Genomic DNA, 42,505 nt, shown 5'->3' on the forward strand with positions numbered 1-42,505 from the left:
TAATAACAGTGTTTTAAATTAATTAATGAAAGTAGTATCTTTCTCTTTAGCTATAAATTCACCTTTGATATAAATCAATAAAAGGTATTGATGTCGTATTATTTTCACATTAAATATTTATTATGGAGATGAAGGAATAAAAGGTAACTGAGTTTTAGTTAATGGACAAACGAAGTGAGGTCACCATGCAAAATTATCTTAAACTATTAATCAGCGTTTTGTTGTTTTCATGGATTTCTTATGGATATGCACAATCTACAAGTGGAAAAATACACTTTTCAGGCTCTATTGTTGATCCAGGGTGTCAGGTTGTTGTATCAAGTGCTCAGGCCAATATCTCCTGCTATAGAAAGGGTAAAAATATTACGGTAAAACAGATTGTTTCAGTCTACAAAGCAAAAAATCCCGGAAGTATTATACTTCCCGGTAATATAGGTGTTACTAAAGTGAAATGGACTGATAATAAAAAGCGTTTGGCAATTATTAATGTGGATTATTTTTAATTTAAACAGATAATAAGTTGCTCTTTTATCAGAAAGGAGCAACTTATATCCAAAAACACTGAACTAATCGCAACGTCCCATATAACGACGTTCTGCAATATGAATGCGGATTTTTTCTCCGGAACTCAGGTATTCAGGAACCTGAATCGACAACCCCGTGCTCATTTTTGCTGGTTTTGTACGGGCACTTGCTGATGCGCCTTTAATTCCCGGAGCAGTTTCTTCAATGACCATATCAACAGTTTGTGGTAATTCCAGAGCCAACAGTTGACCTTCCATTGTCATCACTTGCATTCCCGGTAAACCTTCTTCCGGGATAAACAGCAATTCTTCTTCAATTTGTTCTTTTTTAAAGTGATACGGTGTGAAATCTTCATTATCCATGAAGATATATTCATCACCATCTATGTACGAAAAACTGACACTACGACGAGTTAGTGTAATCGTTTCCAGAATATCATCACCTTTGAAGCGTTCTTCCACTTTCTGACCGGTACGAATATCGGTAAAGCGCATTTTATACAGTGTACTAGCGCCGCGTGCGCTGGGTGACTGAATATCAATGTCTTTAACTAATAGTAGTTTTCCGTTGTGATTGATTGCGGTTCCGCGTTTAATTTCATTGGCTTTAGCCATAGATACCTTCTGTAATACAGTGGAATAAGGATTTTAGTGGCGACAAAATTACTCGCAGTCATGAAATTAGGCAAGAAATGAATGCCCCGGTACTTTTACCGGGGCAGGGGAATTTAGTCAGAATCAGCGGTAGGCAGGTAAAAGCTCAAATAAAGATAGAATGTGTACGACTGCATTGATTAGACCAAACAGGATAATAAAAACTATCAGGATATTGCCCCCGGGGGCACGATAACTGGCTTGTGGATGGCGCAGCCTGCTGGCACGTGCCATCAGTGCCGGCACGATAACTGCCCAGATAGTGGCTGCAAGTCCTGCAAACCCGATTGCATACAGGAAACCATTCGGGAAAAGTAATGCCAGAACAGTAGGTGGGATAAACGTCATTAAAGCAGTCTTTAAACGCCCTGTATGGCTATCATCAAATCCGAAAAAATCAGCCAGATAATCAAATAAGCCAAGCGAAACACCTAAAAATGAGCTGGATAATGCCATATATGAGAAGGCATTTAACAATTGATTTATCGTCTTATTACCAGACACATTATCCATTTGGTTCAGTAAATCGCTGACATTACCACCATCAGCAATGATCTGTTTAAATGCTTCACGGGGAATATTTCCCTGAATGGCAAACTGCCACAAAATGTAGATGGTCAGTGCTATCAGAGAGCCATAAAGCATACTGCGGGTAATGGCTTTGACATCCTTATTATAATATTTTACTAACCCCGGCACGTTGCCATGATAACCAAAGGAAGTCAGCAAATATGGCAATGCCATTAAAGCGTAAGGCAGGTAACTGGTTTCGGTATTTGTCTGATCAAACAATATAGCGGGTTTGACTTCAGTAAACATTCCCCCCACTGACATGATAAATGTGATGACCATACCACCGATTAAAATCGTGCTCAGACGATCAACAGCTTTGGTTGATAACCAGACAATGAAGGCAACAATAAAGGAAAAAATCAGGCCAGTTCCGGCTTGTGGCAGCGGAATAATGCTATTGAGATTACGAAAAATAATTGAGCCGCCAGCTGAGATATAAGCATAAGTCAGAATATATAAAACAAAGGTAATGGATAACCCAGTAAGTACATTCCAGCCTTTGCCCAGCAAATCTTTGGTAATGGTATGGAAGCTAGCGCCACAGGGGTAATTCATATTGGCTTCTAAGATCATCAGGCTTGAGAAATAGATACAGACCCAAGTGTAAACCAGCAAAATTATTGATCCTGTAAACCATACACCAGAAGTGACGATGGGAATGGAAAACATACCAGCACCGACAGCAGTACCGGCAATGATCATTGCTCCGCCTAATATAGAGGGGCGTTTAAAATTTTGCGTTACCTCAATGGTCATATAGACTCCTGATGAATAAGTGTTACCTTTGTACTAGCGCGACGATACATTAATAAGGAACATGTGTAAACAATTAATCAAGGAGATATGCAAATGGCTTTTGTTTGGTTTCAGATACACTGTCTTTTGTCGATATTGGCAGTGTACCTGTATGTCAGGCAGGCAAATAGAACTTTTTCTCTTGCCAGAGTTTAATTGCACTACGGCTGGCCTCAAAATGAGGCTCTGGAAGGTCATTAGGATCGCACCAGATAAATTGGTTACATTTTTCTGGTTCCATTAGACGCGGTTCTCCGCCGGGATGGTGGGCCATCAGGCAGACAGAAATAGTATGCTTTCCTTCTTCACGGTAGGTTTGGATGTTATTGCAGATCCCATAAACCTGCGGGTTTTGAATTTTTAAGCCAGTTTCTTCCTGAATTTCACGGATAGCACATTCTTCAAATGTTTCACCGGGATCAACATGTCCGCCAAATATTGACCAGTACGGGGCATGTTTACTTGTCCGCTTTCCCAGCAAAATTTCACCTTTATCATTAATGATAATGACACCAACTCCAACAACCACTGACATTGATTTATTCCTTTTTTCTTCGTCGGATAAAAAATTATCGGCTGCCGATATTTTTACTTTTGGATTGAGATAACACAATGACCAATCTGATATTAAATTTAACTGAAACGATTCAATTTTGATGTTATAAATAGTCGAGGAATTTTAATGTGATTTATGACTATTTATTCAGGAGATACTGGGCAAGATGAGCCGTCGAGTTGCCACAATAACCTTAAATCCAGCTTATGATTTAGTTGGCCTGTGTCCAGATATTGTTAAAGGAACCGTTAATCGTGTACGCACCGCAGGGTTACATGCTGCCGGAAAAGGCAATAATGTTGCGAAGGTACTACGTGATTTGGGTATTGATGTCACCGTCAGCGGTTTTCTGGGAAAAGAAAATCAGGACGGTTTTCAGCATTTTTTCGATGAAAACAAGATGATTAACCGTTTTCATTTAGTTTCTGGCAGAACACGTATCAATGTGAAACTGACTGAAAAATATGGTGATGTGACCGATTTTAATTTCTCAGGTTTCCATGTGACAGAAAAAGAATGGGAGCAGTTTATTACTGATTCCCTCTCATGGCTGGGGCAGTTTGATATGGTTGTGGTTAGCGGTAGCTTGCCTGAGGGAGTTTCGCCTGAATCATTTACTGACTGGATGAAGCAGTTACAGCAATGCTGTCCCTGTATTATTTTTGACAGTAGCCGTGAAGCATTTGCAGCTGGCCTCCAAGCAACACCATGGCTGGTGAAACCGAATCGTTATGAATTAGAAATCTGGGCGGGTAAATCATTACCGGATTTAGATAGCATTATTGACGCGGCTCATGAGTTGCGCCAAAAAGGGATCGCTCATGTCGTTATTTCACTGGGTGAGCAAGGAGCATTATGGGTGAATGCTTCCGGCGCATGGCTGGCAAAACCACCTTATTGTGACGTCATCAGTACCGTTGGTGCCGGAGATTCTATGGTTGGTGGGCTGGTTTATGGTTTACTGATGCGTGAATCCAGTGAACATACATTGCGCCTGGCAACCGCAGTTTCTGCTCTAACGGTTAGCCAGCCTGATGTAGGGATCAGAAGCCGCACTGAGCTGGCATCAATGATGTCGAAGATCCAATTGACACCTGTCAGATAATTAACTTTGCTGTGATTTTAGCCACGCAATTTCCTGCTCCCAGATATCCGGATTGATCGTTTCAAGTATCAGAGGAATGCCATTGAAACGATCATCTTTCATGATATAGCTGAAGGGGGTCTTTCCTATGTTACCTTCACCAAGGCTGTGATGTCGGTCAACACGGCTGGAAAACTCGCTTTTGGCATCATTGAGATGCATGGCTCGCAGGTATTTGAAACCGACAATATCGTCGAATGCTTTGAATGTGGCATCGCAATTTTGCTCGGTACGTAAGTCATAACCGGCAGCAAAAGCGTGGCAGGTATCGATACAAACACCGACCCGGCTTTTATCTTCAACGCCCTCAATAATGGCTGCCAGATGTTCAAATTTAAAGCCAAGATTAGTTCCCTGTCCGGCAGTATTTTCAATCACTGCCGTGACCCCCTGAGTTTGGTTTAGCACAATATTGATAGATTCAGCGATACGGGCCAGACATTTATCGATATCAATTTTTTTCAGGTGACTGCCGGGATGGAAATTAAGTAAATCAATACCTAGCTGCTCACAACGCTGCATTTCATCAAGGAATGCAGCACGGGATTTTTCCAGCCCTTCAGATTCCGGATGACCCAGATTAATCAGGTAACTATCGTGAGGAAGGATCTGACCTTTACCGTAACCGTAACGCTCACAATCTGCCTTAAACTTATCAATGACTTCTGTTGATAGAGGAGCGGCATTCCATTGACGCTGATTTTTCGTGAATAAGGCAAAAGCAGTTGCTTTTAATTCATGGGCTCGAATTACTGCCTGATCCACACCACCCGCAGCGCTTACATGGGCTCCAACAAATTTCATATCTTTCTCCTGTTCTGTTTCATTAATTATGCATTGTTCTTGTTGTTAATGAAATTCTGTAAAGCGGATACAACTAGTCGGGTGATATGCTGAAAAATGACATTGTTTTTTTCAGGTGAAAATTTCAGCTAAGTAAATGATGAATGCCTTTGTTGATGATCAATCCTCCAACCATTAACCAGATAAACAGAAGGAAAGCTAACAAAATAGGCTTGGTTCCGGCCTGACGAATAGCACTGATATGTGTTGTTAACCCTAAAGCAGCCATAGCCATTGCCAGCAAAATAGTATCAATAGCTATGATAGAGCTGACAATGGGCTCCGGTAATAAATGGAAAGAGTTGAAAGCTGCCATGACAATAAAAAAGATGGCAAACCATGGGATGGTAATTGGCGATTTTCCATGATCATTGACACAGTTTTTAGATTTCACCCGATTAAGATAACCCGAAAGTAGTAATAAAAAGGGCGCGAGCATCATGACACGGATCATTTTGCTGATAACAGCAGTGTCTTCGGCTGCATTTCCTTGTGTGTGACCAACAGCAACGACTTGGGCAACTTCATGAATAGTTGAGCCAGAAAATAGTCCAAACTCTACCTGAGAGAAAGGAAACCATTGGTAATAAATGTTGAGTTGATAAAACCAGGGATAAATAAAGATGGCAAGGGTGCCGAATATCACAACGGTAGAAATGGCAACAGCGACTTTATCGGAAGAGGCTTTTACGACAGGCTCAGTAGCCATGATTGCGGCAGCACCACAGATACTGCTACCCGCTCCGATTAGCATGACTGTCTGACTATCTATTTTGAAAAAAACACGTCCGAGCCATAACGCTATAAAGAAAGTGGAAGAAAGCATAATGACATCAATCAATATGCCGGCTATACCAATATCAGCTATCTGCTGGAATGTCAGTCGAAAACCATAAAGAATGATACCGGCTCTTAACAGATAGTGTTTAGTGAAATTAATTCCATTGCCACAGATTGGTTTTAATGAAGGATATAGCGTATTTCCAACAATAATTCCCATCAGAATCGCGATAGTCAGGACACTGAGTCCCATATTAATGAGTAGAGGGAGCTGGCTCAAATAGGTGGCGGCGGCGGTCAGTATTGCTGTTAGGATCAGCCCGGGAAAGAGTTTCAGTAAGGGATGACAATGAATAGTACCCGTTTTATTAAGCTGATTTTCAGGCACTGTTTTACTTTTAGACATAATTGTCGCTCATATCGCTTATATGTTTTATGAATAAGCATATAGCAAATTGTTTAATCGTAAAAATTGATTATATTTATATGATTAATTATTAAAAAAGATAGATAGAGCATGACTTTTGTTAAGTTGCGTAATAGTGTCTAGAATCAAGGTTATCTTATCATTTCAATTTACTTTTATGTTTCCCGCGAGGCCATATGCGTATCACTCTGAGACAGCTGGAGATTTTTGCAGAAGTTCTGAAAAGTGGTTCAACGACACAGGCTTCTCAACAATTAGCTTTATCACAATCTGCGGTGAGTGCTTCACTGACAGATCTTGAAGGGCAATTGGGAGTACAGCTTTTTGACAGGGTTGGAAAACGACTGGTTACCAATGAACATGGTCGCTTGCTTTACCCAAAAGCTCTGGCGCTGCTTGAGCAGACTGGAGAGGTGGAACAGCTTTTTAAATTGGAAATGGGAGCACTGAGACTGGCAGCCAGTAGTACGATTGGTAATTATATGTTGCCCGAAATGCTGGCGAAATATCGTAAGAAGTATCCAGATACGCCGCTGGAATTACATATCAGCAATACTGAAGATGTCATTAAATCGGTTGCCGAATTCCGGGTCGATTTGGCATTTATTGAAGGGTTATGCCATAACCCGGATTTAATTACCCAGCCATGGATGAAAGATGAGCTGATTGTTTTTTCCTCACCAGAGAGTCCGCTTGTGCGTTCCAATCTGGCTTTGGAAGATTTAATTAAAGCGCCCTGGATATTGAGGGAAAAAGGCTCAGGAACACGGGAAGTGCTTGATCAGTTACTTTTTTCGCAAATGCCCAGATTCAATATAGCCATGGAGCTGGGGAACTCGGAAGCAATTAAGCATGCAGTTCAGTATGGTATGGGGATCAGTTGTCTGTCACGCCGGGTTGTCCGCGAACAACTGAAAAACGGCACACTGGTTGAACTGGTGATACCGGGCCTGAATCTTTATCGTACGCTTTATCTTATTTATCACCGACAGAAACATATATCCAATGCGTTACAAAAGTTATTAAGCTACTGTCAGTAATGCTGAGCCAATACCATGAAATTAAAGAGTTAATGTACCTATAATCGTGTAGCTTATAATTAAGGGCTGATCATGAAGGTATCTTATAACCGCCAATCGCCGCTATTCTGAGGACGAGGATTTGTTACAATTCCGCATTAGAAATTATTCTCGATGATATAGGAATATAATGTCTCAAGAACAAAGCGTGTCACAGGAGCAGGCGCCCAAAAATCTGCGTCGTGAGCTAAAAGCACGACATATGGCGATGATAGCCATTGGCGGTTCAATTGGTACGGGGCTATTTGTTGCTTCCGGAGCAACAATTTCACAGGCTGGCCCCGGTGGAGCGCTGCTTTCATATGCGCTGATCGGCCTGATGGTCTATTTCCTGATGACCAGTCTGGGGGAATTGGCTGCTTACATGCCGGTTTCAGGGTCATTTTCCACTTATGGCTCAAAGTATGTTGATGAAGGCTTCGGTTTCGCATTGGGCTGGAACTACTGGTATAACTGGGCTGTTACGATCGCGGTTGACCTTGTCGCTGCCCAGTTGGTTATGGGGTACTGGTTTCCGGATGCGCCGGGGTGGATATGGAGTGCCTTGTTCCTCAGCCTGATTTTCCTGCTGAATTTCATCTCAGTAAAAAGCTTCGGTGAGGCAGAATATTGGTTCTCTTTGATTAAAGTTTCTACGGTGATTGTTTTCATTATCGTCGGTATTTTAATGATCGTCGGTATTATGAAAGGTGCAGAAGGGGCAGGGTGGCATAACTGGACTATAGGTGAGGCACCATTTGCTGGTGGATTTGCGGCCATGATTGGGGTTGCCATGATTGTCGGTTTCTCATTTCAGGGGACTGAACTGATTGGGATTACCGCCGGAGAATCAAAAGATCCTGCCAAAAACATTCCCCGTGCTGTGCGTAAAGTATTCTGGCGTATCTTATTATTCTATGTATTCGCCATTTTAATCATTAGCCTGATCATTCCTTATACTGACCCAAGTTTGTTAAGAAATGGCGTCAAAGACATCAGTGTCAGCCCTTTCACGCTGGTTTTTGAAAACGCAGGTCTGTTGTCAGCCGCAGCGGTAATGAACGCCGTGATCTTAACCGCAGTGCTTTCTGCCGGAAACTCAGGCATGTATGCTTCTACCCGCATGTTATTTACATTGGCAAGGGAAGGTAAAGCACCTAAAATTTTTGGGCATTTGTCAAAAGGCGGTGTTCCTCGTAATGCGCTTTATGCCACAACTGTGGTTGCAGGATTATGCTTTCTAAGCTCCATGTTCGGTAACCAGACAGTGTATCTGTGGCTGTTGAATACCTCGGGCATGACCGGATTTATTGCATGGCTTGGTATTGCAATAAGCCATTATCGTTTCCGTAAAGGGTATGTCGCTCAGGGGCGTAATATCAACGAACTGCCCTATGTCTCCGGCTTTTTCCCTGTCGGGCCGATTTTTGCCTTTGCTTTGTGTCTGTTGATCACCTTAGGCCAGAACTATCAGGCATTTTTGCAGGATACGATAGACTGGTACGGTGTTACGGCGACTTATATTGGTATTCCGTTATTCTTGCTCATTTGGTTTGGCTATAAACTGAAAAATAAAACACGTTTCGTCAAATACAATGAGATGGACTTTCCGGCGATAAAGCATACATACCATGAATAAAATGTTAATAATAATTTGATAAAATGATATTTATTAATTAAGACATTATTATTTTTATTTTGCAAACAACTGCCTGTTCTGTGATGGAATCGGCAGTTTTTATTTTTCATGTATTTAAAGCAAAATTATCGTCATTAAATTTCGGATATACCGAATCAATCGCATTGATAAGTATTCTTATTTGCTTTATTGTTAACAGCAAAATTATTGCTTGAAGAGGCTAACTAAAGTGAAGTTTGGATTTCAGACAGTCGTGAAAGGCGCGAGTATCAGCCTATTGGCAAGCTCTGCGATGATGACCAGTTTTGCATGGGCCGAAACAGTCACTGATGTTGCTGGGCGTACTGTAGAAGTGCCTGCAAAGGTGAACCGTATCCTATTGGGTGAAGGCCGTTTATTCCATTCAGTCGCAGTGTTAGAAGGAGATAAACCTCTGGCGCGTATTGTTGGCTGGCAGGGTGATTTCCGCAAGCTTGATCCACAAACCTACTCTATCTATAAAGCAAAATTCCCTGAAATTGACAACATTCCCCTGATAGGCAACACCACTGCTGATACTGTCAGTTCTGAAAAAGTACTGACCCTTAATCCCGATGTGGCTATTTTTGGTTTATCCGGTCATGGCCCGGGCAAACACAGCGAACTGGTTAAACAATTAGAAAAAGCAGGCGTTCCTGTTGTTTTTGTCGATTTCCGTAATGACCCACTGAAAAACACTCTGCCGAGCATTCGCATGCTGGGTAAAGTACTGCACCGTGAGGAGCAGGCAAATGCTTATGCTGATTTTTATGAAAAGAATCAGAAACTGGTCACTGATATTACCAGCCGTATTCCGGCAGAGCAGAAACCGTCAGTCTTTATTGAACTGAGAGCAGGCTCTATCGAAGACTGTTGTGGTACTGCGGGCAATGGCAACATGGGTAATTTCATTGACCTTGCAGGCGGTAAAAACATTGCTAAAGAGGTTCTGCCAGTACCATTGGGTACTATGAATCTGGAAAAAGTGATTACGGCTGATCCTTATATCTATATTGCCAGCGGTGCTCAGGATCCCGGTGAGAAAGGTGAAGGTATCCAGATGGGTGCTCAGACTTCCCCAGAAACTGCCCTCGCTGGTTTGAAAGCGATGACAGAGCGCAGAGGTATCAATACTCTGACTGCGGTGAAAGAAGGCCGTACTCATGCTATCTGGCACCATTACTACAATTCACCTTATAACGTTGTAGTGACACAAGTTTTTGCTAAGTGGTTTTATCCTGAACAATTTGCAGATTTAGACCCACAGCAGACATTAAAAGACCTTCACACTAAGTTCCTGGCAGTAGAACCAGCAGGTACATATTGGGTCAGTGAAAAATAAGCAGTAACAGGTAATAGAAATGAGTGTCACTACCGAGCCTATGCCAATGATGAAACAACAGAACGAGTGTGATATCAAAGCACACTATCGTCATATCCTGCATCGACGTATTGCATGGATGTTGTTGCTAATTTTGGTTATCGGCGTCTCTTTAGTATTAGATTTTACAATGGGGCCATCAGGGTTATCTTTATCAGCTCTCTGGCAGACTCTGGTTTCACCGGAGAGTGTGGATGCAGGAACCCGGGTAATTGTCTGGGATATCCGATTACCTTATGCCTTGATGGCGGTAGTGGTTGGTTTATCATTGGGCCTGGCGGGTGCAGAAATGCAAACTATTTTGAATAACCCGCTGGCCAGCCCGTTCACTCTGGGTGTTTCCAATGCCGCCTCTTTTGGTGCGGCACTGGCAATCGTACTGGGTATTGGTATTCCGGGCATACCTGATCAGTGGCTTATTTCTGCAAATGCTTTTATTTTTGCCTTGTTAGCTGCTTTGATGCTTGATGGCATTACGCGCTGGACAAAAGTTGCAACATCTGGCGTGGTGCTCTTTGGTATTGCTATGGTCTTTACCTTCAATGCGCTGGTTTCCATGATGCAGTTTATTGCAACGGAAGATACGTTACAGGGGCTGGTTTTCTGGACAATGGGCAGCCTTTCAAAAGCAACGTGGTTAAAACTGGGTGTTATGTTGCTGGTGCTCTTGACCCTTATGCCTGTTTCTATGATGAACTCCTGGAAACTGACTGCATTACGTTTAGGTGAAGATAGGGCGACCAGCTTTGGTATCAATATCCGTCGTCTTCGTCTGGGAACGCTGTTACGTATCAGTATATTGACTGCGCTAGCGGTGGCATTTGTCGGGCCGATTGCTTTTATTGGTCTGATTGCTCCTCATATTGCCAGATTGATGTTTGGTGAAGATCACCGTTTTTATTTACCTGCAAGTGCATTAATTGGTGCACTGGTATTATCGATGGCATCGATTGCATCCAAGAATTTAATCCCCGGGGTCATCATACCTGTGGGCATTGTGACATCTTTGGTGGGTGTGCCTTTCTTCCTGAGCATCGTTTTACGCCATAGGGGAAGTGTATGAGCCAAGGGTTAAAAATAAGCCGGTTTACGGCTGGTTATCCAAAACATCCAGTTATTGAAAATCTGGATGCTAACCCATTGCCTCGGGGTAAAATCACCGTATTACTCGGGCCGAATGGTAGCGGAAAGTCAACATTACTGCGTTCACTGGCTGGTTTAAATAAGGCTAATGGTGCTTTGTTGCTGGACGGGCAGGATTTAATGCAGATGAATTTTGCCCAACGTGCGCAGAATGTCGTTTATTTGCCTCAGTCGTTGCCTGCGGGTGTCCATCTACATGTACTGGAATCTGTTATTGTTGCCCAGCGCGCATCAGGTGGGACAAGTGGTGACCAATGCGAACAGGAAGTTATGGCGCTGTTACGTCAGCTTGGTATTGAACATTTAGCTTTAAGCTATTTAGATCAATTATCAGGTGGACAAAAACAATTGGTCGGTTTGGCACAATCATTAATCAGAAAGCCGACATTATTATTATTAGATGAACCATTAAGTGCGCTGGATTTAAATTACCAGTATCACGTTATGGATTTGGTCGCACGTGAAACACGTCGCCGGAATATTATTACCGTGGTTGTTGTACACGATATTAATATTGCGCTGCGTCATGGTGACCATATATTAATGTTAAAAAAGGGTGAATTAATTTCTGAGGGTTTACCAGAACAGGTCATTACTCCTGATAGTCTGGCTCAGGTATATGGTGTCAAAGGGCGGATAGAGCATTGTTCTCAGGGAGTGCCTCAAGTATTAATTGATGGTCTTGTAACGGATTTGGCCAGCTAACATAATAAAAAGCATAAACTGTTTTATTAAAACTGTAGAGTAAATAAAAATAACACTGGTGGGGATAAGAGTGCTTATCCCTGCACTTTGAGTTTATGTCGATTATCCAGATTAATTAAATTGTTCTATTCTACCTTTTGGAGAATCGGGAATGGTCGTTTTTGCAAAGAAAAAAGTCGTCTTAGGTATTATTGCTGCGATTTCATCTAGTGCTGTTTTAGCTGCTAATGCAGCGAATAATGGCGAAGATAAAATTATTGTTACTACTGCTTCAGGCTTCCAACAAAAAATTGAAGATGCGCCAGCCTCTATTTCAGTGGTCAGCCGTGAACAATTGGAAACCAAAGCTTACCGCGATGTAACGGATGCACTGAAAGATGTGCCAGGAGTTATGGTTACTGGTGGTGGAAGTGGCAGTGATATCAGCATTCGTGGTATGTCATCAAAATATACTATGATTCTGGTGGATGGTAAGCGTGTTGACACCCGCCGTACTCGGCCAAACAGTGATGGTGCTGGTATTGAGCAGGGCTGGTTGCCACCATTAGCATCCATTGAGCGTGTTGAAGTTGTCCGTGGGCCAATGTCTTCCCTTTATGGTTCTGATGCCATGGGTGGTGTTATCAATATCATTACCCGTAAAGTGCATAAAGAATGGAACGGTAGCTTACGTGCAGATACCACTCTGACTGAGCGCAAAAAATCAGGTAATAGCTATCAAACCAGTGCGTATGTAGCAGGGCCATTGATTGATGGTCTGCTGGGAGTAAAGGCGACGGGTTTATTCTCTCATCGTAATGAAGATAAGTTTATCAGCGGTTATAAAAAGCAAGAGATGCGTAATGGCTCGGTAGCCTTGTCTTTAACACCTGATGAACAAAATAGCTTTGAGTTTGAAGCCGGTCGTTATGAACAGGACCGTGATTCGACGATTGGTAAGACTCGTACTTGTAGAAAAAAGGGTTGTGAAGATGATATCAGCCGTTATAAACGCAATAATTATTCGATAACACATAATGGTGTTTATGACTTTGGTACAATGACATCTTATATTCAGCGGGATGAGTCGAAAAACCCTGAACGTATGATGAAATTCGCGGATACAATGTTTAGCAATCAGACTACATTTAATTTAGGTGATAATACATTAAGTGTCGGTGGGCAATATCGTTACGAAAACCTGCACGATCGTGAAAATGATACGATGACTGCAAAAGGGATAGATAATATCACCCGCTGGAGCTGGGCATTATTTGCTGAGGATGAATGGCAAATCACCAACGATTTCTCCCTGACAGCCGGAGCGCGTCTGGATAAAGATCAGCTTTTTGGTGCTCATGTCACTCCTCGTTTGTACGGCGTCTGGCATGCTGATGAACAATGGACCATTAAAGGTGGTGTCACAACCGGCTATCGTTCACCTGAATTACGTCAGGTTGCACCTAATTGGCTGCACGGAACAGGTGGTGGTTATTCGAGAGGAGTGATTGAAAGTAATCCATCTCTGAAGCCAGAGAAAAGCATTAATGAAGAAATTGGTGTTATCTGGAATAACCAAGATGGCCTCAATATCGGCGTTACAGTCTTTAATACAGACTTCAAAGATAAAATCACAGAGTTCCGTCTTTGTAACAATGAAGCCGCATGCAACTCAATTGGTAAGGACTATGATTTTGTCAGCCAGAACATAAACGTCGATAAAGCCAACATTCGTGGTATAGAAACCACTCTGAACTGGGATATCGTAGAGAATTTATCATTGGCAGCAAACTACACCTATTCTCACTCTAAGCAGAAGACTGGGGATTTTAAAGGTCAGCCACTGAACAAGATACCTACGCATATGGCTAATGCAACCTTAAGCTGGCAGACATTACCAGAAATGGAAACATGGACACGTTTCAACTTCCGTGGAAAAACGAAGAATTATCTGGCTCGTGCCTCAATGCGAAATGGTACACCTTCTTATGCCTTTGTTGATATGGGTGTGACTTATAGCATCATGAAGAACGTACGTGTATTAGGTGGCGTTTACAACGTATTTGATAAACAAGTGACTGATAAAGTACACGGTGCAACCCTTGATGGCCGCCGTTACCAAGTCGGCATTAATTATGACTTCTAATTAACATTTAATTTGTTATTAATTAAAGTCATTATAATTAACGCTTAAAGCAATATTAAATCTGCTCTTTATCAGAATTATGATTAAGAGCAGATTTTTCATTTCATACCATTCATAATTAAATAGCCAATAATTTACTTTTATGCTACAAGTTTATCAAATCTCTATCAGTGGATAGGCTAGCATTACCTTCATGAATTCTTTCGGTAAGAAGTAGTTTATGTAGGCTCTTTAGTATTGTAAAAAATAATGAATTTTTAGTGTGATGGGTCTTGCTATTTCTGGACTTGAAGTGCAAAATGCCGCCCACTAAAAATAACTGATGTGTAATTATGCATCAGTTATTTTTTTTGCATTGAGTTATTTTTTACAACACCGAGAGGCCGGATATTTTCCGGATCGATACTGACCATAAGCAGCGACTATTAAAAAGGCTGCTGTACTGAGGAACGCAATTATGGAGCAATTATTCGCTTTTGCACTTGTGCCAATCGGCGCTAGCTGCTGCAACGATGACTATGGGGCATGGTCCTCAGTTAATTCGTTATCCCCCACCTTTTCTTTCTTTTCTGTTTATAGACAGATGCGAAGTCTACCCAGTAACTATCGATTAAGTAGTTGTAGTAATGCCCAGATCGAAGTTATGGGAGGTTTCGCTCATGTCGCATAATCCTACTGCTACTCTCGGTACTGTTCAGGCAAGTGCCAGCAATCGTGTTCAGCTGAGAAGAACACTGACCTTATTTCAGGTAGTCATGATGGGCCTTGCATATATGCAGCCGATGACTATTTTTGACACCTTCGGTATTGTTTCCAAATTGACGGATGGGCATGTTGCAACATCTTATGCTATTGCGTTGATTGCTATTTTATTTACAGCTTTGAGCTATGGGAAACTGGTAAAAAGATTCCCGTCAGCAGGTTCTGCCTACACTTACGTACAAAAATCAATGAATCCCCATCTTGGGTTTATGGTAGGTTGGTCATCTTTGTTGGATTATCTGCTTATGCCGATGATCAACATCCTGCTGGCAAAAATTTACCTTCAGGCTATTTTCCCCGGCATTGATCCGTGGGTCTTCGTAGTGGGTCTGGCGGTGTTAATGACTGTTTTCAATCTGAGTGGCATTAATGTTGTTGCCAATCTTAACGGTCTTATTGTTGTGGTACAGATTGCTGTTATGGTGGTGTTCGTCGGTTTATTAATGCACGGCATACATAACGGTGAAGGTGCTGGCACACTATGGAGTGCCCGACCATTTACATCAGAAGAAGCACAATTAATTCCAATGATTACAGGGGCAACGATACTCTGCTTCTCATTTCTTGGTTTTGATGGCATTACGTCTTTGTCTGAAGAAACGCCTAATGCGGGCAAGGTGATCCCCAAAGCGATTTTCCTTACTGCATTAATCGGTGGTGTTATCTTTATTGCGGTATCTTATTTCCTACAGCTCTATTTCCCTGATGTATCCCGGTTTCAAAACCCGGATGAATCTCAGCCAGAAATTATGCTGTTTGTCGCTGGAGCGTTCTTCCAGGCTATTATTCTGGTCTTCTCCTGCGTCACGGTAATGGCTTCCGGTATGGCTGCGCATGCAGGTGTGGCTCGATTGCTCTATGTGATGGGACGTGATGGCGTACTGCCAGAGAAAGTTTTTGCTTATGTCCATCCAAAATGGCGCACACCATCAATCAACGTTATTCTGGTCGGAATTGTTGCACTATCAAGCGGATTTTTAGACTTAGTCACGGCAACAGCGCTGATCAATTTCGGGGCATTGGTTGCATTTACTTTCGTGAATTTGTCGGTAATTGCTCAATTCTATGTTCGTGAACGCCGTAACACGACGTTGAAAGATACTATCAATTTCCTGTTACTGCCGTTGTTTGGCGCAGGAACAGTGGGTGTACTGTGGACGAATCTGGAAGCCAGCTCTATGGAGTTGGGTTTGATTTGGGGTGGGGTCGGTCTGCTTTATATGTTCTTCCTGACCCGTAGTTTCCGTCAACCTATGCCACAATTCAGTGAATCTGCATAAGAGACGCTGCTATATAACTCTTCCGAAACAGCACCTGATGGGTGCTGTTTTTTTATGGATAATAAATTAAAAAGTCACAATAATAGATTGAGCTTCATCCTTTGCTAATTTCGTCACCAATATATCCATCTGGCTCTGTATAAGGTAAGAAAACTATTATGAATGATGCTAATACCCCACAAAATCAGCAACTCATAGCAACTCTCACCCACATTGTGGGTAGTGCTCATATTCTCACCGAACCACAGAAAACAGAGCGTTATCGCACAGGCTTCCGCTCTGGGCAGGGAAGTGCTCTTGCTGTTGTCTCACCCGGCTCATTACTGGAGCAATGGAAAGTTTTCAAGGCATGTGTAGATGCAGACAAAATTATTTTAATGCAGGCAGCGAATACAGGGTTAACCGAAGGTTCTACCCCCAATGGTGATGATTATGATCGCGATATTATCATTATCAGCACACTGAGAATGGATAAGATACAGTTTCTGGAATCTGCTAATCAGGTCGTTGCTTTTCCGGGCAGTACATTATGGCATTTAGAAAAAGTGCTAAAACCTCTGGCACGTGAACCGCATTCAGTCATTGGTTCCTCCTGCATTGGCGCATCGGTTATAGGAGGAATTTGTAATAATTCTGGCGGCTCTCTGGTGCAGCGTGGCCCTGCTTATACAGAAATGGCTTTATATGGGCGAGTGAATGAGAAAGGCGAAGCTGAACTTGTTAATCACTTAGGCATAGCTCTGGGTGACTCACCAGAAGATATTCTGGCCTGTCTGGAAGAACGGCGCTACCGTACGGAAGATATTCAACAAAATGGCAGAGCAGCTTCTGATCATGAATATGCTCACCGCGTTCGTGATATTGAGGCGGATACCCCATCGCGCTTTAATGCTGATGAACGCAGATTATTTGAGACTTCCGGGTGTGCCGGGAAACTCGTTGTTTTTGCCGTACGACTAGATACCTTTCCGGCAGAGGCTCTTAATCAGGTATTCTATATTGGCACTAATCAGCCAGAAGTTTTGACCGAATTACGTAGACATATTTTATCGAATTTTAAACACTTGCCGGTTGCTGGTGAGTACATGCATCGGGATATTTTTGATATTGCTGAAATTTATGGCAAAGATACTTTTGTTATGATTGATAAACTCGGTACAGATAAAATGCCGATGTTTTTCAGTATAAAGGGACGACTGGGTGCCATATTCGGAAAAATTCCTTTTCTGCCTCCCAATTTAATAGATCGCGTAATGCAATGGTTAAGTGGTTTACTTCCTTCACATTTACCAACACGACTTAAAACTTATCGTGACCGTTTTGAACATCACTTGATGCTTAAAATGTCTGGTGATGGAATAAAAGAAGCCAGTGAATGGCTGGAAAATTATTTCAAACAGGCTGACGGAGATTATTTTTCTTGTACGCCGGAAGAAGGAGCTAAAGCGTTTTTACATCGCTTTGCGGCAGCAGGAGCAGCAATCCGATATCAGGCAGTCCACAGTGACGAAGTGGAGGATATTCTGGCGTTAGATATTGCTCTACGGCGTAATGATCAGGAGTGGTTTGAGCATCTGCCACCAGAAATTAATGAGGCACTGGTTCATCGTTTGTATTATGGGCACTTTATGTGCCATGTATTTCATCAGGATTATATTGTTAAAAAAGGCAAGGATATTAAGGCGCTGAAAGAGAAAATGCTGGAAATATTAAATCAGAGAGGAGCGGAATATCCTGCTGAGCATAATGTTGGTCATTTGTATAAGGCTAAACCTCAGCTTAAACAGTTTTATCAAATGAATGATCCTACTAACAGTTTGAACCCGGGTATTGGTAAAACATCTAAATTAAAAAATTGGGAAAAAGAGCAGGGAGTGCAATGCCCTGATAAATGTTCTGTTCACCAACATGGTCAGAATAATGGATAATGGGCGGATAAAGACAGAAAAAGACAAAATCTTGTCTTTTTCTGTACTGATTTAAATTTACTCAGCCAGTTGAACTGCATAGTCTATTAATGCTTTTAACTGACGGCACTTTTCTTCATCAGATTGATGTTCAATAAAGAGTCGCTCAATAGTTGCAAAATATTGAGTGATATTTTCCTGAGTGAATATTTCCCGGCGATGCTGTAACCAACGCTGCTGTTCACCATAATCCAATGTTGCCGGATAATTTCTGGCACGATAACGGAACAGGAGGTCTTTAATACGAGAGTCCTGAAATGTTAAATCCAGCGCAGGCAGATTTTGCGGTGTGGTTTCACGAATAATTTCCATCGCGGTTTTATCGGCATCGCTGAAGAAGCCACTATATAGTTTGGCATCAACATTATCGGATTCAGGAAATTCTTCTGGTTGGGAAAACAATTCGACTATTTTTTCACGGATTTGTGGGTTGTTACGTAAGATAGTCAGGTTTTGTGCGCATTGATTACGATCCAGACCAACTCGCTCCGCATCCTGTGGCCGCAGAGTATTTTCAGGTGCAATGATCGGACATTTATTGATGTGCACTAGTTTTATGGGAACAGGAGACTGATCTGGCTGCAATTTATCCCGGCGGGTATACAGGCGATCACGTAATTCATTAGCATCCAGTTCCAGCAAAGGCGTAATGTCCCCAGCTAAATCGCACATGATAATGGCATTTCGGTTTGTTGGGTGCCATGCTAAAGGTGCTATCAGGCTAATATTACTGCGTAAAGATCCGAACATGCCTGATACATGCACCAGAGGCTTCATTTGTGGAATATCAATCTGATTGCTGACTTTCTGCTTATTTCTTAACTGGAAAAAATAATCAAATAATTTAGGCTGAGCCGTTTTAACCAGTTTTGCCATAGCAATAGTCGCGTAAACGTCTGACATGGCATCGTGCGCATGAGTATGCTCTATTCCATTTGCTTTTGTCAGTTGTTCCAGCTTAAAACTGGGTAATCCGTCATCATTTTCCGGCCAGATAATACCTTCCGGACGCAGGGCATAGCAGGCACGCAATACATCGAGCAGATCCCAGCGAGAATTACCTTTTTGCCAGCTGTAGGCATAGGGATCATAAAAATTGCGATAAAAAATATTGCGGCTGACTTCATCATCAAAACGGATATTGTTATATCCGAGGATACAGGTATTGGGTTTGCTGAATTCAGTATGGATCAGGCGTGTAAACTCTGCCTCATTCACACCTTTTTTCAGAGCCAGCTGGGGAGTAATTCCTGTGATCATGACAGCTTCAGGCTCAGGCAGATAATCATCAGCCGGAGCGCAGTACACCACTAGAGGTTCTTCAATAATATTAAAATCACTATCAGTCCGAACGCCTGCAAACTGTGCAGGACGATCTAAGGCAGGATGTATGCCAAAGGTTTCATAATCGTGGAAGTAGAAAGTGGGGGTTTTATCGTTACTCAAGGCAATTCTGCATCTGTTGTCTATTGGTTGGACGATATGGTAAACCATATCTGAAACAATCTGAATACTCGAATAATATGGAGAATGAAAGTAATGATAGAAGTTACCGAAGTACTTCCAACAGCGCAGGAATATATCATGCTGCGTGAACGGGCAGGGTTATCGGCTAAATCCATTGAAGCAGCCGAAAAAGGATTACCCAATTCATTGTTTTCTATTTGTTTACGTGATGAAGGGAAATTGATCGGTATGGGAAGAGTTATTGGCGATGGAGCCTGCTTCTTTGAAATAGTAGATATCATGATTGACCCTGACTATCAGAGCAAAGGGTTAGGGAAGACAGTAATGAATCGGATTGATGTCTGGCTGGAAATTCAGGCTTTGCCGGGTTCTTATGTTTCCTTGATTGCCGATAAACCAGAATTTTATGAAAAAATGGGGTATAAGCTGACATCACCGCAAGCACAAGGAATGTATCGTTGGTTAAAGCTAGTGAAATAAATTAAAAAAATATTTAAATATCATCGAAACTAGCTTGTTTATATATTGCCTGAAATTGTATTGTGTAATCAGCATAAAAAATTATCATTCTGATTAAGTAAAGGTGTGAAAAATGGACAACGCGAATAAACCAACATTCCATAATGTCTTAGAGTTTGTACGTATCTTCCGTAGAAAAAATAAATTACAGCGTGAGATTGTAGACAACGAGAAAAAGGTCCGTGACAACCAAAAACGTGTATTATTGCTGGATAATCTCAGTGATTACATTAAACCGGGAATGTCAGTTGAAGATATTCAGGGAATAATTGCCCATATGCGTAGTGACTATGAAGAGCGGGTTGATGAATATATCATCAAAAATGCTGAGCTATCTAAGGAACGCCGTGAATTATCTAAAAAGCTCAAAGCAATGGATGGCGGAGTAAAATAAGGTATTATGTTAACCACGCCATCAGGCGTGGTTACTTTATCAGTTCCAGTTAGGCTTTAATTCAGGGTCAACCAGAGCATAAATCTGAGAGTAAGTCCCTTTATCCTCAGACATTTGATTTAATTGCTGAGCGACATCTTTGCGGCTTACCATACCGTGAACTTCTCCCTGATAACGCTGACAATGACCTGTGCCAGCCTGATCAGTTAATCCTCCCGGACGAATAATAGTGAAATCTAATCTACTGGTTTGCAGATAGCTTTCAGCCAGCGATTTAAGCCGGGCAGACTGGCCGAATAATGATTTGGCTCGTGGTGATAAAGTATGCCAGCTATCTCCACATCCGATGGATGTAACCAAAAGCATTCGTGAGATCTGAGCCTTTTCCAGTGCATCTATAATGGCCATATTACCAAGGTGGTCTGAATTACCGCCCCCAATAGTTGAAAAAACAATCGGGTTTTCTCCGGCATACTCAATCACTTTTTCTATGCTTCTGCTGTCACAAGCATCACCCTGTATTACGTTTACGCCTATTGAGCTCAGTATTGCTGCCTGCTCTTCATTACGGATCAGTGCAGTAACAGGACGATTTTGTTCCAGTGCGATATTAACCAGATGGCGTCCGATACCTTTACCGGCACCAAAAATTAACCAAGGCCTCATAGACGTGTTTTCACTCATAATAATTCACCGCTTTAAATGATAATTATCTGAGTTTATTGGAATCAAGGAGCAAAGGAAATGAAACAGACTGGCTTTTGTGAGATGTTTGTGGAGTGAGAGAGAAAAATGGCTCCTGAGAGTAGGAGCCATTTGATTTTATAAGAAATTACAATACGTAATTACTCAAATATTTGTGGTTTTGACATACCGGATGTTGCGACATTTGTTGCAGAGTGACCACCCGCACCACCTTTCCCTTTGAATGGATGAGCAGGGCGCTCCCATTCACTAATAATGACTGGCTGTGCAGCCATATCCGGTGCCGGAGCCTTAGTCATTGGGGAGTAAGAGTGATGATTTTTTGCCACGATAACCTGAGACTCAGTAGCTTTTGTCTCTTTCGCTTTAACTTCTGCTGTCTGAGAGCATACTTCCGTTGCGACAGTCGGCTGTTTTTCATGATGTTCCTGTTCAGCGATAGAGTCCACAATGATAGGTTCAGCTACGTGAGCAACTTTTTCCTCAGAGTCATATTGCACTTTGTTAGGTGCAGTTTCAGCCTGATTTGAAACCTCATGGCTAACAACAGACTTGGTAGCTTCTTGAACAGACTCAATAGCTGATTCAACTGTTGATGGAATCACTGATTCAGGTTTCGCATCTTCATAAGCAACTGTGGTTTGTTCTGTAGCTTTAGTTTCTGCAAAAATAGGTGCTGGTTCAGCAGTTTTTGCAGCAACAGGTACTGGCATAATTTCAACAGCTTGTTCCGATGTTGCTTCTTCAATTACAGAGAGTTCTGGCTCAGAAGTCGTAGCCACTGGTGTGACCGGGTAACGAACCCAGACTTTACCGGATGCTAACTCAGGTGAGGCTACCGCGATTGCCAGAGGTACCGGTGACTGCGTCAGATTGCGTTCATCACGATAACGACGACGGCGTTGTCCACTAACACGCAAATGACGCGGTGAACGGCGGGAACGACGTGGCATGATGTTATCTTGCTGTTCGTTATTTTGCTGAGAACCAGACACAGCAGCGTTTTGTTCAGCAGTATCCTGAGCGATAGATTCATTTGCTGCGGCAGGTTGAGCTGTTGTTTCAGTTTCTGTATTGATAACAGCTGGAACAGCAGCTTTTTTCTCTTTTTCCGCGATTACAGGTGCAGAATCAGATGTAACTACTGGCAGTGCTGCAATAGTTTTTTCTTCTTTCACGCTATCTGTAATACGAAGGTTTTGCTCAAGCTGACGACGCTGGCGTCGAGGCATAACAGGTTGACGTTCCTCTGCTTCTTCTTCCGGAACTTCAGGTTTAATTGCCTGTTGAGTCTTACTCTCCAACTGTTGCTGGCGTTTTTCTTCCTGACGGCGACGTTGGCGCTCTGCACGCTGCTCGCGACGCTGTTGCTGCTGAGCCTCGCGCGCTTCATTATCTACCGCAGTATTATCCTGAGCGTTATTTTTCGCCTGAGCATTACGACCTTTACGCTGCTCATCACGCTCGCGATTGTTACGATTTTCATTCTCGTTACGCTCACGACGTGGGTTTTGGCGGCGTGGATTACGGCGATCTGATGAACGACGACCATCATTGCCAGAAGGTCTCTTGGCTTTTTCCTGAGACTGCTTCTCTTCTTCGCCGCTGAATACTTTTTTCAGGGCATTTAAGAAGCGGCTGAATAGGCCAGGTTTTTCTGCTTTTTGATGACTATTTGCTTTGGTTGCGACTTTTTTCTCTTTTGTTTTTGCTGCGGCAGGAGCTGGAGCTTCAGCAGGCAAATCAAAAGTGGAAATAGCGGGCTGTTCAGGACGTTTGCGTTCATGCTGCACATCTTCCTGAATATTTGCCATTTCTGTTTCATGAATCTGTGGCAACTGATAGCTCAGAGCCGAGATTTCTTCGCCTTTACGAACACGTAAAACGGAGAAATGCGGTGTCTGCATTTGATCGTTTGGTACGATAACAATACCAACGCCACCCTGACGGTGTTCAATCGCACTGACAGCTTTACGTTTTTCATTCAACAGATAGGAAGCAATCTGTACAGGAACAATAGCATGAACCTGATGAGTATTTTCTTTCAGGGCTTCTTCTTCTATCAGGCGAAGAATGGACAGAGAAAGTGACTCATTATCACGAATGGTTCCTGTGCCGCTACAACGAGGGCAAACATGGTGGCTGGATTCACCCAGCGATGGGCTTAAACGCTGGCGTGACATCTCCAGTAAGCCAAAACGGGAAATGCGGCCGATCTGAATACGGGCGCGATCCTGACGTACTGCATCACGCAGGCGGTTTTCAACCTCGCGTTGATGACGTACTGGTGTCATATCGATAAAGTCGATAACAATCAGACCACCAAGGTCACGCAGGCGCAACTGACGGGCAATCTCATCTGCGGCTTCCAGATTCGTATTAAAGGCAGTTTCTTCAATATCGCCGCCACGGGTTGCACGGGATGAGTTGATATCAATAGCAGTCAGGGCTTCAGTAGTATCAATGACAACAGAGCCACCGGAAGGCAATCTTACTTCGCGCTGGAAAGCAGATTCAATCTGCGATTCAATCTGGTAGTGGCTGAACAGAGGGACTTCACCGCTATACAGTTTAATCTTGCTGGCAAAATCAGGACGACCGAGGGCAGTGATGTGCTGGCGTGCCAAATCAAGAATTTTCGGATTATCGATGAGAATCTCACCAATATCGGGACGCAGGTAATCACGGAAAGCGCGTACAATAACGTTACTTTCCTGATGAATCAAAAAAGGAGCCGGATGGCTGTTGGCCGCTTTTTTGATAGCTTCCCAGTGTTTCAGACGAAAATTCAGATCCCCCTGAAGGGCTTCTGCGGATTTGCCGACACCAGCGGTACGAACGATAAGCCCCATACCTTCGGGTACATCAAGGGAAGAGAGAGCTTCTTTTAATTCGATACGATCATCACCTTCGATACGGCGTGAAATACCGCCAGCTCGCGGATTATTCGGCATCAGAACCAGATAACTACCTGCCAGACTGATAAAGGTCGTTAAAGCAGCCCCTTTATTGCCTCGTTCTTCTTTATCTACCTGAACGATGACTTCCTGACCTTCTTTAAGGATATCCTTAATGTTAGGACGGCCATGAGCATGGTAATTATTTGGGAAATATTCACGTGCAATTTCTTTTATAGGCAGGAAGCCATGTCGCTCTGCACCATAATCAACAAATGCGGCTTCAAGGCTGGGTTCAATCCGTGTAATTTTACCTTTATAGATATTGGCCTTTTTTTGCTCGTGTCCAGGACTCTCAATATCCAGATCATAAAGACGTTGCCCGTCAACAAGGGCAACACGCAACTCTTCCTGCTGGGTTGCGTTGATTAACATTCTTTTCATTCTAACTTACTCATTATTTTTTACATTAGTATAGAGCCATGAGTAAAAAGAGGAGCATTTACTGGAAACCGATGGCCTCGTGTCTTTTACAAAACCGTCAGCCTCACGGCTATCGGTTGTATAGAGGCGCCTAAATGTCGGCGAGCCTGAATTTCATTTCTTTCATTGTAAGAAACGCAGCGCTCTTTGTTGGGAGATACTGTAATAAATTAGTACAGGTTTTACCCAATCCAGTAAGTAGCAACTCACAGCCCATAAATTGTTTGATTAAACATTACGTCTTACGCCATTGCTGCGTTTTTGTTCAAACAAACAGATAACAAACAATTTCAATCTGCCATTCATAGTTTAGTAAATCGTGGCCGGAAAGCATTATTCCATTGCTATTGGGGTGATAGCAAGGTGACTTTATCTCTTTAAGAGTTTTTTATCATGAAATAGTGATAAGTTGTTAATCTTTAGCCTTTATTCTAAGGCAATTTAATAATAAAGAATAAAAATATGGATATTATTTATACATGATTTAAAAATGAGTGGCACTCTGTTTGCGGGATAATTAAAATTGCGCCCATGAAAACAAATAATCAAGTTGTACAGTTTGTCACTATTGATGACGATGAGGCCGGCCAGAGAATTGATAATTTTTTGCTGGCTCGGTTAAAAGGTGTACCTAAAAGCATGATCTACCGGATCTTGCGTAAAGGTGAAGTTAGAGTCAATAAAGGAAGAATCAAGCCTGAATATAAATTGACAGCAAACGATGTTGTCAGAATTCCGCCTGTCAGAGTGGCGGAAAAACAGGAGGCTCCTGTTTCTGCCAAGTTGGGTAAAGTTGCCGTGTTGGCAGAATGTATTCTTTATGAAGATGATTATATATTGGTCATTAACAAGCCTTCAGGAACTGCCGTGCATGGTGGGAGCGGGTTAAGTTTCGGTGTTATTGAAGGATTACGGGCATTACGTCCCGAAGCTCGCTTTCTTGAACTGGTACACCGTCTTGACCGTGATACTTCCGGGGTTTTGTTGGTTGCGAAAAAACGTTCTGCTCTACGTTCACTGCATGAACAATTACGCCTGAAGCAAATGCAAAAAGATTATCTGGCCTTGGTACGTGGGCAGTGGCAGTCTCACTGCAAAGTCGTACAAGCTCCTTTGTTAAAGAATCTTCTGCAAAGTGGTGAAAGGGTCGTGAAGGTCAGCAGCGAAGGTAAACCTTCTGAAACGCGTTTTAAGGTGGAAGAACGTTACGAGTTTGCTACATTAGTGCGGGCCAGCCCTGTAACCGGGCGTACCCACCAAATTCGTGTACATACTCTGTATGCGGGGCATCCGATAGCATTTGATGATCGCTATGGTGATAAAGCGTTTGACGGGCAGCTTGCAGAAACAGGGATCAACCGGCTGTTTCTGCATGCCAGTTCACTGAAGTTTACGCATCCATCCAGCGGTGAAACGATGCGTTTCGAAGCACCAATGGATGCGGCATTACGACAATGCTTAAAAAAATTGCGACAAATATAATGCAATAATCATTTGTTTAATAATGTGCCGTCAGGGGGTTTACTCCCTGACGGGTAAGCATTTCAGTCAGTGTGATTAATGGCAGACCAACTAATGTATTGGGGTCTTTGCCATCTAGCTTTTCAAATAACGTGATCCCTAAACCTTCACTTTTAAAACTGCCGGCACAATTAAACGGTTGTTCTTTTTCCAGGTAGCCGATGATTTCAGTATCAGTAAGTTCCCTAAAATGGACATGAAATAGTTCACAGCGAGTATCAGTACTTCCGATTTTGCTATTGAATAATGTAATACCGGTATAAAAAGTGACACATTGACCACTGGCTTTTTTTAACTGTGCGAAAGCGTTCTCAAAATTATGCGGCTTTCCTGTTAATTCTCCATTTAAAATACAAACCTGATCTGAACCTATAATAAGATGACTGGAATAATCGTGTTGTAATGCTGTAGCCTTTTCTTGTGAAAGCCGCATCACTAATTGTTCAGGATTTTCATTCTCCTGTGGGCTTTCATCAATATTTGGTGCTGCACAGGTAAAAGGCAGGCCAATTTTTTCCAGTAATAAGCGGCGATATATCGAAGTTGATGATAAAACAATCGGAAGCATCATTTTTCCATAAAATACGTAGAGAAATATTTGCAGGCATTTTAAACTATGCACCGCTTATTAAGCGAATATTTGGTGGAAAGGTGCAGATGTGTGGCCTTTTTCTTTGACTATATCCCGTTACAAAGATAATATGCGCGCCTTATGCAGAAGGTAAAATTACCCCTGACCATTGATGCACTTCGTGCAGCCCAGAAAAGATTAGACTACACTGGCAGTTATTCTGCTGAACAGGTGTCTCGTCTTCTAGAATCGGTGGTCAGTGTGGATAGTGATGTAGATAACTCATTATCATTTCAGATTGATAATCAGCGTCTGGCAGTTGTAAAAGGGCATTCAGATGTGGATGTTACGCTTGCCTGTCAGCGTTGTGGTGGTAAATTCAGTCATCATGTTCACACAACGTATTGTTTTAGCCCGGTCGTCAATGATGAGCGGGCCGAAGCATTACCGGAAGAGTATGAGCCAATTGAGGTTAATGAATTTGGCGAAATAGATTTACTGGCAATGATAGAAGATGAAATAATTCTTTCTCTGCCGGTAGTTCCGGTACATGATTCTGAACACTGTGAAGTGTCCGACGCGGATATGGTGTTTGGTGTACTGCCTCCTGAAGCAGAAAAACCAAACCCATTTGCCGCATTAGCCAGTTTAAAGAAAAGTACTTAAGGAGTAAGGTCGATGGCCGTACAACAGAATAAACCAACTCGTTCTAAACGTGGTATGCGTCGCTCTCATGACGCACTGACTGCAACAAAAGTCTCTGTAGACAAAACTTCTGGTGAAACTCACCTGCGTCACCATGTGACTGCTGATGGCTACTACCGTGGCCGCAAGGTAATCAACAAGTAATTCAGCTAGTTATTAGCAAGTTGATATCTTGGCTAATCTAACCTTAGCGTTAGATGCTATGGGCGGGGATTTTGGTCCTCGCGTCACGGTGCCTGCTGCATTGCAGGCACTGGCATCTAATCCGCGATTAAAACTATTGTTGGTCGGTGACCCCGAAGCCATTTCTCCTTTGCTTGCAAACAAAAATGCCGAGCTGCTCAGCCGTTTGCAAATTATTCCTGCGGAACATGTTGTTGCCAATGATGTTAAACCGTCTCAGGCAATTCGTTCCAGTCACGGTACTTCGATGCGTATTGCACTAAATCTGGTGAAATCAGGTGAAGCGCAGGCGTGTGTCAGTGCAGGAAATACAGGAGTATTGATGGGGCTGGCTAAACTGATGTTGAAATCGATAGAAGGAATTGAACGGCCAGCCTTGGTGACGGTCATACCAAATCTGAAACAACAAAAAACAGTAGTATTAGATTTGGGCGCTAATATTAATTGTAATAGTCGTATGTTAGTGCAATTTGCCATTATGGGCGCTGTAATGGCAGAAGATGTTGCGGGTGTAAAAAATCCACGTGTAGCATTACTTAATATCGGGGAAGAGGAATCCAAAGGGCTGGATAATATCCGCGAAGCCGCCATAACCTTGCGGAATAGTGAGTTAATCAACTATATAGGCTATGTGGAAGGAAATGAGCTGTTAACGGGGAAAACAGATGTCCTCGTGTGTGACGGCTTCGCAGGTAATGTTACGCTGAAAACAATGGAAGGCGCGATCAGAGTGATTCTGTCTCTGCTTAAGTCACCGGAAGGGCAAAAGAAAAAATCGTCATGGTTGATGAAAATATTTAGGAAGTTTTTGCTTAAACTAATAGCAAAACGCTTCGGTCATCTAAACCCTGATCAGCATAACGGCGCAACACTATTAGGATTGCGTGGTATTGTTATAAAAAGTCATGGTGCCGCGAATGAAAATGCTTTCAAAGCTGCAATTGAGCAAGCTGTTCAGGCAGTAGAAAAGCAGGTTCCTGAAAAGATTGCAGCCCGACTGAATGCAGTATTACCCAAGAGTGAATAAGCATAAATGTATACAAAGATCTTAGGCACAGGCAGTTACTTGCCGTCTCAGGTGCGTACTAACGCAGATTTAGAAAAAATGGTGGATACGACTGATGAGTGGATTGTCACTCGAACTGGTATCCGTGAACGTCGTATCGCCGATGAAGGTGAAACGGTGGCAACCATGGGATTCAGGGCTGCTGAACAAGCCATAGAAATGGCAGGCATCGATAAAACGCAAATTGATTTAATAGTTGTTGCAACAACAACGGGAACGCATGCTTTTCCCAGCAGTGCCTGCCAGATCCAAAAACTGCTAGGCATTAACGGTATTCCGGCTTTTGATGTTGCGGCGGCTTGTGCCGGATTTACATATGCATTGAGTGTAGTTGATCAGTTTATAAAAACGGGTGCAGCTAAATGTGCACTGGTTATTGGTTCTGATACGCTTTCCAAAACGGTTAATCCAGAAGATCGTGGTACCGTTATCCTTTTTGGTGATGCGGCGGGAGCGATGGTGGTAGGTGCTTCGGAAGAGCCTGGTATTTTGTCAACCCATTTGCATGCTGACGGTCATTATGGCGAATTATTATCAGTGCCTCATCATGATCGCCAAAAAATCGATACACCAGCATACCTTACGATGGTTGGCAATGAAGTATTTAAGGTTGCTGTGCGAGAATTAGCGAATATTGTTGATGAGACACTGGAAGCTAATGGTTTGGCTCATTCCCAGCTTGATTGGCTGGTGCCCCATCAGGCGAACTTACGTATTATTTCAGCGACAGCTAAAAAACTGAATATGACGATGGATAAAGTTGTTGTGACACTGGATCGTCATGGTAATACCTCAGCTGCATCTGTCCCGACTGCATTTGACGAAGCGATCCGTGATGGAAGAATTCAGCGTGGCCAACTTGTTTTACTTGAAGCATTTGGCGGTGGCTTTACCTGGGGCTCAGCGCTAGTACGTTTTTAACTTAACAGGATGATAAACATGTCTGATTTTGCAATGGTATTTCCCGGCCAGGGTTCTCAATCTCTTGGCATGCTAGCTGACTTAGCCGCGGAATTCCCGCTTGTAGAGCAAACTTTTGCAGAGGCTTCTGCGGTTTTGGGATACGATTTATGGGAGTTAGTCCAGCAGGGCCCAGCAGAAGAACTGAATAAAACGTGGAAAACACAACCTGCATTGCTGGCCGCTTCTGTTGCTATTTGGCGGGTTTGGCAGCAACAGGGAGGGAAAAACCCTTCCGTGATGGCAGGTCATAGTCTTGGCGAATATTCAGCACTGGTTTGTGCTGGTGTCATTGAATTCCAACAGGCAATTAAGCTGGTTGAATTACGTGGAAAGCTGATGCAGGAAGCCGTGCCTGAAGGGCAGGGTGCTATGTATGCCATTATTGGTCTGGATAATGAATCCATTGCAAAAGCATGTGAAGAATCAGCGCAGGGACAGATTGTTTCACCTGTGAACTTCAATTCCCCGGGGCAGGTTGTTATTGCCGGAGAAAAAGAAGCTGTAGAACGTGCGGGTGCTGCATGTAAAGCCGCGGGAGCTAAACGTGCTCTGCCTTTAGCAGTCAGTGTTCCTTCACACTGTGCATTAATGAAATCCGCCGCAGACCAGTTAGCTGTTGCATTGCAGTCTGTTGAGTTTAAACAGCCGCAATTCCCTGTTATCAATAATGTTGATGTAAAAACAGAAGAATCTGCGGATACAATCCGGGCGGCGCTGGTGCGTCAGTTGTATAATCCGGTACGCTGGACAGAATCTGTTGAGTATATTGCCGCTCAGGGTATTGGTAACCTGTTGGAAATAGGGCCGGGTAAAGTACTGACTGGCTTAACAAAACGAATTGTTGGTACTCTGAGTGCTGTAGCAGTGAATGATGTATCATCACTTACAATTGCTCTGAATAAATGACTGAGGAAAACATGGGCTTTGATGGAAAAATTGCACTAGTTACTGGTGCCAGCCGTGGCATAGGTCGAGCGATTGCAGAATTATTGGCTGAACGTGGCGCGCGTGTTATTGGCACCGCGACCAGTGAAAATGGAGCCGAGGCAATCAGCGCCTATCTGGGCGATAAAGGCAAAGGTTTTGTACTGAATGTCACAGATTCAGAATCCATTGAACAGGCACTATCGAATATTCGTGCTGAATTTGGTGAAATAGACATTCTGGTTAATAATGCGGGCATCACACGTGACAACTTGTTGATGCGCATGAAAGATGATGAGTGGCAAGGTATTGTTGACACTAATCTTTCTTCGATTTTTCGTCTGTCAAAAGCAGTAATGCGTTCTATGATGAAAAAACGTTATGGACGTATTATCTCCATTGGATCTGTTGTTGGAACAATGGGAAATGCAGGGCAGGCGAATTACGCGGCAGCGAAAGCAGGAGTTATTGGTTTTAGTAAATCACTGGCTCGTGAAGTCGCTTCTCGTGGCATTACCGTCAATGTTATTGCTCCCGGTTTTATCGAAACCGATATGACCAGAGCGTTGACAGACGAACAACGTGCGGGCATTTTATCTGATGTTCCTGCTAATCGTCTCGGTAATGCAAAGGAAATTGCCAGTGCTGTAGCGTTTCTTGCTTCTGATGAGGCCGCTTACATTACGGGTGAAACATTACATGTCAATGGTGGCATGTACATGATCTAAAAAATGAGCGAACCCGCTGTTTTTTTATGTATTTCTTATACAAAATAAGCAGTTAGTGGTTCGACCAGCCGGGATTTGGTTGCATCTTTTCCTGTATTTTATAAACTACGAAAACCATCGCGAAAGCGAGTTTTGATAGGAAATTTAATAGTATGAGCACTATCGAAGAACGCGTTAAGAAAATCATCGTTGAACAACTGGGTGTTAAAGAGGAAGAAGTTGTAACCACAGCTTCATTTGTTGATGACTTGGGCGCTGATTCTCTTGACACAGTTGAACTGGTAATGGCTCTGGAAGAAGAGTTCGATATTGAGATCCCAGACGAAGAAGCTGAAAAAATCACTACAGTTCAGGCTGCTATTGACTACGTTGAAAACGCAAGTAAATAAGCACATATACCTAGGCGGTCGTTCGACCGCCTATGTTTTTTGTCTTACATTTTTTCCCTCCCTGGAGGATAACCGTGTCTAAGCGTCGAGTAGTCGTGACCGGACTAGGCATGGTATCTCCTGTCGGCAATACAGTAGAGTCTTCTTGGAACGCTGTTTGTACCGGACAGAGTGGTATCGGCCTTATCGAACATTTCGACACCGCTAATCATGCAACTAAGTTTGCTGGTTTGGTGAAGAATTTTAATCATGAAGATTTCAATATTTCGCGCAAAGATGCACGAAAAATGGATTTGTTCATTCAGTATGGTATTGCTGCAGGTGTTCAAGCTTTTGAAGATGCAGGAATTGAAGTAACAGAAGCCAATGCTGGCCGCTTTGGTGCTGCTATTGGTTCTGGTATTGGTGGTTTGGGCCTGATTGAAGAGAACCACAGAACATTGCTTTCTGCTGGTCCTCGTAAAGTCAGTCCGTTCTTTGTACCTTCAACCATTATTAATATGGTGGCTGGCCATCTGAGCATACTATACGGCCTTCGTGGTCCTAGTATCTCTATTGCAACAGCCTGTACTTCTGGTGTGCACAACATTGGTCATGCAGCGCGTATAATTGCTTATAATGATGCTGATATCATGTTGGCAGGTGGTGCTGAGAAAGCAAGTACAGAATTTGGTGTTGCCGGGTTTGGTGCTGCCCGTGCACTGTCGACCCGTAATGATGATCCTAAAACCGCGAGCCGTCCTTGGGACAAAGATCGTGATGGATTTGTTCTGGGTGATGGTGCTGGTGTTGTTGTTCTTGAAGAATATGAACACGCCAAAAACCGCGGCGCAAAAATTTATGCTGAAGTCGTTGGCTTTGGTATGAGTAGTGATGCGTATCACATGACATCTCCGCCTGAAGATGGGGCAGGGGCTGCACTTGCTATGGAAAATGCCCTGAAAGATGCGGGTATTTCTTCAGAACAAGTGGGCTACATTAATGCTCATGGGACATCAACACCGGCGGGAGATCTTGCTGAGGCTCTGGCTGTGGAATCTGTCTTTGGTAAAGGCACTAAAGTATTAGTGAGTTCAACCAAGTCAATGACAGGCCACCTGCTGGGTGCAGCTGGTGCTGTGGAATCTATTTTCACAGTTCTTTCTTTGCAGGATCAAATTGTTCCTCCAACTATTAACCTGGTTAATCAGGACGAAAATTGCCGCCTGGATTTTGTTCCTGGCGAAGCACGTAAAGTTGAGGGAATGGAATATGCGTTGTGTAACTCTTTCGGCTTCGGTGGAACGAACGGTTCACTGATTTTCCGTAAGATGTAAAACACCCTATTTCTATAAAAAGCCTCAACTTATGTTGGGGCTTTTTTTATACTACGAATGTACCTTTTTGCACTGCTACCGCTCATATACTATTATAGCGCCCCTTATAACCTGAGGTTTTCACGCCTTTTTATTTAAGAATCAGAAAGTAAGATGATGTATTGGATTAATGGCAAACCGCAAGATCAAATCTCGGTTAATGATCGCTCGGTACAATATGGCGATGGCTGCTTTACCACAATCAGAGTAGAGCAGGGTCAGGCAGCTTTTTTGCCTTTTCATATGAAACGATTACAAAAAGGTGTTGAAAGACTGTTTATGCCAGTACCGGATTGGGCAAAACTGGAAAACAATATTCAACAAGTTGTAACAGGATGTGAATCTGGTGTTTTGAAAGTGCTCTTATCCAGAGGTTCGGGCGGACGCGGTTACAGCAGTGATGGTATTAATGAGACAAACCAGATCCTTTTACTAAGCCCCTATCCAGAGCAATATTACAGGCAACGGAAAACGGGTGTTGTATTGGGGCTTAGTCCTGTTGCTATGGGGATTAACCCTCATTTGGCAGGAATTAAGCATCTGAACCGTTTGGAACAAGTTCTGATAAAGCGGTTTATCGATCAGGAAAAGATCGATGAAGCGCTAGTACTTGATAGTGATGGTTTATTAGTTGAATGTTGTAGCGCTAATATCTTCTGGCGGAGAGGTAAAAATATCTATACGCCGGATTTGAGCCAGTGTGGTGTGGAAGGGATTATGCGACAGAAAATTATCCAACTACTGGAAGATAGTGATTACCATTTGTCATGTGTCATGCGTTATCCTGAAGCATTAGCTCACGCTGATGAGGTCATTATTTGTAATTCACTGATGCCTGTTATGGCTGTTAATCAAATTCAGGCACATAAAAATCAGCCTGCATGGAAATACCAATCCAGAGAGTTATATGAATATTTATTACCTGAATGTTTAAGCCTGTAATTCTGAGGGATATAAACTGTAGTGATTCAGCCAGCCATTGAAAGGCAGATAAAAGTGGTAACCGAATGAAACTTAAAAAGCGCATTCTTATTCTACCTGGATTGATTATTCTTGTTGCAGCAATAGCATTTTTCTTTTTTATCAAAAAAGTGGAAAATTTTTCTGCTCAGAAGGTTAATCTGGCTCAGGATCTTGTATTTACCTTACCGGCCGGAACGGGGCGTATCGGCTTAGAAACACTGTTAATTCAGCATAATTTAATCAAAGATAATGGCTTATTACCGTGGCTTTTCCGATTAGAACCGGAGCTGATCAAATTTAAGGCAGGAACTTACCGATTACAGAAAAATATGTCAGTAAGAGACATTCTGCAATTGTTTGCCAGTGGTAAAGAGGTCCAGTTTACCATTCGCTTTGTTGAAGGCAGCCGTCTTTCTGACTGGTCAAAAATATTACAGAATGCGCCATACTTAAAACATGTGGCTGAAGATAAGACGCCACAAGATCTGACAGAATCGCTGGGTATGAAAATAGAGAGTCCATTGGAAGGATGGTTCTATCCTGATACTTACCTCTATACCGCAGGTACAAGTGATATAGACTTACTCAAGCGGGCCCACCAAAAAATGGTTATGGCTGTCGATCAGGAATGGAAAAACCGGGCTGAAAATCTACCGTATAAGAGTCCTTATGAGATGCTAATTATGGCCTCCATCATCGAAAAGGAAACTGCCGTAGATGCTGAACGCGCTAAAGTGGCTTCTGTATTTATCAATCGCCTGCGTTTAAAGATGCGGTTGCAGACCGATCCGACAGTGATATACGGGCTAGGGGATAAATACACCGGAACTATTTTTCGTAGCAGCCTGAGCACCTTTACGCCATACAACACTTATATGATTGAAGGGCTACCACCGACGCCGATTGCTATGCCGGGTCTTGCATCAATGAAAGCAGCGGCTCATCCGGCGGTAACAAACTATTTATATTTTGTCGCAGATGGTAATGGCGGCCATACCTTTACCACAAATTTAATAGAGCATAATAGAGCGGTAAGTCTTTATCGCCAGAGATTGAAGCAGGATAAATGAACAGCAAATTTATTGTTATTGAAGGGCTTGAAGGAGCAGGAAAAACCACGGCTATCCAGACAGTGTCTGATACACTGAAACAATCTGGGATTTCTGATCTTGTTTTTACCCGTGAGCCGGGTGGAACACCATTAGCGGAAAAATTACGCCAGATGATCAAGCAAGGGATCGAAGGTGAAATATTAACGGATAAAGCAGAAGTTCTGATGCTTTATGCTGCCCGGGTTCAGTTGGTGGAGAATGTCATCAAGCCTGCACTGGCAAAAGGTTGCTGGGTTGTTGGGGATCGTCATGATATGTCATCTCAGGCATATCAGGGAGGCGGACGTAACATTGACCAACATTTATTGGCTTCACTACGTGAAGCAGCACTCGGTGATTTTTCACCTGATCTGACTATTTATCTTGATTTACCGCCAGAGGTTGGTTTACAGCGTGCCCGCGAACGCGGTGAACTGGATCGTATTGAAAAAGAATCATTAGATTTTTTTCATCGTACACGCACAAGATATCTTGAATTGGTCGCACAGGATAAATCCATCATAAAAATAGATGCAACGCAGCCATTGGAAAAAGTACAGGACGACATTCGTCAGGCTCTGCAATATTGGCTGGAAAAACAGGAAATACATGCATGAATTGGTATCCGTGGCTTAACCATGCGTATCGTCAGCTGATTGAATCCCACCAACAGGGGCGTGGTCATCACGCTCTTTTGCTCCATGCTCATGAAGGTATGGGGGCAGATGCACTGCTTTATGGATTAAGCCGTTGGCTAATGTGTCAGAATAAACAGGGAATAAAAAGTTGCGGTAAATGCCACGGCTGTCATTTGATGTTGGCAGAAACACATTCTGACTGGCATGTACTCGCTCCAGAAAAGGGAAAAAGTACAATTGGTGTAGATGCAGTTCGTCAGCTCAGCGAAAAGCTTTATGAGTATTCTCAACAGGGGGGTGCCAAGATTGCGTGGGTACCTTCAACGGAATCCCTGACTGATGCAGCCTCCAATGCGTTGTTAAAAACACTGGAAGAGCCGCCCGGCAATACCTATTTTCTATTGAGATGTCAGCGTCCGGCCAGCTTGCTGGCAACACTGCGAAGCCGCTGTTTTTATTATCATCTGCCGGTTCCTGAAACCAAGACCGGTTTGCATTGGCTGCAAAAAAAGCGCCCGACGATACCATCACAGGATATTCAGACAGCACTGAAACTGTCTCAGGGAGCACCTCTGGCGGCAAAACAGTTACTCCAGACTGAAAAATGGCAACAGAGAAATGTATTTTGTCAGGCTATCACGCAGGCACTACATAAATATGATACCTTGTCACTTTTGCCATTGTTGAATCGTGATGATGTACAACAATCTTTGTACTGGCTAATCAGCCTGTTGTCTGATGCGGTAAAATGGCGTCAGAAGGCGCAAAATTACTGTATCAATCAGGATCAGCAGATGTTGATTCACCATCTGGCCTCCAGTCAAAGTGTTGAAAAATTGTTAAATACAGTTGATGATTGGATACGCTGTCGTCATCAATTAATATCCGTAGCGGGCATCAATCGGGAATTGTTACTAACTGAACAATTACTCAATTGGGAAGGGCAGCTTTGCTCCACCCGGTAATACATTTAAATATGGGCATATTATGTTTTTAGTTGATTCACATTGTCATCTCGATTGTTTAGATTATGAAACACTGCATAAAAGTGTGGATGATGTAGTGGCGAAAGCCGCAGAAAGGGATGTGAAGTATATGCTGGCAGTTGCGACCACATTACCCGGCTTCCTGCATATGAAAAACCTGATTGGTAAACGTGACAACGTTTCGTATTCCTGTGGTATTCATCCGTTAAATCTGGATGAAGGATATGATTTTGATGAGCTTGCCCGTTTAGCCGCAGATAGTGATGTTATCGCAATGGGTGAAACAGGGCTGGATTATTATTATCAGAAAGATAACGCAGAATTACAGAGAACTTCATTTCGCCAGCATATCCGCATTGGTCGCGAATTAAATAAGCCGGTGATTGTTCATACCCGTGATGCAAAAGATGACACCCTGATGGTACTGCGGGAAGAAAAAGTGCAGGATTGTGGCGGAGTTTTGCATTGTTTTACTGAAGATAAAGAGACAGCCAGGGATTTACTGGATCTTGGCTTTTATATTTCGTTTTCGGGTATTGTGACATTCCGCAATGCCGAACAAATTCGTGAGGCAGCGAGGTTTGTTCCCCTTGATCGTATTCTGGTAGAGACTGATTCACCTTATCTGGCGCCGGTTCCTCATCGTGGTAAGCAAAATCAGCCTGCTTATGTACGTGATGTTGCTGAGTATATGGCAGTATTGAAAGGTGTCAGTCTTGAGGAATTAGCCGAAGTGACAACAAGGAACTTTTGTGATTTGTTTCATATCGACATTTAAGAACATTAAATGATAATAAAGGAGAAATGAGATGGCAGAAGAAACTATTTTTAGCAAAATCATCCGTCGTGAAATCCCATCTGATATCGTATATCAAGATGAGTTAGTCACCGCATTCAGAGATATTACACCTCAGGCACCAACTCACATTCTGATTATTCCTAATGTGCTGATCCCAACGGTTAATGATGTTATGCCGGAGCATGAGGCTGCATTAGGCCGTTTATTCACGGTTGCTGCAAAAATCGCAAAACAGGAAGGGATTGCTGAAGACGGCTACCGTCTGATCATGAACTGTAACCGTCATTCAGGGCAAGTTGTTTTTCATATCCATATGCATCTGGTTGGTGGGCATCCATTAGGCCCGTTACTGGCAGAATAACATTACTCACTGCCGTTTTTTAATGCGGTCACTTGTAAGACGAGAAATATCCTGACAGCTGTAACCGGAGTAGATTAATGAAAAGAATTTTCTTGGTTGTATCATCAGCACTGTTGCTGGCGAGTTGTACACTGACATCCACACAACCGCCTGCTCCTGTTACACCTGCTGAACCAGAGCAAAAAACGGAACCCACTGAACCGCCGTTACAGAAAGTACCCCAGCCACCGAAGATCCAGTCAATTAACTGGAATAATATCGTTCAGCCATTAGTTGATCAGATGGCTAAAGCACATGGTGTAGAAGCGGGGAAAATACTGCTCGTTGATAGTGTCAAAAATAATACGAGTGGTTCACTGAGAACACTTAAGGCAACTGACGCAATTACCGATGTGGTCAGCAAGACGCATGTTTTTCAGGTCGTGCCGAAAAATCAGGTTTATTACGCCCGGCAGGCTCTGGGGCTGTCATCAGAAGATAGTCTGGCATCACGCAGCAAATCTATCGGTTTGGCTCGTTATTTGAATGCCGATTATGTCATCTATTCCGTGGCTTCTGGTGATACCCAACACCGTAAGATAAACATGCAGCTTATGCTGGTTAAGACGGGTGAAATACTCTGGTCTGGTAGCAGTGATATTAACTAAGTGATATTAACTAATAGTGAAGCTCTATCTGGAATGTTGCGTCAGAAGTGGCCTGACATTCCAGCAGAAAACTGGGAAATCAGGCCATTAACAGGGCTGACTCAGGGAAGCCACTATATCACGGATGGTATACGTCAGATGGTAGGGCGTAAACATACATGGCACAGTGGCGCTCTGGGTGTCAATCGTCAAAGGGAACAGCGGATATTACGTAAATTATCTTTGACTGGCATCGCGCCTGATGTAATCGCAATGCACGATGATTGGCTGTTACTGGAATGGCTGAAAGGCACAAAGATCACAGCAGAAGAATTCGGTTTACCCACATTTCAACAGTCATTGGCGAATACCATCGCCATTTTGCATAACCAAGCACCATTGGGGTATGCCTTCCAACTCAAAGAACAATTAGCTTCCCAATGGCAATGTATTGATAACTCGCGGCTTTCTCCCAGTTGGTTGCGGCTGCATAAATTTTTTATATCGGCGAAAATGCCTGCGCCTTTGAAAATAGCGCCTGCTCATATGGATATTCACCCTGATAATTTGATTATGACATCGGAAGGTTTGAAACTGATTGACTGGGAATATGCGGCGGATGTTGATATTGGTTTTTCATTAGCGGGGCTGTTTGAAGGGAATCAATGGAATGAGATGCAGCAGAAATTTTTTTTGAATTATTATTGTACTGACGCATCAGGATATAGTGATATCGTTTTATTGCAGCAAAAAATTAGGCAATGGAAACCGTGGGTCAGGTATATGATGCTGATGTGGTATGAAGTTCGCTGGCAGCAGACAAAAGATCCGCAATTTTTAGCTCTGGCTTATCCTTTGCGTCTGGATTTTAAGCTGACGTTTTAATACGAAGGTCGGTAATTCATAAGATGGTAACCAATAAATAGATAACTAATAAGAAGTGAGGAATATTATGGGTCCGGTAATGTTAGATGTTGTTGGTCATGAGCTGGATAGTGAAGAGCGCGAAATTCTGCAACATCCATTAGTGGGCGGTTTGATCCTGTTCACCCGCAATTTCCATGATACTCAGCAGTTGCGTGATTTGGTGCGCCAAATCCGTGAAGCCTCCCGTCATCGTTTAGTCATTGCAGTTGATCAGGAAGGAGGGCGGGTACAGCGTTTCCATGAAGGATTTACACGATTACCTGCGGCTCAGTCTTTTGCCTGTTTGCATGACGAACTGATGGGTGGGCATTTGGCCGAAGAGTCGGGTTGGCTGATGGCATCAGAGATGATTTCAATGGATATTGATATCAGTTTTGCTCCTGTACTGGATTTAGGCCATAAATGTACTGCGATTGGTGAACGCTCATTTCATGAAGAGCCTGAACCTGCGATGGTGATGGCTGAGCGATTTATCAGGGGAATGCATTCGGCTGGTATGAAATCGACGGGTAAACACTTTCCCGGCCATGGTGCAGTCATAGCGGATTCCCACAAAGAAACGCCAGTGGATGATCGCTCAATGGATGCAATTAGCTGTCATGATATGCTGATTTTCCGCGATTTTATCCAGCGTAACTTACTTGATGCAATTATGCCTGCACATGTTATCTATTCTCAGATTGATGATCGTCCGGCAAGCGCTTCCCCCTACTGGCTAAAAAACGTTTTACGCCAACAGCTGGGGTTTAATGGTGTTATTTTTTCAGATGACTTATCTATGGAAGGGGCTGCTGTTATGGGGGGCTATGCTGATCGGGCAAAAGCCTCACTGGAAGCGGGCTGCGATATGATTCTGGTGTGTAATAACCGTCAGGGTGCGACTAACGTACTAGATAATTTACCGATAGTTAACTCAGATAAGGTGGCACGGTTATATCATCAGGGAAGGTCGTTTAGTTTGGAAGAACTGAAAAAATCAGAACGCTGGCAGCGGGCAAATTTGCAATTAAATAATTTATGTGAACATTGGCTAAGCTGTGGCTAAACACTACTGATTTATCGCGATCAAACGAAAGGCAGGATTGTTACATTATGATCCTGTCTTTTGGTATTCCCTTTTTATTTGTTACTTTTTGCGGTCTATTTTGGGACAACATTCTTCCTGTATTTCAATAAATAATCCCGCTAATCACATAATGTTAACAATGTAAATTATAAGTATTAATAAACTGGATTTAAGTCTGATTAATTAGAGTTGAGTACGTAAATTTTGTGATTGGTGTCTAATTAATCAAAAGAATTTAGCAGGGGTCATTTTTGGTATGACCTACTGACCAGCCGTGATATTCTGGCAATATTTTCAGTATGAAATTTATCATGAGTGATGTCATTTAAGAACGTTATTCAAAAATCGTTTAGCGCTTTACATAACATTAGTTGTATTTTCAGTGGGGTAGTCATGACAACGCCAAAGACAAGAATTGTCATCATTGGTGGGGGTGCTGGCGGTTTAGAACTGGCAACACGTTTGGGACATAAATTAGGGCGCAAGCAAAAAGCCGAAATAACTTTGGTGGATCGCAACAACAGCCATTTATGGAAACCGTTATTACATGAAGTAGCAACCGGTTCTCTTGATGATGGTGTTGATGCACTGAGTTATCTTGCTCATGCAAGTAACCATTACTTCAACTTCCAATTAGGTACACTCACAAATATCAATCGTGAAGAAAAGAGAATCACACTGGCTGCAATTCGTGATGAAAGTAGTGATTTGTTAGTACCAGAGCGTGAGTTGGCTTACGACATTCTTGTTATGGCATTAGGCAGCCAATCGAATGATTTTGGTACAGCTGGTGTAAGAGACAACTGCATTTTCCTTGATAATCCGCAGCAGGCACATCGTTTCCATAATGAAATGCTGAACCTGTTCCTGAAATATTCTGCGAATCAATGCCCGGAAGAGAAAGTTAATATAGCGATTGTTGGTGGTGGAGCAACAGGTGTTGAGCTTTCCGCTGAGCTATACAATGCAGTTAAACAGCTAAATAGTTACGGTTTTGAAAGCCTGAATACAGATGCCCTGAATGTGACTTTGGTCGAGGCTGGCGAACGTATTTTGCCAGCGTTGCCACCACGTATTTCTGGTGCTGCACACCAAGAGCTGACTAAACTGGGTGTTAAAGTCTTAACTAAGACAATGGTAACCAGTGCAGATGAAAATGGCCTGAATACCAAAGATGGCGAGCAGATCAAAGCTTCTTTGATGGTCTGGGCTGCCGGAATTAAAGCGCCAGATTTTATGAAAGAGATTGGCGGGCTGGAAACAAACCGTATCAATCAGCTGGTGGTGAAGCCGACTTTGCAGACAACACTGGATGAGACTATTTTTGCTATCGGTGACTGTGCATCCTGTCCGAAAAAAGAGGGCGGTTTTGTTCCTCCACGTGCTCAGTCTGCTCACCAAATGGCGAGCCGCTGCTATGACAACATTCTGGCTTTACTGAATGAAAAACCGCTGAAAGAATATGAATATAAAGATCATGGTTCTTTGGTTTCTTTATCTAAATTCAGCACTGTTGGTAGCCTGATGGGTAACCTGATGCGTGGTTCAATGATGGTAGAAGGCCGTATCGCACGTATCGTTTATATCTCTTTATACCGTATGCATCAGGTAGCATTGCATGGGTATATTAAAACAGGTCTAATGATGTTGGTTGGTGGAATAAATCGTGTGATCCGCCCACGATTGAAATTGCACTAATTTAACCAGAGTGGTTCATCTGAATTTGATTAATAATATATTCAATAAATTTCAGATGAACCGCTAACTTTTCATTATTTTTATTCAATACTACGCTATTTTTCAT

Annotated in this window: 40 protein-coding genes; 31 read left to right on the forward strand and 9 right to left on the reverse strand. The window is 42.9% G+C overall.

Going from position 1 to position 42,505, the window contains the following annotated elements:
- Nucleotides 1–185: 185 nt before the first annotated feature.
- Nucleotides 186–503, forward strand: a complete 318-nt coding sequence (locus AACX38_RS10140; protein ID WP_099110995.1) for a type 1 fimbrial protein — start codon at nucleotides 186–188, stop codon at nucleotides 501–503.
- A gap of 63 nt (nucleotides 504–566) precedes the next feature.
- On the opposite strand, the gene yeiP is transcribed toward AACX38_RS10140, so the two are convergent.
- From yeiP to AACX38_RS10155, 3 genes are all read right to left on the reverse strand, one after another.
- Nucleotides 567–1,139, reverse strand: a complete 573-nt coding sequence (gene yeiP, locus AACX38_RS10145; RefSeq protein ID WP_099122967.1) for an elongation factor P-like protein YeiP — start codon at nucleotides 1,137–1,139, stop codon at nucleotides 567–569.
- Between the two features lie 123 nt (nucleotides 1,140–1,262).
- A complete protein-coding gene (gene mtr / locus AACX38_RS10150; protein ID WP_228864171.1) occupies nucleotides 1,263–2,507 on the reverse strand; it encodes a tryptophan permease in 1,245 nt (414 codons plus the stop codon).
- A gap of 154 nt (nucleotides 2,508–2,661) precedes the next feature.
- Nucleotides 2,662–3,081: a nucleotide triphosphate diphosphatase NUDT15 gene (locus tag AACX38_RS10155; RefSeq protein WP_228864172.1), complete on the reverse strand. Its 420-nt coding sequence runs from the start codon at nucleotides 3,079–3,081 to the stop codon at nucleotides 2,662–2,664.
- A gap of 187 nt (nucleotides 3,082–3,268) precedes the next feature.
- Here AACX38_RS10155 and fruK point away from each other — a divergent pair, with 187 nt between their 5' ends.
- On the forward strand, nucleotides 3,269–4,207 hold the full coding sequence (gene fruK / locus AACX38_RS10160) for a 1-phosphofructokinase (protein WP_099122970.1): 939 nt from the start codon (nucleotides 3,269–3,271) through the stop codon (nucleotides 4,205–4,207).
- Here the strand turns inward: fruK and nfo are convergent, their stop codons facing one another.
- Nucleotides 4,208–5,050 carry a deoxyribonuclease IV gene (gene nfo, locus AACX38_RS10165; RefSeq protein ID WP_228864173.1) on the reverse strand — a complete coding sequence of 281 codons (843 nt, stop codon included), beginning with the start codon at nucleotides 5,048–5,050 and terminating at the stop codon, nucleotides 4,208–4,210.
- A 124-nt stretch (nucleotides 5,051–5,174) separates the two neighbouring features.
- Entirely contained in the window at nucleotides 5,175–6,275 is a 1,101-nt protein-coding gene (locus tag AACX38_RS10170; protein WP_228864174.1) for a YeiH family protein, read from the reverse strand.
- A gap of 197 nt (nucleotides 6,276–6,472) precedes the next feature.
- Here AACX38_RS10170 and yieE point away from each other — a divergent pair, with 197 nt between their 5' ends.
- From yieE to dld, 8 genes are all read left to right on the forward strand, one after another.
- On the forward strand, nucleotides 6,473–7,336 hold the full coding sequence (gene yieE, locus AACX38_RS10175) for a DNA-binding transcriptional regulator YeiE (RefSeq protein WP_228864175.1): 864 nt from the start codon (nucleotides 6,473–6,475) through the stop codon (nucleotides 7,334–7,336).
- A 169-nt stretch (nucleotides 7,337–7,505) separates the two neighbouring features.
- Nucleotides 7,506–8,993 (forward strand): amino acid permease, encoded by a 1,488-nt coding sequence (locus AACX38_RS10180; protein WP_228864176.1) that lies wholly within the window; start codon nucleotides 7,506–7,508, stop codon nucleotides 8,991–8,993.
- A gap of 229 nt (nucleotides 8,994–9,222) precedes the next feature.
- Complete coding sequence (locus AACX38_RS10185) at nucleotides 9,223–10,353, forward strand: ABC transporter substrate-binding protein (protein WP_339385671.1); 1,131 nt, start codon at nucleotides 9,223–9,225, stop codon at nucleotides 10,351–10,353.
- 19 nt (nucleotides 10,354–10,372) lie between these two features.
- Nucleotides 10,373–11,455: a FecCD family ABC transporter permease gene (locus AACX38_RS10190; protein ID WP_099122976.1), complete on the forward strand. Its 1,083-nt coding sequence runs from the start codon at nucleotides 10,373–10,375 to the stop codon at nucleotides 11,453–11,455.
- Nucleotides 11,452–12,240 (forward strand): ABC transporter ATP-binding protein, encoded by a 789-nt coding sequence (locus AACX38_RS10195; RefSeq protein WP_099110972.1) that lies wholly within the window; start codon nucleotides 11,452–11,454, stop codon nucleotides 12,238–12,240. Before AACX38_RS10190 ends, AACX38_RS10195 begins: the two co-directional genes overlap by 4 nt.
- A 151-nt stretch (nucleotides 12,241–12,391) precedes the next feature.
- Entirely contained in the window at nucleotides 12,392–14,365 is a 1,974-nt protein-coding gene (locus AACX38_RS10200; RefSeq protein ID WP_228864177.1) for a ligand-gated channel protein, read from the forward strand.
- A 659-nt stretch (nucleotides 14,366–15,024) separates the two neighbouring features.
- The gene (locus AACX38_RS10210) at nucleotides 15,025–16,407 is read left to right on the forward strand and encodes an APC family permease (RefSeq protein WP_099122980.1); all 1,383 of its coding nucleotides are present in this window, start codon (nucleotides 15,025–15,027) and stop codon (nucleotides 16,405–16,407) included.
- A 158-nt stretch (nucleotides 16,408–16,565) separates the two neighbouring features.
- Nucleotides 16,566–18,335: a D-lactate dehydrogenase gene (gene dld / locus AACX38_RS10215; protein WP_228864178.1), complete on the forward strand. Its 1,770-nt coding sequence runs from the start codon at nucleotides 16,566–16,568 to the stop codon at nucleotides 18,333–18,335.
- 57 nt (nucleotides 18,336–18,392) lie between these two features.
- Here dld and sbcB read toward each other — a convergent pair whose 3' ends face one another.
- Nucleotides 18,393–19,820, reverse strand: coding sequence for an exodeoxyribonuclease I (gene sbcB, locus AACX38_RS10220; protein WP_228864179.1), 1,428 nt, complete (start codon nucleotides 19,818–19,820; stop codon nucleotides 18,393–18,395).
- A gap of 93 nt (nucleotides 19,821–19,913) precedes the next feature.
- Here sbcB and AACX38_RS10225 point away from each other — a divergent pair, with 93 nt between their 5' ends.
- Nucleotides 19,914–20,321 (forward strand): GNAT family N-acetyltransferase, encoded by a 408-nt coding sequence (locus tag AACX38_RS10225; RefSeq protein WP_228864180.1) that lies wholly within the window; start codon nucleotides 19,914–19,916, stop codon nucleotides 20,319–20,321.
- 112 nt (nucleotides 20,322–20,433) lie between these two features.
- Nucleotides 20,434–20,754, forward strand: a complete 321-nt coding sequence (gene tmaR / locus AACX38_RS10230) for a PTS system regulator TmaR (RefSeq protein WP_012989266.1) — start codon at nucleotides 20,434–20,436, stop codon at nucleotides 20,752–20,754.
- A gap of 39 nt (nucleotides 20,755–20,793) precedes the next feature.
- Here tmaR and AACX38_RS10235 read toward each other — a convergent pair whose 3' ends face one another.
- Together AACX38_RS10235 and rne are read right to left on the reverse strand one after the other, a co-directional pair.
- Nucleotides 20,794–21,420, reverse strand: a complete 627-nt coding sequence (locus AACX38_RS10235; RefSeq protein ID WP_228864195.1) for an NAD(P)-binding oxidoreductase — start codon at nucleotides 21,418–21,420, stop codon at nucleotides 20,794–20,796.
- Between the two features lie 179 nt (nucleotides 21,421–21,599).
- Nucleotides 21,600–24,800: a ribonuclease E gene (gene rne / locus AACX38_RS10240; RefSeq protein WP_228864181.1), complete on the reverse strand. Its 3,201-nt coding sequence runs from the start codon at nucleotides 24,798–24,800 to the stop codon at nucleotides 21,600–21,602.
- Between the two features lie 570 nt (nucleotides 24,801–25,370).
- Between rne and rluC the strand changes: the two genes are divergently transcribed.
- The gene (rluC, locus tag AACX38_RS10245) at nucleotides 25,371–26,321 is read left to right on the forward strand and encodes a 23S rRNA pseudouridine(955/2504/2580) synthase RluC (protein ID WP_228864182.1); all 951 of its coding nucleotides are present in this window, start codon (nucleotides 25,371–25,373) and stop codon (nucleotides 26,319–26,321) included.
- Between the two features lie 16 nt (nucleotides 26,322–26,337).
- Here rluC and AACX38_RS10250 read toward each other — a convergent pair whose 3' ends face one another.
- Nucleotides 26,338–26,928, reverse strand: a complete 591-nt coding sequence (locus AACX38_RS10250; RefSeq protein WP_228864183.1) for a Maf family protein — start codon at nucleotides 26,926–26,928, stop codon at nucleotides 26,338–26,340.
- A 144-nt stretch (nucleotides 26,929–27,072) separates the two neighbouring features.
- Here AACX38_RS10250 and yceD point away from each other — a divergent pair, with 144 nt between their 5' ends.
- From yceD to AACX38_RS10340, 18 genes are all read left to right on the forward strand, one after another.
- Nucleotides 27,073–27,597, forward strand: coding sequence for a 23S rRNA accumulation protein YceD (gene yceD, locus AACX38_RS10255; RefSeq protein WP_099122990.1), 525 nt, complete (start codon nucleotides 27,073–27,075; stop codon nucleotides 27,595–27,597).
- A 12-nt stretch (nucleotides 27,598–27,609) separates the two neighbouring features.
- Complete coding sequence (gene rpmF / locus AACX38_RS10260) at nucleotides 27,610–27,780, forward strand: 50S ribosomal protein L32 (protein WP_099110961.1); 171 nt, start codon at nucleotides 27,610–27,612, stop codon at nucleotides 27,778–27,780.
- A 28-nt stretch (nucleotides 27,781–27,808) separates the two neighbouring features.
- Complete coding sequence (plsX, locus tag AACX38_RS10265) at nucleotides 27,809–28,846, forward strand: phosphate acyltransferase PlsX (RefSeq protein WP_099110960.1); 1,038 nt, start codon at nucleotides 27,809–27,811, stop codon at nucleotides 28,844–28,846.
- Between the two features lie 6 nt (nucleotides 28,847–28,852).
- The gene (locus tag AACX38_RS10270; protein WP_228864184.1) at nucleotides 28,853–29,806 is read left to right on the forward strand and encodes a beta-ketoacyl-ACP synthase III; all 954 of its coding nucleotides are present in this window, start codon (nucleotides 28,853–28,855) and stop codon (nucleotides 29,804–29,806) included.
- An 18-nt stretch (nucleotides 29,807–29,824) separates the two neighbouring features.
- A complete protein-coding gene (fabD, locus tag AACX38_RS10275) occupies nucleotides 29,825–30,754 on the forward strand; it encodes an ACP S-malonyltransferase (protein ID WP_228864185.1) in 930 nt (309 codons plus the stop codon).
- Nucleotides 30,755–30,765: 11 nt separating this feature from the next.
- The gene (gene fabG, locus AACX38_RS10280; RefSeq protein ID WP_099110957.1) at nucleotides 30,766–31,500 is read left to right on the forward strand and encodes a 3-oxoacyl-ACP reductase FabG; all 735 of its coding nucleotides are present in this window, start codon (nucleotides 30,766–30,768) and stop codon (nucleotides 31,498–31,500) included.
- 152 nt (nucleotides 31,501–31,652) lie between these two features.
- Nucleotides 31,653–31,889, forward strand: a complete 237-nt coding sequence (gene acpP, locus AACX38_RS10285; protein WP_099110956.1) for an acyl carrier protein — start codon at nucleotides 31,653–31,655, stop codon at nucleotides 31,887–31,889.
- Between the two features lie 74 nt (nucleotides 31,890–31,963).
- The gene (gene fabF / locus AACX38_RS10290; protein WP_228864186.1) at nucleotides 31,964–33,205 is read left to right on the forward strand and encodes a beta-ketoacyl-ACP synthase II; all 1,242 of its coding nucleotides are present in this window, start codon (nucleotides 31,964–31,966) and stop codon (nucleotides 33,203–33,205) included.
- Between the two features lie 156 nt (nucleotides 33,206–33,361).
- On the forward strand, nucleotides 33,362–34,186 hold the full coding sequence (gene pabC, locus AACX38_RS10295) for an aminodeoxychorismate lyase (RefSeq protein ID WP_228864196.1): 825 nt from the start codon (nucleotides 33,362–33,364) through the stop codon (nucleotides 34,184–34,186).
- Between the two features lie 65 nt (nucleotides 34,187–34,251).
- On the forward strand, nucleotides 34,252–35,277 hold the full coding sequence (gene mltG, locus AACX38_RS10300; protein WP_228864187.1) for an endolytic transglycosylase MltG: 1,026 nt from the start codon (nucleotides 34,252–34,254) through the stop codon (nucleotides 35,275–35,277).
- Nucleotides 35,274–35,915, forward strand: coding sequence for a dTMP kinase (gene tmk, locus AACX38_RS10305; protein ID WP_099122996.1), 642 nt, complete (start codon nucleotides 35,274–35,276; stop codon nucleotides 35,913–35,915). The genes mltG and tmk overlap by 4 nt, the downstream gene beginning before the upstream one ends.
- On the forward strand, nucleotides 35,912–36,901 hold the full coding sequence (holB, locus tag AACX38_RS10310) for a DNA polymerase III subunit delta' (RefSeq protein WP_228864188.1): 990 nt from the start codon (nucleotides 35,912–35,914) through the stop codon (nucleotides 36,899–36,901). The genes tmk and holB overlap by 4 nt, the downstream gene beginning before the upstream one ends.
- 22 nt (nucleotides 36,902–36,923) lie before the next feature.
- Entirely contained in the window at nucleotides 36,924–37,700 is a 777-nt protein-coding gene (locus AACX38_RS10315; protein ID WP_228864189.1) for a metal-dependent hydrolase, read from the forward strand.
- A 31-nt stretch (nucleotides 37,701–37,731) separates the two neighbouring features.
- A complete protein-coding gene (hinT, locus tag AACX38_RS10320) occupies nucleotides 37,732–38,082 on the forward strand; it encodes a purine nucleoside phosphoramidase (protein ID WP_099110949.1) in 351 nt (116 codons plus the stop codon).
- A gap of 77 nt (nucleotides 38,083–38,159) precedes the next feature.
- Nucleotides 38,160–38,729, forward strand: coding sequence for a penicillin-binding protein activator LpoB (gene lpoB, locus AACX38_RS10325; protein WP_228864190.1), 570 nt, complete (start codon nucleotides 38,160–38,162; stop codon nucleotides 38,727–38,729).
- Nucleotides 38,730–39,593 (forward strand): phosphotransferase, encoded by an 864-nt coding sequence (locus tag AACX38_RS10330; protein WP_228864191.1) that lies wholly within the window; start codon nucleotides 38,730–38,732, stop codon nucleotides 39,591–39,593.
- A gap of 67 nt (nucleotides 39,594–39,660) precedes the next feature.
- The gene (gene nagZ / locus AACX38_RS10335; RefSeq protein WP_228864192.1) at nucleotides 39,661–40,680 is read left to right on the forward strand and encodes a beta-N-acetylhexosaminidase; all 1,020 of its coding nucleotides are present in this window, start codon (nucleotides 39,661–39,663) and stop codon (nucleotides 40,678–40,680) included.
- A 414-nt stretch (nucleotides 40,681–41,094) separates the two neighbouring features.
- On the forward strand, nucleotides 41,095–42,399 hold the full coding sequence (locus AACX38_RS10340) for an NAD(P)/FAD-dependent oxidoreductase (RefSeq protein WP_228864193.1): 1,305 nt from the start codon (nucleotides 41,095–41,097) through the stop codon (nucleotides 42,397–42,399).
- Nucleotides 42,400–42,505: the final 106 nt, after the last annotated feature.

It is taken from the genome of Xenorhabdus sp. PB30.3 (genome assembly GCF_963895965.1).
GTDB classification, from domain to species: Bacteria; Pseudomonadota; Gammaproteobacteria; order Enterobacterales; family Enterobacteriaceae; genus Xenorhabdus; species Xenorhabdus stockiae.

Coding starts and splice junctions, on each gene's coding strand:
- AACX38_RS10140 (WP_099110995.1), top strand. CDS start 186: ATGCAAAATTATCTTAAACTATTAATCAGCGTTTTGTTGTTTTCATGG.
- yeiP (WP_099122967.1), bottom strand. CDS start 1,139: ATGGCTAAAGCCAATGAAATTAAACGCGGAACCGCAATCAATCACAAC.
- mtr (WP_228864171.1), bottom strand. CDS start 2,507: ATGACCATTGAGGTAACGCAAAATTTTAAACGCCCCTCTATATTAGGC.
- AACX38_RS10155 (WP_228864172.1), bottom strand. CDS start 3,081: ATGTCAGTGGTTGTTGGAGTTGGTGTCATTATCATTAATGATAAAGGT.
- fruK (WP_099122970.1), top strand. CDS start 3,269: ATGAGCCGTCGAGTTGCCACAATAACCTTAAATCCAGCTTATGATTTA.
- nfo (WP_228864173.1), bottom strand. CDS start 5,050: ATGAAATTTGTTGGAGCCCATGTAAGCGCTGCGGGTGGTGTGGATCAG.
- AACX38_RS10170 (WP_228864174.1), bottom strand. CDS start 6,275: ATGTCTAAAAGTAAAACAGTGCCTGAAAATCAGCTTAATAAAACGGGT.
- yieE (WP_228864175.1), top strand. CDS start 6,473: ATGCGTATCACTCTGAGACAGCTGGAGATTTTTGCAGAAGTTCTGAAA.
- AACX38_RS10180 (WP_228864176.1), top strand. CDS start 7,506: ATGTCTCAAGAACAAAGCGTGTCACAGGAGCAGGCGCCCAAAAATCTG.
- AACX38_RS10190 (WP_099122976.1), top strand. CDS start 10,373: ATGAGTGTCACTACCGAGCCTATGCCAATGATGAAACAACAGAACGAG.
- AACX38_RS10195 (WP_099110972.1), top strand. CDS start 11,452: ATGAGCCAAGGGTTAAAAATAAGCCGGTTTACGGCTGGTTATCCAAAA.
- AACX38_RS10200 (WP_228864177.1), top strand. CDS start 12,392: ATGGTCGTTTTTGCAAAGAAAAAAGTCGTCTTAGGTATTATTGCTGCG.
- AACX38_RS10210 (WP_099122980.1), top strand. CDS start 15,025: ATGTCGCATAATCCTACTGCTACTCTCGGTACTGTTCAGGCAAGTGCC.
- dld (WP_228864178.1), top strand. CDS start 16,566: ATGAATGATGCTAATACCCCACAAAATCAGCAACTCATAGCAACTCTC.
- AACX38_RS10225 (WP_228864180.1), top strand. CDS start 19,914: ATGATAGAAGTTACCGAAGTACTTCCAACAGCGCAGGAATATATCATG.
- tmaR (WP_012989266.1), top strand. CDS start 20,434: ATGGACAACGCGAATAAACCAACATTCCATAATGTCTTAGAGTTTGTA.
- AACX38_RS10235 (WP_228864195.1), bottom strand. CDS start 21,420: ATGAGGCCTTGGTTAATTTTTGGTGCCGGTAAAGGTATCGGACGCCAT.
- rne (WP_228864181.1), bottom strand. CDS start 24,800: ATGAAAAGAATGTTAATCAACGCAACCCAGCAGGAAGAGTTGCGTGTT.
- rluC (WP_228864182.1), top strand. CDS start 25,371: ATGAAAACAAATAATCAAGTTGTACAGTTTGTCACTATTGATGACGAT.
- AACX38_RS10250 (WP_228864183.1), bottom strand. CDS start 26,928: ATGCTTCCGATTGTTTTATCATCAACTTCGATATATCGCCGCTTATTA.
- yceD (WP_099122990.1), top strand. CDS start 27,073: ATGCAGAAGGTAAAATTACCCCTGACCATTGATGCACTTCGTGCAGCC.
- rpmF (WP_099110961.1), top strand. CDS start 27,610: ATGGCCGTACAACAGAATAAACCAACTCGTTCTAAACGTGGTATGCGT.
- AACX38_RS10270 (WP_228864184.1), top strand. CDS start 28,853: ATGTATACAAAGATCTTAGGCACAGGCAGTTACTTGCCGTCTCAGGTG.
- fabD (WP_228864185.1), top strand. CDS start 29,825: ATGTCTGATTTTGCAATGGTATTTCCCGGCCAGGGTTCTCAATCTCTT.
- fabG (WP_099110957.1), top strand. CDS start 30,766: ATGGGCTTTGATGGAAAAATTGCACTAGTTACTGGTGCCAGCCGTGGC.
- acpP (WP_099110956.1), top strand. CDS start 31,653: ATGAGCACTATCGAAGAACGCGTTAAGAAAATCATCGTTGAACAACTG.
- pabC (WP_228864196.1), top strand. CDS start 33,362: ATGTATTGGATTAATGGCAAACCGCAAGATCAAATCTCGGTTAATGAT.
- mltG (WP_228864187.1), top strand. CDS start 34,252: ATGAAACTTAAAAAGCGCATTCTTATTCTACCTGGATTGATTATTCTT.
- tmk (WP_099122996.1), top strand. CDS start 35,274: ATGAACAGCAAATTTATTGTTATTGAAGGGCTTGAAGGAGCAGGAAAA.
- holB (WP_228864188.1), top strand. CDS start 35,912: ATGAATTGGTATCCGTGGCTTAACCATGCGTATCGTCAGCTGATTGAA.
- AACX38_RS10315 (WP_228864189.1), top strand. CDS start 36,924: ATGTTTTTAGTTGATTCACATTGTCATCTCGATTGTTTAGATTATGAA.
- hinT (WP_099110949.1), top strand. CDS start 37,732: ATGGCAGAAGAAACTATTTTTAGCAAAATCATCCGTCGTGAAATCCCA.
- lpoB (WP_228864190.1), top strand. CDS start 38,160: ATGAAAAGAATTTTCTTGGTTGTATCATCAGCACTGTTGCTGGCGAGT.
- nagZ (WP_228864192.1), top strand. CDS start 39,661: ATGGGTCCGGTAATGTTAGATGTTGTTGGTCATGAGCTGGATAGTGAA.
- AACX38_RS10340 (WP_228864193.1), top strand. CDS start 41,095: ATGACAACGCCAAAGACAAGAATTGTCATCATTGGTGGGGGTGCTGGC.